Genomic DNA, 52900 nt, shown 5'->3' with positions numbered 1-52900 from the left:
CCCCACCCGTGAGTGGCCGGCGCTCGAGCTGGTGAGCGACGGACTCGCCACCAAGCCGTACGGCACGCCGGGTCAGAAGTTCGGGCAGTCGTCCGCCGGCTACATTCTGCTGGGCATGGCCCTGCAGAACGCCGCGGGAAAGAGCTGGAAAGACCTCTACGCACAGTACGTCTTCAACCGCCTCGGGATGAACTCGAGTTCGTTCCCCGCCTCAGGCGACCTGACCGTTCCCGGCCCGCATCCGGCCGGTTACCAGAGCCCGCTGAACGGCGCGGGGCAGCCCCTCTGCACCCAGCCGGTGACGGACGTCAGCATGTTGTCCCCGTCGATGGGGTGGACGGCCGGGGGAGTCATCTCGAATGTCCCCGATCTCAAGAGCTTCGTGCAGGCGCTCGCCAGCGGCTCGCTGCTCACCGAGAAGAGCGCGGCTGAGCAGGACAAGAGCCTGGCGATCGGCTCGCAGTGGCACCGTTACGGGCTCGGGATGCTGCAGCTCGGTCCGTTGCGCGGAAGCGTCGGAGCGATGCCGGGCTCCCTTTCTGCGATGTTCAGCGACCCGAGCTCCGGCCTGACGATCGTGGTTGCGCTCAACAACTCGACCCCGGGCCCCGGCTATGTGCAGGCCCTCGCCCAACGGCTCGCCTCGATCGTCGCCAAGGTGCCGGCCAAGAAGGCGGGTGCGAAGGTCGTCGCGAGCCTCCCGTGGTCGGAGAAGCAGCAGGTGGCCCTACTGGCCACCTACGCGCCGTGCGCGCCGAAGGCGGCGCCGGCGAAGAAGAAGTAGCGCCGGCGAAGAAGAAGTAGCGCGGGCGAAGAAGGGGTGCCGGCTAGGCCCGGGCGAGCGAGGCGAGTTCGGCGCGCACGGGGAACGAGTCGTCCTCGAGCACGAGCTGCAGACTCGCGCCGGTGGCGCGGTTGACCAGCACCGGAGCCAGCAGGTTGACCGTGCTGCCCTCGTGCGACGGATTCACGACGACGAGGGCGAGCACCTCATCGGCGCTCGTCACGCCGAGTTCGGCGGCACGGTCATCCGGCAGCTCGGGGGAGTAGCCGGGGAGGTGCGTGCCCGCGTCGATCGCGAAGATGCGGATCTCGGGACGCTCGACGGCCTGCAGCGTGTACAGACCGGCCGCCCCGGCGACGGGCGTGAGCTCGAACTCGCTCAGCGGCTCGAGTCCGGGAGGGGGCGTGAGGAAGGTCAGAGCGCTCATCGGAGGAAGTCCATCAGGGTCGGCTGGAGTACGCGTGCGGTGACGGCGAGGGCGGTCTGGTAGTTGACGTCCTGCGTCTTGAGGTCGAGGAGCACCTTGCTGAGGTCGACGTCTTCGAGGGAGGAGCGCTGCGCCTCGAGGGAGTTGCCGGCGACGGCGAGGGTGTCCTTCGCCTTGTCGATGCGGGTCTGACGGCCGCCGATCTCTGCGTGCTCTCCCACGATTGCCTTCGTCCGGTCGTCGATCTCAGTGAGTCTCGGTCCCACGTTGACCCCGGTGCGCAGGTCGTTGACCGTGTTGTCGATGAGAGCGAAGACCGAGGTCGCGCCGCTTCCGAAGACCGCGGCGCCGTCGGCATCCACCCGCACTGTCGTATCGGGCCCGATTCTGCGTTCGACTGTACTCCCGGCGACCCCTGTGTAGCTGTAGTCGGGCTGGAACGCGACACCGGCGCTCGAGTTGCCGGCGAAGACCGTGCGGCCGAGGTAGGTCGTGTTGGCGGCCGAGAGCAGGCTCTTCTTGAGGCCGTCGAGTTCGGTGGCGATCGCCTCCTTGGCCTCGGGGGAGAGTGCGCCGTCGTTGGCGCCCTGCACCGTGAGGTCGCGGACGCGCCCCATGATGCTCTCGACCGAGGTGAGCGTCGAGTCGGCCGTTGTCAGCCAGGCGTCGCCGTTGTCGGCGTTGCGGGCGTACTGGCTCGTCGCAGCGGCGTCGGAGCGGATGTTGAGCGCGCTCGCCGTGGCCGTCGGGTCGTCCGACGGCTTGGTGATCTGCCGGCGGCTCGTCGCCTGGTCGTACAGCGCGGTCTGCCGTTGCAGGTTCGACTGCAGTGCGTGCTGTGCGCTGAGTGCCTGTGTGGCATTGGTGACGCGGGTGAACACGGTTACCTCCCGACCAATCCGGTGTGGTTGATGAGCACGTCGAGAGCTTCGTCGACGGCGGTCATGACGCGGGCGGCGCCCTGGTACGCGTGCTGGAAGGCCAGCAGGTTCATGTTCTCCTCGTCGAGGTCGACGGAGGAGTTCGAGAGCTGAGCACTGGTGGCCGCCGAGGACGCCAGATCGGCGAGATCAGACTGCTGTCCCTCCGTCTTGCTCGCGACGCCGACGCGCACCACGAAGGCGGCCCACTGCTTGTCGACGGCATCCGGTCCCGTGCCCAGCTGGGCGATCGCGTCGGCGATGCTGCCGTCGCTGCCGCCTGCCCCGGGCGTGCCGGTGGCGATCTGGCTCACGGAGGTCGGCACCACCGACAGGCCGAGCGCGGCCGGCTGGGTGGCGTCGATGGCGAAGAAGTCGAGCCCGGTCGTGCCGCCCGGGGTGGAACCGGTGCGGTGCACGTCGTTGACCTTCTGTGCGAGGGTCACGGCGAACGCGTTGTAGCTGGCCGCCGCCTCGGCGAGCACGCCGCCGGTTCCGGATGCGTCAGCCGGCGCGAGCGTCGACAGCGCACCCGAGATGGCGCCGCCCTCCATGGCGATCGCCGAACCGGGCCGGTGGGCCCACTCGAGTCGCACGGGGTCGCCGGTCGCGTCGCCGAGGCGACGGGCGCCTGCGGCCTGTACGGCGTTCGCCGTCGTGCCGCTGACCAGCGCGTTGCCGCCGACCAGCACATCCACGGTGCCGTCGTCGAGAGGGCGGACGACGCCGCCCGCGAGGTTGGCGATCTTCGTGGTGAGGAGGTCGCGGCGGTCCATCAGCTCATTGGCGTTGCCGCCGGCGGCGAGGGTCGACCGGATTCGGCCGTTCAGGTCAGCCACCTCGGTCGCAGCCTGGTTGAGGTCGCCGACCATGCCGTCGACGTTCGTGCGCAGGGCGGTCCACTGGTCGTCGACGGCCCGATAGCCCTGCTGCAGCTGGGTGACGAGCGACCCGGCCTGGCCGAGCAGCACGCCGGCCGGCGCCTGCTCACCCGCCTGGTTCGCGACGTCGTGCCACGCGGCCCAGAACTTCTGCAGCTGGGTCGAGAGGCCGTTGGTCCCCGGCTCGTTGAGCGAGGCCTCGAGCGTGGCGAGCGCGGTCGCGCGTGTTCCGGAGTAGCCGGAGAGGGCGGTGGTGCTGCGCACGCGGGCGTCGAGCGTCGAATCGTCGAGACGCTGGATGCCGTCGACGCTCACGCCCTGGCCGGGGCGGACGCCGCCGCTGAACAGGCCTGCCGTGTTGAGGGCGGGGACACCGGAGGTCGTCACCCGCTGGCGGGTGTAGCCGGCGGTGCCTGCGTTGGCGATGTTCTGGCCGACGACGTCGAGTCCGGCCTTGGCCGCCACGAGACCGGTGTACGCCGTGTTGAGGCCGCTGAAGGTGCTCATCCGGGTCCTTACGCTTCGGTGTCGAAAAGGCGGGCGCCGGACGTTCCGGGACGGCTCTCGCCGCTTGCGCCGTAGATGCCGGGGTCGCCGGCCGCGCCGGAGAGGCCGCTCAGCGTCTCCTGGGTCGAGCGGGCCGCGTCGCGCAGCAGGCGTTCGTTGGTGTCGCGCACCTCGGCGATCTGCGCGGTGAGCTCGGTCATCGCGATCAGGTGCGAGGCGAAGATGTCGGACCAGATGCCGTCGGGGGCGGCGGCAGCGAGCTCGCGCAGGCTGGAGTCGGGGCTGATGCCCCACTCGTCGGCGAGCGAGGCGACCTCTACGGTGCGGGCGAGGCCGACGGCGCGCATGCGCTCCATGACCTGCTCGACCTCGCGGGTGGCGTGCGAGATCCAGCGCGACTTGCCGGCGGTCAACAGCAGCTGCTCCTCCTCGAGCTTGAACAGGAGCAGCTCGAGCAGCTCGCGTTCCCTCCAGAGTTGCGCTGACAGTTCGCTCGCGGCCATGTCGCTACCAACTTCCTCGTGAGTCGAAGTGCGCACCTGGTCCCCTCGGGTTCTCAGCGGGCGGATCACCCGCCGTCAGGAAACACCATCGGCACCGTCAAGGCCGATGTTAGGACTCGGCGACAGTGAAATGCCTGAATCGCGTATCGCTTTTCACAGGGAGACCTCCATTCCCCGTACTGGGGGTAGGCGCAGCCCCGTAGTGGGGGCAATTAATACAAGCTTTCCGCGGTGGTCCGTTGTTACCGTGAACACCGAGAAAGACCCCTAGCGCCTGTTCGGTACCCGACCATGACCGAGCATCCACAGCACCGCCCGAGAAACAAAGCACCACTAGCCCCCGAACACCCATCGGAGGTCGGTGCCGTGTACTCAAGCAGATAAAGACAGGGGTCGCCCGCGTGAACCGGAACGAACGCAACACGCTCGTCGTCGAGAACCTGCCGCTCGTCGGCTATCTGGTCTCCGACTTGTGCGCACGCGCCACCCATCTCTCGCGCGACGATCTCGCCTCGGCCGGGGCCCTCGCCCTGGTGACCGCGGCGACCGCGTACGACCCGACCCTCGGCATCCCGTTCGGCGCCTACGCCCGCACCCGCATCGTCGGCGCCTTCGCCGACGAGATGCGCGCCAGCGACTGGGCGACGCGGTCGGCCCGCAAGCGCATCAAAGAGACGATGAGCGTGCAGGAGAGCCTGACCGCAGCGCTCGGCCGCACCCCGAGCGTGGACGAGCTGGCGAACGCACTCGGCGTCGACCGCGAGACGGCGGCCGCGGGGCTGTCGGACGCGGCTCGCACCGTGACCACCATCGACGAGACCACCGAATCGTTCCTGGTGGCCGACACCGTCTCGCCCGAGGACTCGCTGCTGGCCGGCGAGCAGACCGCGTACGTGCGGGCGGCGGTCGAGGCCCTCCCGGAGCGGATGCGCTACGTCGTGCAGGCGATCTACTTCGACGACCGCACGGTCACCGAGGTCGCGGAGGAACTGGGCATCACGCACTCCGCGGTGTCCCAGCAGCGGTCGGAGGCCATCCGGTTGATGCGCGAGGGTATGGCGACGCACTACGCCGACGAGGGCGACCCCGAGATCATCGAGGCCAAGACCTCGCAGGCCCGCCGCAGCGCCTACCTGGCGCGCCTCGCACAGCACGCCGTCGCCAACGTCGCCCGCCTCTCTCCCCCCACCCAGTCGTCGGCCCGCAGCGCATCCTGAACCGCGTCCTGATCCGGATGCCTAACGGGATGCGCAACTCGGCCGATAGATCCCAATGTCGCCCACGGATGGGCGTCGCAACAGCCCACATCATGGAGGAAAAGTAATCATGGGTATGCAGATCAACACCAACATCGCGGCCAACAACGCCTACCGCAACCTGAACAACACCCAGAGCGACCTCTCGAAGTCGCTCGAGAAGCTGTCCAGCGGCCTCCGCATCAACCGTGCGGCGGACGACGCGGCCGGTCTGGCCATCTCGGAGGGCCTGAAGTCGCAGGTCGGCGGTCTGACCGTCGCAGCTCGCAACGCTCAGGACGGCATCAGCGTCGTGCAGACCGCTGAAGGTCAGCTCACCGAGGTCCACTCGATCCTGCAGCGCGTGCGCGACCTGGCTGTCCAGGCCGGCAACGACTCGAACAATGCCGACTCGCGCGCCGCCATCAAGACCGAGGTCGACCAGCTCACGAAGGAGCTCACCCGCATCTCGGGTGACGCGAACTTCAACGGCATCAACCTGCTCGACGGCTCCAACGCCAAGCTGACCTTCCAGGTGGGCGCGGGCTCCGTTGCCGCCAACGACCAGATCGACGTCGACCTCACGGGTGCCAACGTCGCGACGGTCGCGACCGCTGTCGGCGCGCTCACGTTCGACTCCGCGGCCAACGCGCTGACCTCGATCGCTGCTCTGGACACCCAGATCACCAGCGTCTCGACCGCGCGCGCCAACCTCGGTGCCGTCCAGAACCGCTTCGAGAGCACCATCCGCAGCCTCAACGTCTCCAAGGAGAACCTGTCGGCTGCTTCGTCGCGTATCACCGACACCGACATGGCGGAGGAGATGGTGAAGTACACCCGCTCCAACATCCTGTCGCAGGCGGGTACCGCAATGCTCGCTCAGGCCAACCAGTCCGGCCAGGGCGTCCTGCAGCTGCTCCGCTAGTAGCAGGCAGGCGGCCGGGGCGCGCACCCCAAACGCGTCCCGGCCGCCCACCATCCACCCGCACCACCGCAGTCTCGAGGGAGGGACCACCGCATGGGAATGGCCGTCGACGGACTCATCAGCGGACTCGACACGACGTCGCTGATCAACAGCCTGATGCAGGCGGAGGCGATTCCGCAGACCCTGCTGAAGAACAAGGTCACCGACTCCACCACCTACATCACCGCGATGCAGGCCCTCAACACCAAGGTCGCCGCCCTCGCCACCGCCGCGACTGCCGCGTCGAAGCCGGCCGGCGTCGACCTCCACACCGCGACGAGCAGCTCCACCAGTGTCACCGCGACCGCCGGTCCCGGCGCCACGGACGGGACGCTGGACTTCACGGTCGACAAGCTCGCCCAGTCGCAGGTGTCCGTCACCGGACCGCTCACGCAGTGGCCGGACCAGCCTCCTGTGCTCACCTTCGTCGCCGCCGACGGCACCGTGAAGCAGGTGACCGCGTCGAGCTCATCGCTCGCCGATGTCGCCGCCGCGATCAACAAGGCGGGCGTCGGTGTCAGCGCCACCCGCGTCTCCGCCGGGCTCGACCCGTCAGGGCAGCCGCTCTACCGGCTGCAGCTGAGCTCGACCAAGACCGGCGCCGCCGGCTCCTTCACCGCCTACCGCGGGACCCCGGCCGATGTCACCGCCGGCACGGCCACCGACCTGCTCAGCGAGCCGGGTGCCGCCCAGGTGCGAGCCGCTCAGGACGCCCAGGTCACCCTGTGGGCGGGAACCGGCGCCGCGCAGACCGTCACCTCGGCCACCAACACGTTCTCCGACCTGCTCCCCGGTGTCTCGATGACCGTGAGCGCCGCCTCGACGACGCCCGTCAGCCTCACCGTCGCGCGCAACGACAGCGCCATCTCGGATGTCGCCAACTCGCTCGTCACGAGTCTCAACGACATCTTCTCCTTCGTGACCTCGAAGACGGCGGTCTCCACATCGACGGACTCCGCCGGAGGAACCGTCGTCACCGCGGGCGCCTTCACCGGCGACTCGACGGTGCGCGACGCCAATCAGAAACTCCTCTCGGCCGCCTCGCTGCCGATCGACGGCATCTCGCCGTCGACGTACGGCATCAGCATCACCCGCGACGGCACGATCGAGTTCGACAAGGACAAGTTCGGCGCCGCGCTCGCCGCGGACCCCGAGAAGGTCAAGGCTGCGGTGCAGACGATCGCCGGCCGGGTCGCGGATGCCGCGAACCAGATCAGCGACAAGTACGACGGCACGGTCACGACGAAGATCGCCGGTGAGACGAAGACGGTCAAGGGACTCAACGACCAGATCACCGACTGGGATACGCGCCTGGCGGACCGCCGCGCGACCCTGGAGAAGACGTATGCCAACCTCGAAGTCCAGCTCCAGCAGCTGCAGTCGCAGTCCTCGTGGCTGACCGGACAGCTCGCCGGCCTCTCCTCGAGTTCGTCGTGACGCTGGTGAGCGGCGCGGCCGCGAAGCTCAACGCGTACAACCGGGATTCGGTGCTCTCCGCATCGCCGGTGCGCCTCCTCACGATGCTGTACGACCGCCTGGTGCTCGATCTGACCCGCGGCGAGACCGCGCTGACTGAGCAGAACTGGCCGGTCGCCTGGGACAACCTGCGCCACGCCGACCAGATCGTCGCCGAACTGGCGTCGTCGCTGAAGGTCGACGTCTGGGACGGGGCCGATGGCCTCCTGCAGCTCTACACCTACGTCGCCGACCTGATCGTCACCGCGAACATCGACCGCGACGCGGAGAAGGTGCGCGAGGCGATCTCGCTCATCGAGCCGTTGCGCGACACCTGGCACGAGGCCGCGGCTCTGCTGCCGGCCGATGGAGTCGCTGCCGCTGCCGCTGCCGCTGCCGCTGCCGCTGCCGCCGCCGGATCCGCAGGATCGACCGGGATCGGCGCAGCCCGTGCCGGCTGGCCGGCGACCTCGTCGGAGACAGGGGAGGGACGCGACCTTGGCATCGCCTGACGCACAGCTCGAGTACACCGACGAGGAACCCGTGCACGTGCGCGACTGGCACGATGCGCTCGGCCGAGTCGAGGAGGACCTGCAGCGCGCCGTCGCGCAGATCGATCCCGTTCCGTGGCGCCCGCCGATCGCCCTCGGGCCGATCCCGCCGGAGCTCGTGGAACGGGCGGCACGCCTGCTCGAGGCGCAACTGCACACCATCCGGTACCTGGAGGATGTGCGTCAGACGACGGCCAAACATCTGGCCGCCGTGCGCTCGGTGCCCCCGGCGGAATCCAGTGCGCACCCGGTGTACTTCGACCTCATCGGCTAGCCGCCGGGCTCCGGCCGCTCCGCTCCACCCGCGTTCCCACTTCTTCTCGCCACCGTGCGCCGGAGCGCATATGTCGTCGATCGTGCGGTTCGGCGACGCCGTCGCGCCTCGAAGTGCGATAACGCGCGACCCGGGCCGGATGGCGTCCTCTTCGCTGCTCGGATGAGCACGCTTCCCCACAGGCCGTCACCCTGTGGATAACGTTGGGGACAACTGGTGGATGACGACCTCCGAGATGTGGAGGACACGCGCGGGATACAGTTCTGCATTCGGGAGTGTCGGTCTGAAAACACCTTCTGAACAGCATATTTGCTGCGTGAGACCGACCTTCGAATGCCTGTTCGAAATTACCGCGGTGTAATTCCACACGTGTGAAGAGCTGTGGATGACTCTGTGGGGAAATGAGCTTTTCTGCGCCCTCGAGCGGCCGTCGCGAAGCAGTTTTCCGCAACCTCCTAACGCATACCCTCGCCCTGCCGATAGCACTGAGTGAGCACGGATCGCTCGATGAACTGGCCATGGATCGGCCGTCCACCACAGACGACTACCGATGGGGTGTCCCCGTGCTCGAATCCGTGACCAGCGCGGCCTTGGCCAGCGCTCTCGACGGTCTCGCCGCGCGTCAGCGCGCGATCGCCAACAACATCGCCAATGTGAACACCCCCGGCTACACGGCCGAGCGGGTGTCCTTCGAGGATGCCCTCGCCCAGTCGGTCGCGAACGGTGACGGTCATGTCTCCGCCTCCACGGCGCGCTCGCTCGAGCCGACCAGGCTCGACGGCAACAACGTCAACCTCGACACCGAGACCCTGTCCAATGTGGACACCGTGCTGCGCTTCCAGTTCGCCTCGCAGGCGGCCGGCGGCCAGTTCACGGCGATCCGCGCGGCCCTGAGGACCAGCTGATGACATTCGACGCGATCGGGATCGCGGGCACAGGGCTCACCCTGCACCGCAAGTGGCTGGACGCCATCTCCGACAACCTGGCCAACATCAACACCGCGAAGCCCACCAGCGGCCCGGCGTTCCAGGCGCGGTACATCGAGGCCCAGGAGGGCGAAGGCACATCCGGTGTCTACGTCGCGGGCGCAGCGTACGGGAGCGCCGAGGGCCGCATGGTCTACGAGCCCGACAACCCCGTCGCCGACGAGAAGGGCTACGTGCGCTACCCCGACATCGACCTGTCGTCGCAGATGGGAGCGCTCATCATGGCGCAGCGCGGGTACCAGGCGAACGCAGGCGTCGTCGACCGTGCCAAAGAGACCTACCAGGCCGCCCTCGAGATCGGACGCAACTGATGCCCCCCATCGCCGCCATCGGCAACACCGCAGCCGTCGGAGCCCTCGACCCGGCCAGCGCGCTCAGCGCGACCGCCGCATCCGGCACCGGCGCGACGGGCGGAGCGTCGTTCGGCAACGCCCTCACGGGCGCCGTCGACAACCTGCAGCAGCTGCAGGGCACCTCGGACTCGCTCGCGATCAAGGCCGTCACCGGCGACCTCACCGACATCCACGACGCGACGCTCGCCTCGTCCCGTGCGCAGGTGACCCTCGAGCTGGTCGCCGGCGTGCGTAACAAGGCCGTCGACGCGTTCAACGAGATCATGAGGATGCAGGCCTGATGCCTCAGCAGGTCACGAGCTTCTTCCGGCGGATCGGTGACACGATCCGCGGATTCTCGTTCGCACAGCGCACCATCGCCATCATCGGCGTCGTGGTCGTCGCCCTCGGCATCACGGGCCTGACGATGTGGGCGACACAGCCCCAGTACACGCCCCTGTTCTCCGGCCTCGCCGCCTCGGACGCGTCGAGCATCGTCGACCAGCTGAAGACCGACAACGTGCCCTATCAGCTCACCGACGGCGGCGGCACGATCCTCGTGCCGCAGGAGAAGGTCTACGACGAACGCCTGAAGGCCGCATCGGCGGGGCTGCCGTCGTCGAACACGGGCGGCTACTCCCTGCTCGACAAGATGGGCGTCACGTCGTCGGAGTTCCAGCAGTCGGTCACCTACAAGCGTGCGATGGAAGGCGAGCTCGGCTCGACCATCGGCGCCATGAAGGGGGTCAAGGCCGCCTCGGTGCGTCTCGCCATCCCGCAGGACACCGTGTTCGTGTCGGAGAAGAAGGACCCGACGGCGTCCGTATTCGTCGAGACCCAGAACGGCGTCACCCTCTCGGGCGATCAGGTGCAGGCGATCGTCCACCTCACCAGCGCGGCGATCACCGGCATGCAGCCGACCGACGTCGCTGTGATCGACTCCTCGGGAACCGTGCTCAGCGCGGTCGGCACCGGAGCGACCGGGGGAGCGGACAAGCAGGCGAGCGACTACGAGACGCGGGTTCGCGGGGCCGTGCAGGACATGCTCGACAAGGTCGTCGGACCGGGCAATGCGACCGTCGTCGTCGCGGCCGACCTCAGCAATGAGACCGCGCAGCGCAACACCGAGTCGTACACCAGCCCGACGAATGCTCCATCGCTCAGCGAGTCGAACACCAAAGAGACCTACACCGGCACCGGCGGGTCCGCGGCCGGCGTGCTCGGTCCCGACAACATCGCTGTCCCCAACGGGACCGGAAACGGCAACGGCTCGTTCAACTCCGAGTCGACGACCAAGGACAACGCGGTCGACAAGGTGACGGAGACGCGCACGATCCCGGCCGGCTCGATCAACCGCCAGACCGTGTCGGTCGCGCTGAACAAGGACGCCGTGAGCGGCGTCAGCTCGGCCGAGATCACCAACCTGGTCAACGCGGCCGCCGGTATCAACACCGCGCGCGGCGACTCGGTGAGCGTCGAGATGGTCAACTTCAGCAAGGCGGGCGCCACCGAGGCGGCGAAGGCTCTGCAGCAGGCGAAGGACGCCGCCACCGCCGACCAGCTGAACGGGATCATCCGCACCTCGATCATCGCGGCGTCGATCCTCGCAGCGGCGATCATCGTCTTCGCGCTCTTCCGCCGTGGCCGTCGGCGCGCGGCCGAACAGGCCGAACTGGAGGCGGATGCCGACACGATCGCGCTCGAGGCCGCACCGTTCCCGATCGCGCTCGAACCGGCAGCGCCCACGATCCCGATGCAGCTCGACCCCCTGCCCGATCCGTCGGGCCCGGAGATGGAGGCCGACCGCCGCCGTGCCGAGATCGAGGCGCTGGCCGAACGCGACCCGCAGAAGACCGCTGAGTTCCTGCGCAGCCTGATGGATGATCGGGCGGGCGTATGAACGACCTCAAGACCCCGCTGACCGGCGCTCAGAAGGCGGCGGTCGTGCTGATGAACATGGATCAGCAGCGCGCGGCGCAGGTGATGAAGCAGTTCTCCGAGGAAGAAGCCGACGAGATCACCGCCGAGATCCTGCGGCTGCGGCGGGTCGACCCCGCCGTCGCCGAGAAGGCGCTGAGCGAGTTCCACGACATCACCGTGCGCGGCGGCATGTCGACGCGCGGCGGCCGTGACATCGCGGTCGGTCTGCTCGAAGCGTCGTTCGGCGCCGAGAAGGCCACAGGGGTACTGAACCGCGTCGCCTCGACCATGGCGGGCAAGCAGTTCGAGTTCCTCGACGTCGTGGAGCCCGGTCAGATCCAGATGCTGCTCGCCGGCGAACTGCCGCAGACGATCGCCCTCGTGCTCGCCCACCTGCGGGCCGATCACGCTTCCCGGGTGCTGGGCGGCCTCGACGAGGAGACCCGCACCGAGGTCGCGCACGCGATCGCGACGATGGGAAGCGCGAGTCCGGATGCCGTCCGCGTCGTCGCCGACACTCTGAAGCAGCGGGCGAGCGCCGTTGTGGGGTCCCGCGAGGCGTCGGACGTCGTCGGCGGTGTCCAGCCTCTCGTCGAGATCATCAACCGCGCCGACGCCAGCACCGAGAAGGCGCTGCTCGAGGCCCTCGAGCGTCGCAACCCGGAGCTCGCCGAAGAGGTCCGCTCGCGCATGCTCACGTTCGCCGACATCGTCAAGCTCGAAGCGCGCGACGTGCAGCAGGTGCTGCGCGGAGTCGACGCGTCGGTGCTCGCCGTCGCGATGAAGGGCAGCTCCGAGCAGGTCACCGAGATCATCACCTCGAACCTCTCCGAGCGCAACCGGGAGATCCTGGAAGACGAGATCCGGGTGCTCGGACCAGTGCGGATGTCGCAGATCGAGGACGCCCGCGCCGAGATCGTCCGCGCGATCCGCGACCTCGAGGCCGAGGGCGTGATCACCGTGCAGCGCACGGAGGACGACGCGTATGTCGAGTGAGACCGTGTTCTCGCCCGTCCCGATCCCGGTGCTCGCGGAGTCGGCGGTCCAGCACGCCGCCGCGGCGTCGGCACGGTCACGCGGATACGCCGCCGGTTACGCCGACGGCCTGAGGCGTGCCGCGGCCGAACAGGCCGTGTGGATGGCGGAGGCCGACACGGAACGGGCAGCGGAGAGCGATGCGGCGGCCCAGCGGGTCGCGCAGCTCGTCGCCGCACTGAGGTCGGCCGCCGTCGAACTGCGCGAGTGCAGCCTGCCCGTCGTCGACGATGCCGAGGGGGCGCTGGTGGAGGCCGCCTTCAGCCTCGCGGAAGCGGTCGTCGGCGACGCGCTCGCCGACCGGCTCTCCGCCGCGCGGGCCGCGGTGCGTCGCGCACTCGGCGACGAGTCGCGTGGCAGCGTGAGCGTCGTCCGGCTCAACGCCGCGGATCTCGCGGTCCTGCAGGCGTGCGGCGATGCCGCTCTCGAGGAGTCGATCCGTTTCGTGGCCGACCCGGGGCTGGCTCCCGGCGACGCGATCGGCGAGCTTCCCGACGGCTGGCTGGATGCGCGCATCCGGTCGGCACTGGACCGCGCGAGGGAGGTGCTCTCGTGACGGGGTCCGCGGTGCTCGCACGGCGGTGGGACGCTGCTTTGCGTGCCGCCGCCCCCGAGCGTGTCGGACGGGTGGCCAGCATCGTCGGCCTCGGCGCGGAGATCAGCGGAATCGACGCGGCGATCGGCGACGTGGTGACCATCGGGGAGCATCCGGTGGTGCACGCCGAGGTCGTCGCGACGACGCAGGACCGCATCCGGTGCATGCCGTTCGGACGCCTCACCGGCATCGCGGCCGGCGCCCCGGCCCGTGCCTCGCGCGCCCCCATGCTCGTGCCGACGGGCCACGGGATGCTCGGCCGCGTGATCGACGCGCTGGGCCGGCCGGTCGACGGCAAGGGTCCGATCGAGCCCGACGGCTATGTCTCCCTCGATCACCGCGCACCCGAGGCCATGCGCCGCGCGCGGATCGACACGCCGCTCGGGCTCGGTGTGCGCGCGCTGGACACCCTTGTGACGGTCGGGCGCGGCCAGCGCCTCGGCCTGTTCGCCGGCTCTGGCGTCGGCAAGTCGTCCCTCCTGTCGATGATCGCGCGCGGGACCGAGGCCGAGGTCTCGGTCATCGCCCTGGTGGGGGAGCGCGGACGCGAGGTGCGGGAGTTCCTCGAGGACGACCTCGGCGCCGAGGGGCTCGCTCGCTCGATCGTGGTCGTCGCGACCTCGGACGAGCCGGCGATCATGCGCCTGCGCGCCGCCTTCGTGGCCACTCGCATCGCGGAGTCGTTCCGCGACGAGGGTTCGCATGTGATGCTCATGATGGACTCGCTGACGCGCGTCGCTATGGCGCAGCGCGAGATCGGCCTCTCGGTGGGGGAGCCGCCGGCCACCCGCGGTTACCCGCCCTCGACGTTCTCCCTTCTCGCGCAGCTCCTCGAGCGTGCGGGGACCGGCGAGGTCGGGTCGATCACCGGCATGTACACGGTGCTCGTCGACGGCGACGACCACAACGAGCCCATCGCGGATGCGGCCCGGTCGATCCTCGACGGGCACGTGGTGATGGACCGCCGGCTGGCCGTCGTCGGGCACTTCCCGTCGATCGACGTTCTGGGCTCGATCTCGCGCCTCGCGTCGCGGGTGACCACACCGGAGCAGCGCGCCGCGGCGGTGGGCCTCCGCAGCATCCTGGCCGCCAAGGTGGCGGCGCAGGACCTCCTCGACGTCGGCGCCTACAAGCCCGGCAGCAACCCTCGCGTGGACGCGGCGGTCGCCAACGAGACGGCGATCAACGCCTTCCTGCGCCAGAACCTGGGCGAGCCGGCGACGGCCGCCGATGCGTGGCGGCAACTCGACGGTCTCACCGGTCTGCTCGCTCAGACCGCGCCGACCATGGGAGGTGTGTGATGGCACGAGCGTTTCAGCTGGCCGGCCTGCTCCGGCTGCGCCAGATCGAGAAGGAGCACGCGGCGAGCGACCTCGCCGCGGCCAACGCGCTGCGACGGGATGCGGGCGCCCAGCAGGCGCGCGCGATCGCGGCCCTGCACAACGTCTCGCTCGAGACCACCGACGCGGCCTCGCTGTTCGCCGTCGCGGCGGCGCGAGCCTCGAGCCGCAGCATGCTGGCCGACCTCGCGGCTCTCACCGAGCGCGCCGAACGGGACGCCGCGGAGGCGCAGGTCGCGTTCACCGCGGCGAAGGCCCGCTCGGTCGGGCTCGAGAAGCTCGAAGGCCGCCACCGCGCTGAGCTCGTGGCGCACGACCTCACGGTCGAGCAGGCCGCCCTCGACGAAGCAGCGACCGGCGCCTGGGTGCGCGAACGGGAAGGAAGCGAAGGATGACGATCACGGATGCGCTGAGCAGGATCGCGCAGATCCAGTCGACGCTCGTGCAGCTCGACAACCCGACGTTCACGTCGGGGACGTCGTCGACCGCTTCGAGCTCGTCGACGGGAACGGACTTCGCGAATGCGCTCTCGCAGGCGCTCGGCACCGGATCGACGTCCGGCACGGGCGCGACGACCGGCACGTCCGACGCGAGCGCCCTGCTCGGCGGAGGAACGGTGACCGGAGCCGACGTGGTCGCGGACGCCAAGAAGTACCTCGGGGTGCCCTACGTCTTCGGCGGGACCACGTCGAGCGGTCTGGACTGCTCGGGGCTCGTGCAGCGCGTCTACAAAGACCTCGGCATCGACGTCCCACGACTCGTCTCGGGCCAGGCGAAGCTCGGCACGGAGGTGCCGTCGCTGGCGCAGGCCCAGCCAGGCGATCTCATCGTGACCGGAGGCGGGGAGCACATCCTGATCTACGCGGGCGACCACAAGGTGATCCACGCGCCGCGCGAGGGCAAGAACGTGAGCCTCGTCGAGGCCTATATGGACGACTCGGAGATCGACACGATCCGGCGCGTGGTGCCGCAGGCTTCGACGGCGACCGCCTCGACGGCGGCTTCCAGCTCGGCGTCGGCGGCGTCCATGGCGTCGGCGATGTCCGCGCTGAGCCTGCTCGGGTCGAGCGGGCTCGGGTCGTCGGATCTCGCAGCGAGCCTGCTCGGGTCCAGTGGTCTCGGGTCCAGTGGTCTCGGGTCCAGCGCCGCGGGGTCGAGCAGTTCGTCGGCCGACCAGGCCGCCATGCTGCGGTCCCTCTTCTCATCACTGCTGTCCGGAGGATCCCTGTGAGCCCGACCATCGCGCCCAGCGCTCCTGCGGCGGCCCCTGCCGCCCCAAGCGGATCGACGTCGCGCTCGAACCCGTCGAACGGTTCGGCGTTCGATCAGTTCCTCAAGGGCGCGACCGAACCGGCGTCGTCGGGCGCGGACAAGCGCAAGCCCTCGGCGAAGGACACGCATCGCGATCCGGCGGCCGACACGACCGGTCCGGTTTCGACGGCTCCCCATCAGCGCGCCGCCCACGATGCGGCCGGCACCACGGCGGAGGCCGCTCCGGCGACGGATGCCCAGGGCGGGTCGTCGAGCGCGACCGCCGGGGCCGCGGCCCCCGATGCTACGGGCCAGGCCACGCAGGCGGGAGCGACCGTCTCGACTACGCAGCAGCCGGCGTCGCTCGCCGTGCCGGGCGCCGCAACCGGCGTGGCCGCCACCCTCGGTGTGGTCGGAACGGCCGGCGCACCGGATGGGAGCGCATCAGCGTCGCCTGCGGGAGTCACGCCGACGGCCGCGACCGCCACGTCGGCCGCCGCGGTCGCGACCTCCGAGACCACCGAGGCCTCCCAGATCGCCGGCACGACCCCGGGAGCCGGTGCCGCCGCTGCCGCGGAGGACACGGCCGCGCTCGGTGCCACGCCTCCGGTGCGTCCTTCCGGCCGCCCGGCCGCCTCGACCGGGTCCGCGACCACGCCCGCGTCGACGGGCTCGAGCGCGACCGCCGCTGCGACCTCCGCAGACCTGACCGCGACGGCCACCGTCGCCGCGACCGAGCAGGACCCGGCAACGGCGAGCGGTCGCGCATCCTCGACGCCGACGTCGCCCGGTCAGCAGCCCGCGGCCGCGGCGTCGTCATCCGCACCCACCGCCCCCACACCCGCCACCTCGATGTCCACCCCGGCATCCCCCGCCCCCACCCCCTCCGCCCTCGGTGCCGACGGATCTAAGGGTCCAGACACGCCGTCTCGTGGGGCAGCGGCCGGCGTGTCCGGACCCCTCGATTCGAGCGCGAGCGCGACGGCGAGCGCGACGGCGAGCGCGAGCGCGACGGCGGGTGCGAGCGGGGTGACGCAGGCCGCGCCGACCGCCCCCGCGTCCGGCGCGGCGACCACGGCCGCCCCGTCGACCTCGTCGAGTGCGACCGCCCAGCTTCCGGCGCAGCTCGCGCGTCCCATCTTCACGCTCGCGTCCGCCGGACGTGGCGACCACGTCATGACCGTGCACGTCACGCCCGACCTCCTCGGTCCGGTCACCGTGCGCGCGCATGTCGGTGCCGAGGGAGTCCGGGTCGAGCTGTTCGCCCCGACGGACGCCGGCCGCGACGCACTGCGCTCGATCCTCTCCGACCTCCGCAAGGACCTGTCCGGGGCCGGGCTGAGCGGAACGCTCGACCTCTCGTCGCAGAACCAGCCGTCATCGCAGAGCGACGAGCAGCGCGGCTGGAACGCCCAGGGCACCCCGCGTGACGATCGCGCGGCCGCGCCCCGCGCATCCGGATCGGCGGTCGCGGCCGAGCACGACCCTGGGGTCCGTTCCGACGGACTCGCCCACACCATCGACCTCATCGCCTGAAACGCACGACCGAACAGAAGGGAGCCACCGTGGCCGTCGATTCCGTCACCGGAACAACCGACCCCGCCGCTACCGGCGGCATCTACACCACCCTGCCCACCCGGCAGCCCAAGCAGTCCCTCGACGGCGAGGCGTTCATGCAGCTTCTCGTGACGCAGTTGCGGAACCAGGACCCGAGCTCCCCGATGGACACGAACCAGATGATCGGGCAGACCACGCAGCTGGCGATGATGGAGAAGCTCACGAGCATGGACTCCACCAACACCGAGAACTTCGCGCTGCAGATGCGCATGGCCGCGACCAACCTGGTCGGCCATACGGTCGAGTACCTCGACTCCAACGGCGACAGCCAGACGGGCCTCGCATCGTCGGTGTCGTTCGCCGGCTCGGTGCCGGTCGTCACCATCGGCGACAAGAAGATCCCGCTCGACTCGATCTCCGGGGTGGTCTCGCCGACCGCACCGGCAACGCCCACCACACCGGCAACGCCTACCACGCCGTCGACGACCGACCCGTCGACCACCACCTAGCCGCCCGGCACCGAGCCGCCCGGCATCCCTCCAGCAGACCTCACACCCCTCTCCTCACGAAAGGCAGCATCATGCTCCGCTCTCTCTACTCCGGCATCTCCGGCCTCCGTTCGCACCAGACCATGCTCGACGTCACCGGCAACAACATCGCCAACGTCAACACCACCGCCTTCAAGTCGGGGGCCGTGCAGTTCCAGGACACGCTCTCGCAGCTCGTCCAGGGCGCCGGCGGCCCGCAGGCGCAGACCGGTGGAACCAACCCCGCGCAGATCGGCCTCGGCGTGCTCGTCGCGGGCATCTCGACCAACTTCACCCAGGGCGCCGCTCAGGCCACGGGCCGCGCGACCGACATCATGATCAACGGCGACGGCTTCTTCGTGGTGAACGTGGGCGGCCAGACCCAGTACACGCGTGCCGGCTCATTCGACCCGGATGCCGACGGCCGTCTCGTCGGCCCGGGCGGTGCGATCCTGCAGGGCTGGAACGCCGTCAACGGCGTCGTGCAGCAGGGCGGGGCGCTCGGCGACGTGACCATCCCGCTCAAGGCGGTCGCCCCGGCCTCCGCGACGACGGGCGCCAGCGTCTCGGGCAACCTGCCATCCGGTGCGGCCGTCGGCGACCAGCTCGTGCGCGACGTCAAGGTCTACGACGCCAACGGCGCGGCCCGCGACCTCACGCTGACCTTCACCAAGAGCGCAACGGGCTGGGATGTCGCGGGCTCCGACGCGAACGGCGCGACCGCCACCGGCGCACTCGCCTTCACCAACGGCGTGCTGACCAGCGGCGGAACGCTCGCGATCGGCGGCGTGAACGTCGACCTCTCGACCGTCACCGGCTATGCGGACCTGACCACGGTCGCCTTCAAGGACCAGAACGGCAAGCAGGCGGGAACGCTCCAGTCGTTCACCCTCTCGAAGGACGGCACGCTGATCGGCCTGTTCTCGAACGGCGACAAGCAGGCCGTCGGCCGCATCGCGCTGGCGACCTTCGTCAACCCCGGCGGTCTCGAGAAGGCCGGCGGCTCGACCTACCGCCAGTCGGTGAACTCGGGCAACGCGCAGCTCGGCGGCCCGGGCGAGGGCGGCCTCGGCACCCTGCAGGGCGGCTCGCTCGAGATGTCGAACGTCGACCTCTCGCAGGAGTTCACGAACCTGATCGTCGCGCAGCGCGGCTTCCAGGCGAACGCCCGCATCATCACCACCTCCGACGAGGTGCTGCAGGAGCTCACCAACCTCAAGCGCTAGCCGCCGCGCGGCTCGCCGCCGCTCGCCGCCTGACGCCTGGCGCCGAACGGTGCGAAAAGTCCCTCATTCCCTGCGGATGGGGGACTTTTCGCACCTCTCGCCCGAAGATGCTGCCGAAGTTGTGTCCCGCTGATCAGGCAGCGTGGACGATGCTCGCACGACTGCGCCACGCAGTGACACGCCAGACGGCGGCCGGGACCGTCCCGGCCAGGCTGATCACCGCGAGCCAAAATCCCCAGATGAGCAGATCGTGAACGCCGCTCTCTCCTACGCCCTCATAGCTCGCCGCCTTCACCCACGCTGTGACCAACAACGTCGATGCGAGCAGGAACGTGGCGCCGAGGACGATTCCGAGAAGCAACGTCCAAAAGCCGGGAGTGAAGATGGAGCCATCCTCGGTCTGCTTCATGCGCCTCAAACTAGCTCATCTCCGCCCTGGTTCGCACCCCTCGCCGGTGCCGCCGCACCCCACTAGGCTGAGGCCCACCAGATCGGCAGGAGCAGGCAGATGTCATTCGGCGAAGCGATCCAGACCGTCTTCCGCAAGTATGCGGAGTTCACGGGGCGGGCATCCCGGCCCGAATTCTGGTGGTGGGCGCTCTTCAACCTGCTCGTGACGAGCGCGCTCAATCTGTTCAACGTCATCCAGATCGGTGACAACGCCTACCTCGGATCGCTGCTCTCCGGCCTCTGGAGCATCGGCGTGCTGCTTCCGAACCTGGCGGTGGCCGTGCGGCGCCTGCGCGACGCCGGGTACGGCTGGGGACACATCTTCTGGCTCCTGGTGCCGATCGCCGGCATCATCGTGCTCATCATCTTCTGGGCGCAGCCGTCGAAGCAGCCGGTCGGCGTGCCGTCCACGCCACCGCCTCCGCCGGCGCCCGCCGCCGCGTAACCGGCGCTCACGCGTCGCCCCGGGCCCGATCGTGCGATACCGCACCACCGGCTGCGCCGGCGTCGCGTTATGGCACGACCCGCGAGGGCGCGCCGGCCCGCGCCGCGGGCAGCGTCGCCGACGCGAGCAGCTGCAGCAGCCGCTCCGACTCCGTGCCGGGATGCGCGTGGTAGACCACCATCACGAGACCGTCCGCCGCCGCGAGCACCAGCTTCTCGCGGTACAGCTCCATGCGCCCCACTTGCGGATGGTTCACCGCCGTCATCGAGCCCTCGATGCGCCGGATGTCGTGCCGCGCCCACAACCGGCGGAAGCGGTCGCTGCGCAACGACAGCTCGCCGATGAGCGACACCAGGCGCGGGTCGTCGAGCTGCCCGGCCGCGCGGGCGCGCAGGGCGGCGACGACCCCCTCCGTCCCCTTCTCCCAGTCCTCGAAGAACTCCTGCTCGACGGGGTCGAGGAACGTCGAACGCAGCCGGTTGCCGCCCGGCACGATCGTCGGGATCAGTGCGGTCGCCATCCGGTTGACGGCGAGCACGTCGGTGTACTTGCCCTCGACGAAGGCAGGCATGTCGATCGCGTCCAGCATCACCAGGATGCCCTCGGGCACCCGCTCGGCTCGCCGGCGTCGTGCGCGCGGCGGCTTGGGGTTCGCGAGCTCGAACAGATACGCCGACGCCTCCGGATTCAGCTGCAGCACCCGCGCGATGGCGTCGAGCACCTGGGTGGACGGATGGCTGTCGCGGCCCTGCTCGAGCCGCAGGTAGTAGTCGGAGCTGATGCCGGCGAGCATCGCGACCTCTTCGCGGCGCAGTCCGGGAACCCGCCGGTGGCCGGCGCCGGAGACCTCCAGGCCGACGTCGGCCGGCTGCACCAGCTCGCGGCGGGCGCGCAGGTACTCACCGAGGGCATTGTTCGTCTCCACGAGAATATTCTGCGCCCGCACGGCGTCGATCGGAGGGCGGAGCCTGTCCCTCCTGGTCCCAGGATCACCGCGGCTCTCCCGCTGCCGCGCCCGCGGGGTGAGGATCGTCACTGTCGAAAGGACTCCCATGATCACAACCGCTCCCGGTGGCACCCTCACCCTCGCCGACGACCTCACCATCAGCCGGATGGGGTTCGGCGCCATGCAGCTCGCCGGTCCCGGCGTCTTCGGACCGCCGCGCGACCGTGACGCCGCCATCGCCGTGCTCCGCGAGGCCGTCGAGCTCGGCATCACTCACATCGACACCGCCGACTTCTACGGACCGGTGGTGACCAACGAGATCATCCGCGAGGCGCTGCATCCGTACCCGGAGCAGCTCCGGATCGTCACCAAGGTCGGCGCTCGCCGTGGGCCCGACGGCTCCTGGATGCACGTGCTCGACCCCGAGGACCTCCGGCTGCAGGTGCACGAGAACCTCGAACACCTCGGGCTCGACTCGCTCGACGTCGTGAACCTCCGCCTCAGCTCGGCCGAGGGGACGACGGACGAGGTGATCACCGAGCAGTTCGAGACGCTGGCCGACCTGCAGCAGCAGGGGCTCATCCGGCACCTGGGGCTCAGCGGCGTCACGGAGGCGCAGCTCGACGAGGCGCTCGCGGTCGCTCCGGTCGTGACGATCCAGAACTACTACAACCTGGTGCGGCGCGGAGATGATGCGCTGATCGAGCGCTGCGAACGGGAGGGGATCGCCTACGTGCCGTTCTTCCCGCTCGGCGGCTTCTCCCCGCTGCAGTCGTCGACTCTCGACGAGGTGGCGGCGGATCTCGGTGCGTCGGCCCAGCAGGTCGCTCTCGCCTGGCTGCTGCAGCGCTCGCCGGCGATCGCTCTCATCCCGGGCACCTCGTCGGTGGCGCACCTGCGCGAGAACGTCGCGGCCGCCGAGCTGACCCTGCCCGTCGAGGCCCTCGCCCGCCTCGACGCGATCGCCGAGCGCTGACGCTTTGCGTTGACGCTTTACGCCGACGCTCGACGCTCCGCCTGAGTCGCATCGACTCGGCGCTCCGATCCGCCGCGAAGGCCGAGTTGATGCGACTCACCGTTCCGCGACCGTAGGGTCGGAGCATGCCCATTCTCAGCGAGCTCGCTCCGACCCTCCTCGGCGTGCTCCTGCTCGCCGCGGTCGCGACAGCGGTGCTCGCCGCCTACCGCGTGCCGCGACGGTGGGCGCCGTTGCTCGCCATCCTGCGCGGAGCGTTGCAGCTGGCGGTCATCAGCCTCATCCTGGCCGGCGTCATCACCAACCCGCTCTGGGTGGCCGCCGCCCTGCTCGTCATGTTCTGCGTGGCGGCCGCGACGGCGACGCGACGCATCGGCTGGAGCCGCGATCACGCGCTCATGATGGGATCCGCGATGGCGGCCGGCATCGCCGTGACGCTCGTGATCGTGTTCACCACCGGGGCGATCGCGTTCTCGTCGCGCTACGTGCTCGCGATCGGCGGCATCATCATCGGCAACTCGATGAGCATCGCGACCCTCGCCGGGCGCCGCTTCACCGAGGGGGTGAACGACCACTGGGACGAGGTCGAGGGCTGGCTCGCGCTGGGAGCGACGCCGCGGCAGTCGACGCTGGAGCTGGCGCGCGGGGCCGTCTACGGAGCGCTCATCCCGTCGGTCGACCAGACCAAGACCACCGGTCTGGTGACGCTTCCCGGCGCGTTCGTCGGCGCCATCTTCGGTGGGGTATCGCCGCTCGAAGCCGGACGCTTCCAGGTGGTCGTGCTCGCCGCGATCATGGCCGCCGGCTCGATCACCGCCGTGCTGGTCGCGTACTGGCTCGCACCGGTGAAGGTGCGTCCGGTCCGTCTCAGCTGACTCCGGGAGATCAGCCGGCGCCGACGGCGGGGGTCTTCAGAGCCTGCGGGATGAGCGCGCGCACCTTGTCCGGCTGGTTCGACAGCACCACCACGTCCACGCGGCGGTTCGCAGCGAGATCGCGGTCGGAGGTTCCCGTGGCGTTGGCGAGCGGCCGGGCCGAGCCGTAGCTGACCGCCGCGATGCGCCCTTGCGGAAAGCGGTTGACCTCGACGAGATGACGCAGCACGCTCGTCGCGCGCCCGGCCGACAGCTCCCAGTTCGTCGGGTACGGCGCGCCGGGCTGGCGCAGGTCGGCGTGCCCCTCGATCGACACCTGGTAGGGCGCACCCGTGATCGCCGGGCCGATGTCGTTGAGCACTGCGACCGCCGTCGCACTGAGCTCGGCGCGGTTGGAGGCGAAGAAGGTCTCGTTGCCGACCAGGCCGATCGTGAGACCTCGGGCGTCGATCTTCATCGTCACGTCGGTCTGCAGGCCGTCACGGCCCAGCGCGAGCATGATGCGGTCGCGGAGCGCCTTGAGGTTCGATGCCTCCTGCTCGGCCAGCGCCAGATCGGTGTTGTCGCCCTTGTCGTCGACCTGCGACGGCGGCACGATGACACCGCTCGCCGTGTCGATCTTCTGCGACTTCACCTGACCGAAGCCGGTGGCGAGGGAGTCCTTGAGCTCGGCGAACTTCTTCTGATCGACCGTGGACATGGCGAACAGCACGATGAACATGCACATGAGCACGGTGACCATGTCCATGTAGGAGGCCATCCAGCGCTCCTCGTTCTCGTGCTCCTCCTCGGGCTCGTGCTTGCGCCGGCGGGACGCGGCCATCGCTAGGCGGCTTCCTTGAGCTTGTCGGCCTTCGGCTTGTCCGTCTTGAGCTTGGCCGGAGCATCCGGGACCATCGCGCGCAGCCGCTCACCGAGCAGGCGCGGCTGGCTGCCGTCCTGGATGGCGAGCACGCCCTCCATGAGGAGCGTCATGCGGTCGACCTCGAGTTCGGAGAGCCGACGCAGGCGGGCGCCGATCGGCAGCCACAGGAAGTTGGCGGAGAGGAGTCCCCAGAGGGTCGCGACGAACGCGCTGGCGATCATCGGGCCGAGCTCGCCCGGCTGCGACAGGTTCTCGAGCACGTGCGTCAGGGACACCACGGTTCCGATGATTCCGATCGTCGGCGCGTAGCCGCCCATGCTGCTGAAGAACTTGGCGGCGACGCGGTCGCTCTTGGAGCGCGTCGCGATCTCGTCCTCGAGCAGGACCCGCAGCTCGTCGCCGTCGGTGCCGTCGGCGATGTTCTGCAGGGCGCGCTTGAGGAACGGGTCGTTGACGCCGTCGGCCTCCTGCTCCATGGCCAGCAGTCCGTTCGCGCGGGCCTTCTCGGCGAGCCCGACGACCTGGTCGATGACCTTCTGAGGCGGGTCGATCTTGCCGCGGAAGGCGCGCGGGAGCGCCTTCACGGCGACGAGGAAGTCCTTGACCGTTCCGCTCGCGATGCCGACGGCGATGGTCGCGCCGAAGACCAGCACCATCGGGGCGGGCAGCAGCAGCGCGCTCAGCTGGGCGTGCTCCATCGTCACCATCGCGACGACGGAGGCGAACGCGACGACGATGCCGATTATGGTTGCGGGATCCATCACTTCTTCCTTGCGCGCAGGGGGACGGTGCGGGAGGGGTCGGTGAGGGGACGACGGGTGCTGCCCAGATCGTCGCCTTCGCCGTCGTCGCCCTCCGCGGGCGGGACGAGACCGAGCTGCGGGGTGCCGACGGGGCGCGGACCCGACGCCGGGAGGTCGTGAGCGAGCGCGATGACCCGTGCCCGGTAGGCGGCGATCTTCTCGATCACCTCTCCCATGCTCTCGGTGACGATGAACTTGGCGCCGTCCACCATGACGAGCGTGGTGTCGGGGCTGGCGTGGATCCGCTCGATGAGGTCGGGGTTGACCGCAAACTGGGTGTCGTTCAATCGGGTGACGACGATCATGGGCGCGAATCCTGGTCTCGGCTCCGGGTGAGCCGTCACAGGGCGACTATCGGCCGCTGCGCCCGGATCGTAAGAGCGGCATGACCACCTCGTCGACGATTGCGTCGATCGTCTGCTGCGGCACCGGTTTGAGCGTCATCAGGACTTCGTGCCGGAAGAGGTCGCTCGGCAGGGAGCGGATGCGGCGTGTCAGGCGCTCGGCATCCACTTCGCCGCGCGCGATGGCCCGGTCGTAGATGGTGTCGATGGTGGACTCCCGCCCGGCGAGCACGATGTCGCGTAGATCGGACGGGCTGCTCCCGGTCTCCCGGTAGAAGCTGCCGAGGTGGGCGCTCAGCACGGCCGCGAAGCCGAGGCGCGTCTCATTCGCCTGCTGCATGAGGGCGACCAGATCGCCGCGCAGCGTGCCGGTGTCGGGAAGCGGGCGCCTGCTCTTCGCGCTCTCGTGGGCGATGGCGGCGCGCACGAGCTCGGGTTTCGTCGGCCAGCGGCGGTAGACGACGGGCCGGCTCGTGCCGGCCCGCGAGGCGACGCCGTCGATCGTGAAGTCGGAGTAGCCGGCCTCGACGAGCTCGTCCCAGGCGGCGTCGAGGAGGGCGTCCTCGAGCTCCTGCCCGCGTCGGCGCCGGGCGGGCGCCTCGTCGATGAGATCCATTTGTGTATCTTATCGTGACGGCGTAGCATCACAAGATACATCCACGTATCTTAAGGAGTGGCGATGGCCGAGAAGGAACGCATCGATCCGGCAGTGCTCAGGATCTCGATCGCCGTGATCGCCGGCGCTCTCGCCGTGATCTTCGACACCACGATCGTCTCGGTGGCTCTGCACACGCTCGCGACGGATCTGCACACCTCGGTCGACACCATCCAGTGGGTCAGCACCGGCTATCTGCTCGCCCTCGGTGTGACCATCCCGATCGTCGGCTGGGCGCAGCAACGGGTCGGGGGCCGGCGCCTCTGGATGCTGGCGCTCACGATCTTCCTGCTGGGCTCCATCCTCTGCAGTCTCGCCTGGGACGCCCCGAGCCTGATCACGTTCCGCGTGGTGCAGGGGATCGGCGGCGGCATGATGCTGCCGCTCATGTCCACCCTCGTGATGCAGGCGGCGCACGGCCAGAACCTCGGGCGCATCATGTCGGTCGTCAGCCTGCCTGCGGTCCTCGGGCCGATCCTCGGCCCGGTCGTCGGGGGAGCGATCCTCAGCGCGTTCGACTGGCGCTGGCTGTTCTGGGTGAACGTGCCGTTCTGCATCCTGGGGCTGATCCTCGCGATGCGGCTGATCCCGCGCGATGCGCCGGGGACGCGCGCACGCCTCGACGTCGTCGGGCTGCTCCTGCTCTCACCCGCCATGGTGGGCATCCTCTACGGTCTCTCCAACGTCGCGCGCGACGGCGGCTTCGCCCGGGCCGACGTGTTCATCCCCCTGATCGCCGGAGCGCTGCTGCTCGCCGGTTTCGTCGTGTGGGGCATCCGCCGTGGCGAGCGTGCGCTGGTGGATGTGCGGCTCTTCCGGCACCGTCCGGTCGCCTCGTCGTCGGCCCTGCTGTTCCTCTCCGGCGCCTCGCTGTACGGCGCGATGCTGCTGATGCCGCTCTACTTCCAGGAGGTGCGGGGCACGGATGCCCTCGGAGCCGGGCTGCTGCTGGTGCCGCAGGGCATCGGCACGCTGATCAGCCGCGCGACGGCCGGCCGGCTGACCGACACGATCGGCGCCCGCTGGGTGGCGCTGGTCGGGTTCGCGATCGTCGGTGCCGCCACCGTTCCGTTCGCACTCGCGAGCGCGACGACGAACGAGTGGATCCTGATGGCGGCGCTGCTCGTGCGGGGGTTCGGACTCGGGGCGGTGACCATCCCGCTCATGACCGTCGCGTTCATCGGGCTGGACCGGGCGGATGTGCCGCACGCGAGCATCCTGACCCGGATCGCCCAGCAGATCGGCGGTTCGTTCGGGGTGGCGCTGCTCGCGGTCATCCTGCAGTCGGCGGCGATCGGGGCGCACGGTCTCGAGGGGATCGCGGACGCGTTCGACGTGGCGTTCTGGTGGGCTGTCGGGTTCACGGTCGTCGCGATCGGGCTCTCGTTCTTCCTCCCCGGACGTCCACCGGCGACGCCCCCGGCGGCCGCTCCCGCGCGGGCCGCCGCACCGGCCGTCGCACCGGCCGGCGCAGCTCCGGAAGCCTCCGGCGACACGCAGGTCCGCCCCGCCTAGCTCCGGAGACTCGGAGTCGCATCAAGTCGCGCAGGTTTTCCCTAACGCGGCGGGCGACGCGGCCGATAGTCGGGCTCGTGACCACCCTGTTCGCCGACACCAGCGCTCCCGAGGCACAGGTGTACGACTTCCGCCGGCCGACCACCCTGGCCAGGGAGCACTCGCGGGTGCTCGAGCTCGCGTTCGAGACCTTCGCCCGCCAGTGGGCCACCCAGCTGACCGCCAAGGTGCGCGTGCTCAGCCAGGTCACGTGCGGACTGGTCGCGATGCAGACCTACGACGAGTACGCCGCCTCCCTTCCGCAGACGACCGCGATGGTGCTCTGCGAGCTCGACGGACTGGCGCCGAAGGGCGTCATCCAGTTCCCGACCACCGCCGCCCTGTCGTGGGTCAACACGATGCTGGGCGGTCAGGGAACGCCGACCACGATCGAGCGCACGTTCACCCAGATCGAGCACGCCCTCGTCCGCCGCCTCATGGACGACGCGCTCGAAGACCTGCGGTACTCGCTCGGCGCTCTGCTGGTGGCGCCGATCGCCGTCGACGCCATCCAGTACAACTCGCAGTTCGCGCAGGCCGCCTCCACCACCGAGCTGATGATCGTCGCGAGCTTCGACCTGCGGGTCGGCGAGAACGTGTCGACCGCCACCGTCGCGATCCCGGCCCTCGCGCTGCTGCCGCAGCTCGGCGAGACGAACCCCACGAGCAGCGCCGACAACGCGCGCGAACTCATCGACGCGCAGCTCGCGCACGTCCCCGTCGACGTGTCGCTGCGCCTCACGCCCGCCCAGGTGAAGCCGAGCGTCGTGCTCGGGCTCTCCGTCGGCGACGTGCTGTCGATCCCGCACCCGCAACACCGACCGTTCGATCTCGCCGTCGGGGGCCACCCCGTCGCCGGCGCGGCGCTCGGAGCCAACGGCTCCCGCCTGGCCTGCGTGATCGTGAAGACAGAGGACTGACCACGATGAGCATGACCACCACCTCGACCGTGCTGCCCCTGGCGGCCGCGCGCGCCCTCGCCGGGGTGCTTCCGACCGGGGCGCCGCTGACGCCGCGCCTGCACACGACCGACGGGTTCGCGGGACAGACCGCGCGCGCCGTCGTCGCAACGTTCGTCGGATCGGTCTCCGCGGATCTCGCGGTCGTGCTGCTCGACGCCCCCGAGCTGGTCGACGACACCACCGACGGCGCACCGGTCGTCGCCCTCCAGGACGTGCTGCAGCCGGCGCTCGAGGCCGCCAGCGAGGCGCTGGGCGCCGGAGTGCTCGACGACGCCCGCGTCGACGACGCGACCGACCTCTTCTCCGACCCGGAGACCGTCGTCTTCGAACTGGCCGCGCCGGCAGGCATCGCCGGATGGTTCGCGGTGCGCATCCGGCAGTCGACCACCGAGCGCGCCTCGCTCGCCGGCGGCTTCGCGGGCAAGCTGGGCCGCATCAGCAACGTCGAGATGGCGCTCACCGTCGAGATCGGCCGCACCAGGATGCCCGTGCGCGACGTGCTCGCCATGGAGCCGGGTGCTGTGATCGAGCTCGACCGCTCGGCCGGCTCGCCCGCTGATGTGCTGCTCAACGGACGCCTGATCGCGCACGGCGAGATCGTGGTCATCGACCAGGACTACGCGGTGCGCATCACCAAGATCCTCGACGCCGCAGAAGACCTGGACTGACCTCTTCGTGGATACCGTTTTCGTCGCCCTCCGGGTACTCGTCGTACTCGGCGTGATCGTCACTGTGCTCTGGTACGTGCAGCGACGCGTCACCAAGGGCAAGCGCGGCGCCCGACGCGGCAACGCGGTGACGGTCGTGGGCCGCCAGGGCGTCGGCGCCAAGGCGTCGGTCGTCGTGGTCGACGTCGATGGAACCCGCTTCGTGCTCGGCGTCACCGAGCGCGCGGTCAACGTGCTGCACTCCGGGGACCGCCCCGTCGATGCAGAGGTCACCCGGCTCGCGCCGGTGCGTCAGACCTTCGCCAAGTCCCTCGACCGGGTCGAGGAGCCCGCAGTCGTCGAGGGCGAAGCAGTATCGGTCTCCGGGGCCGTGAAGCCCGGAACGTCAGACAGGCAGGATGCCGATTACCTGAGTGCGCACGGACGCGCATCCGTTTTCGACGAGGCCCTCAAGGGCTCGATCCTGTCACCGGCCACGTGGAGACAGGCGAGCTCGGCGGTGCGCGCGAAGAAGTGAGGGCGGCCGTCGGGCGACTCGCCCGCTCCCCGCGCCTCGGCGTGATGATCCTCCTCGGAGTGGTCGCCGCCGTCGCCATGGTGCTGATCAGCGTCAACGTCGCGCACGCGTCGCCGCTGCCGATGGTGCCGAGCCCCGTTCCGACGCCGAGCGGCCCCGCCGGCCCCGGCGCCGGTGGCACCGGTGGCGTGACCATCGACATCAACGGGCCGAACGGCACGCCGTCGGCCGCCATCCTGACCCTGCTCGGGATCACGCTGCTCTCGGTCGCCCCGGCGCTGCTGCTGATGATGTCGTCGTTCACGAAGATCTTCGTGGTGCTCGCGCTCACCCGCAACGCGCTCGCGCTCCCGTCGATCCCGCCGAACCAGGTGCTCGCGGGCCTCGCCCTGTTCCTGTCGCTGTTCATCATGAGCCCGGTGCTGATCGACATCAACAGCCATGCCGTGCAGCCGTACCTCAACGGTCACATCGACTTCACGGCCGCGGTGAAACTGGCGGAGGCGCCGCTGCGCGGTTTCATGCTGGCGCACGTGCGCGAGGAGGACATCGCGCTGATGACCCGCGCCGCTGGGCGCCCCAACCCCGCAACGCCCGCCGCGGTGCCGATGCTCACGCTCATCCCGGCCTTCATGATCTCCGAGCTGCGCGCCGCGTTCATCATCGGCTTCGTGATCTTCGTGCCGTTCCTGGTGATCGACATGGTGGTGTCGGCAGCGCTCATGTCGATGGGCATGATGATGCTCCCGCCGGTGATGATCTCGCTGCCGTTCAAGATCCTGCTGTTCATCCTCGTCGACGGCTGGGGGCTCATCATCACCTCCCTCATCTCGAGTTACAAGGGCGGCGGCTGATGGACGCCAATGCCGTACTCGACATCGCGATGCAGGGGCTCCTGGTCACCGCGAAGCTCGCCGCGCCCATCGTGATCACCGCGCTCGTCGTCGGCTTCGCCATCTCGCTGCTGCAGTCGATCACGCAGATCCAGGAGGTCACGCTCTCGTTCGTCCCGAAGGCGGCGGCCGTCGCGGTGGCGCTGCTGATCTGCGGGCACTGGATGATCTCCGAGATGATCACCTTCACGAACGTGCTGTTCGAGAAGATCCCCTCGCTGCTGGGCGGCGGCTGATGAACATCCCGATCGATCTGGGCACGATCGAGGCGGTCGCACTGGCATCGCTGCGGATGATCGCCTTCCTGGTGATCGCCCCGCCGTTCTCGTACAACGGCATCCCGGCGCAGATCAAGGGGATGCTCGCCATCGGCCTCGCGATCGCCGTCGCGCCCAACGTCGCCGCCGGCTACCACTCCGCCGACACCGGCGCTTTCGTGCTCGACCTCCTCAAGGAGCTGGCGGTCGGCGCCACGCTCGGCTTCCTCGTGTACCTCGTGTTCGCCGCCGTGCAGTCGGCGGGCAACCTCGTCGACCTGTTCGGCGGTTTCCAGCTCGCGCAGGCCTACGACCCGCAGTCGATGGTCAACGGCGCGCAGTTCACCCGGATGTTCCAGATGACCGCCCTCGCCCTGCTGTTCGCCTCCGGCGGCTACCAGCTCATCATCGGCGGCCTGGTGCGCTCGTTCGACGCGATCCCGCTCGCCGCCGGCATCGATCTGGCCGATCCGGTGAAGCAGATGGTGTCGGGGGTCGGCCAGATGTTCCTCGCGGCCGTGCAGATCGCGGGACCGCTCATCGTCGTGCTCTTCCTCGCCGATGTTGGCCTCGGACTGCTGACCCGCGTCGCGCCCGCGCTCAACGCCTTCTCGCTCGGCTTCCCGCTCAAGATCATGCTCACCGTCGTGCTCTCCGGGGTGCTGTTCGTCGCGCTGCCCGGCGTGGTCGAGGGGCTCACCGGCACGGCGGTCAAGACGATGCTGGGGGTGGGCCGATGAGCGACGCGCAGGAACGCACCGAGCAGGCGACCGATAAACGGATGAAGGAGGCCCGCTCCAAGGGCCGCCTCGGCAAGTCGACCGACCTCACCGCCTGGATCGGCGTCGGCGCCGCAGCGGTGATGCTCCCGGTCACGATCGATCTCGCCAGCCGTGCCGGCGTCGACCAGATGTTCACCGTGACCTCCGTCATCCGCAACCCGGATCCCGCCGTGGCGCTGACCGCGTTCGGCGAGGCCTTCGGCAGCATCATGACCACCATCACCCCGATGCTCGTCGTCACCGCGCTCGCCGTGATCGCGGGCGCGGCGGTGCAGGGCGGTATCCACTTCAAGAAGTTCGAAGGCAAGTACGAGCAGTTCAACGTCGTCACCGGTCTCGGCCGCATCTTCGGGATGCGCGCGCTGTGGGAGGGCGCCAAGACTCTGCTGAAGTCCACCGTGGTCGCCGTCGGCCTGTACCTCGTCGTGCAGGGGCTGATGCCGGTGCTGCTGACCGCCGGCAGCATGTCGCTGAACTCGCTACTCGCCGCGGCATCCGGGGGTGCGGTCGGGCTGATCCAGGCGGCCGTCGGCGCCGGCCTGGTGCTCGCCGGCCTCGACGTGCTCGTGGTGATGCGCCGCAACCGCAAGCAGACGCGCATGACCAAGCGCGAGGTGCGCGACGAGAACAAGAACGCCGAGGGCGACCCGCTCGTGCGGTCGCAGCGCCGCTCCCGGCAGCTGGCGATGAGCCGCAACCGCATGATCGCCGCGATCGGCGGGTCGGATGTCGTGCTCGTCAACCCGACGCACATCGCGGTCGCGATCAAGTACGAGCCGGGCAAGTCGGCGCCGCGCGTCGTCGCGAAGGGTGCGGGCGCGATCGCGCTTCGCATCCGTGAGAAGGCGCAGGAGGAGGGAGTGCCGGTGGTCAAGGACGTTCCGCTCGCCCGCGCCCTGCACGCGAGCTGCCAGCTCGGCGACGAGATCCCGATCGACCTCTACAGTGCGGTGGCCCGCGTGCTCGCCTTCGTCATGTCGCTGAAGGCGCGCGGCTCCGCACACGGATTCCACACGATGACGCCCGTTCTGGGAGGACTGCAATGAAATCGACCACCGCGAAGGTCGCCGTTCCCATCGGCGTCGTCGGCATCATCATGCTGCTCGTCGTGCCGGTGCCCGCCTGGCTGCTCGACACGCTCATCATCGTCAACATCATGCTGGCTCTGGTCATCCTGCTCACCACGATGTTCGTCAAGAAGCCGCTCGACTTCTCGGTGTTCCCGTCGCTGCTCCTGGTCGCCACGCTCTTCCGGCTCGGCCTCAACGTCGCTTCGACGCGACTCGTGCTCGGTGACGGCTATGCGGGCCAGGTCATCCAGGCCTTCGGCCACGTCGCGGTCGGTGGTTCGATCATCATCGGCGCAGTGGTGTTCCTCATCCTCATCGTCATCCAGTTCATCGTGGTCACCAAGGGTGCCGAGCGCGTCGCCGAGGTCGGCGCCCGCTTCACCCTCGACGCGATGCCGGGCAAGCAGATGGCGATCGACGCCGACCTCAACGCCGGCCTGATCACCGAGGACCAGGCGCGCACGCGCCGCGCAGAGGTGTCGGCGGAGGCCGACTTCTACGGCGCCATGGACGGCGCGTCGAAGTTCGTGAAAGGCGACGCGATCGCGGGCATCCTGATCATCGTCATCAACGTGGTCGGCGGCATCGCGATCGGGATGATCCAGCGCGGCATGCCGATCGGCGACGCGATCAACTCCTACACGCTGCTCACGATCGGCGACGGCCTGGTCACGCAGATCCCGGCGCTGCTCATGGCGGTGTCGACGGGCATGATCGTCACCCGGTCCAACGCCGAGAGCGACATCGGGACCACCGCGAGCGGCCAGCTGAGCCAGTCGCGCAACGCCCTCACGATCGCCGGATGCGCGGCCATCGTCATGGCCCTGATCCCGGGGATGCCGCCCATCCCGTTCGTGCTGGTCGGTGCGTTCCTCATCCTGGCGGCTCAGCGACTGAAGACGTCGCAGGCGGCCGCGAAGAAGGCGGAGGCCGCCAAGGCCGCGGTGGCGAAGGCCGGCGGCACCGAGACCACGGACGACCTGCTCGAGCAGATGCGCGTGCACGCCCTCGAGATCACGCTCGCCCCCGACCTCGTCGACATCGTGAGCGGCGCCTCCGACGACCTGCTCGCCCGGGTGCGCGCCCTGCGCCGCAAGATCGCGCTCGACCTCGGCATCATCGTCCCCCCGGTGCGCACGCGCGACAGCGCCGACCTGCCGCCGTCGACCTACGTGATCAAGATCGCCGGCGTCGAGGCCGGCCGTGGGCAGGCGCCGTCTGGCCGGGTGCTCGCGCTCGGCGACAGCCTGGATGCCCTGCCCGGCACCCCGACGGTCGAGCCGGTGTTCGGGCTGGGCGCCAAATGGATTCCTTCGGAGATGCGGCACAGCGCCGAACTCGGCGGCGCGACCGTGATCGACCGCGTCTCGGTGCTGATCACCCACCTGTCGTCGATCATCACCGCGAACGCCGCGCGGCTGCTCACCCGCGAGGACGTGCGTCAGCTGACCGAGGGCGTCAAGCAGGTGAACCCCTCGGCGGTCGACGAGCTCGTGCCCAACCTGCTGACGCTCGCCGAGGTGCAGCGCGTGTTGCAGGGGATGCTCGTCGAACAGGTGCCGATCAACGATCTGCCGCGCATCCTGGAGGCGCTCGCGCTGCGGGCGAAGGTCTCGAACGATCCGGAGGGTCTGGTGGAGTCGGCACGGGCGGCGCTGGGCCCCGCGATCGTCGCGCCGCACCTCGACGGCGGTGCACTGCGGGTGATCATGATCGATCCGGGTCTCGAGCAGGCGATGCTCGAAGGGCTGCGCCCGTCGGAGGTCGGCACGCAGATCGTGCTCGATCCGGTGCGCCTGGAGGCGGTGCTCGGGTCGCTCAAGCAGACCGCGACGATGCTCGACGACGCCGGGGTGAGCGCGATCCTGGTGTGCGCTCCCGCGCTGCGGCCGTCGGTGCGGCGGCTCGTGGCCGGGCAGCTGAGCGGGCTGCCGGTGCTCTCGTACCAGGAGGTCACGGCGGTGCAGGCAGCGATCGAGACGGTGGGGGTGGTCCGCGTTGCGGAACCGATCGCAGCCTGAGTGGCTGAGCGGGACGGATGCGGAAGCCGACGCGGCGGCGCAGGCGGCGGCCGAGTTCGGCTCGATGTCGATCGCGGCCGGCCTGATCGCCGCGGAGTTCGCGGAACCCGACGATGTGCTGCCGGCGGTTTCGACGTCGGGATCGGCGTTCCAGGCGATCCTCGACGACCTGGTGAAGACGGTCGGCGACGATGAGCTCGCGGCGTCCGTCGCCTCGGGGTCCGTCGCGGCGCAGCCCGATCTCCCCGTGCCTCCCGTGTCTCCCGCGGCGCCCGCGGTCGGCGGCCTCACTGCCGCCGACGAATGGCCGGCGACCGTCGCTGAGTCCACCCCTCCGGTCGCGGTGCCCGCTCCTGCGGTGGCCGCCCCGGCCGCACCTGTCGCGCCGCCGCCCGCTCTGCTCCGCGGCCGCGGCGACCTCACCCTCGTCATCGGACTCGGAACCGACGCGCTCACCGCCGCCCGGATGCTCGCCGAAGCGATCGGCGATGCGGAGGTGCGACCGGGCGGATGCTCGCGCGCCGCGGCACCGCGGGTCGACGACCGGCGCGGCGCCCTCCGCGCACGCGCCGACGGCGTGCGACGCGAACGGCCGATCGTCGCCGCGTTCGGCGTGGCGGGAGGAGCGGAGCAGGTCGCCGGGCTCGCGGAGGCGCTCGCCTCGATCGCCCCCGACCAGGTCTGGGCGGCGGTCGACGTCTCCCGCAAGACCGAGGACACCGCCGCCTGGGTCCGCGCCGTCGACGGCATCCTGGCCGTCGATGCGCTCGTCGTCTCGGGTTCGGCCTTCACGGCGACCCCGTCTTCTGCACGCGGGCTCGGCATCCCGATCGGCTGGCTCGACGGTTCACCCGTCGGCGGTGCGCCGGTCGGGATAGGCTGAGCGAATGCTGGTACTGACGAGGAAACCCGGGGAGCGCGTGCTCATCGGCGACGACATCGTCGTGACGATCCTGGATGCGCGCGGCGACGGCATCCGTATCGGCATCGACGCCCCACGCGGCGTCCGGATCCAGCGCGACGAGGTCATCCGGGCGATCACCGAGGCCAACCAGGAGGCCACCGAGGCGGCCGCCTCGACGGACGACGCCGAAGCGATCATCAAGAAGACGCTCGGTCTCTGATCCGTCGGCCTTGATCTGTCGGTCGCGACCCGTCGGTCGTGCCCGTTCGGCCCGCATTCAGCGTCGGGCAAGTAGTTTACGTATGTGAACGATCTCCGCGCCCTCGACCCCGCCCGCACCGCGCTGCTCCTGATGGACCTGCAGCCCTCCATCCTCGGCCAGCATCCCGACGCCGACGGCTTCCTCGCACAGCTTCTCGCCGTGCGCGACGCGGCCCGCTCGGCCGGCCTGACCGTCGGGTACGTGCACGTCGCGCTGACCGCGGAGGAGGCGTCCCTGGTGTCGCCGAACAACATCATGTTCTCGGCCGCGGCCACCTCGGGCCGGATGCTCGCCGCCGATGCCGCCGTGCAGGTGGACCCGCGCATCCAGCCCGCCGACGGCGAGATCGTGGTGCGCAAGTCGCGCGTCGGCGCCTTCAGCACGACCGACCTGCGGGAGCAGCTCGAGTCGCGCGGCATCGACACCGTCGTGCTCACCGGCATCTCGACCAGCGGTGTCGTGCTCTCCACGGTCCGCGACGCGGCCGACCGCGACTTCCGGGTGATCGTGCTCAGCGACGGCGTCTTCGACCGCGACCCCGAGGTGCACCGGGTGCTCACCGAGAAGGTCTTCCCGCGTCAGGCCGAGGTGGTCACGGCCGGCGACTTCGTCGCCGCCCTCGGCTGACCGCGCCGCCCTGCGCCGCTGACCGCGCCGCTGACCGCAGAGCCCCTGCCCATCCACAGCCACTGAACCTCTGGCGCGCGTGAGTGGTCACGAACTGTCGCGTGCGGCCCCGATCCGGGCCCCGCAGCGACAATTGGTGACCACCCATGCGTTTGAGCTCTGCCGGTGAGCCGGCTGGTCGTCGGCCACTCACGCGCCGACCTCCCCGCGATGCGCCGGCGTCGCGGCAGAATGACCCTATGCGGGCGATCAAGACGGAGCGCGGCCTCGACCGGCTGGTGAACTTCTCCGACGCCACCGTCGCCATCGCGATCACCCTGCTGGTGCTGCCGCTGGTCGACATCGCAGGCGAAATCCAGAACAACAACATGAGCCTCGGCGAGCTCGTCAGCGACAACTGGGGCGCGTTCCTCGGTTTCGGCATCTCGTTCATCGTGATCGGCCGGTTCTGGACCATCCACCACCGCGTCTTCGAGTGGGTGGAGAGCTACTCGCGTCCGTTGATCACCGCGAGCCTGATCTGGCTGGCGGGCATCGTCTTCATCCCGTTCACGACCAATGTGCTCGCCGAGGCGAAGAACGGCCGCGCCGACGTCTACGCGCTCTATGTCGGGACGCTGGTCGTCACCTCCGCGGCGATGTTCTGGATGGAGGTGATCCTCTATCGCGACCCCGACCTCGTGCGCGAGGACGCCCGCGACCAGATCAACATCGTGCGGGGCTCGACGCCCGTGCTCATCATGCTGGTCTGCTTCGTGCTGGTCGTGGTCGCCCCGGGGATCGGGATGTACTGGCTGCTCCTGCACCTGCTCACCAAGCCGGTCGACCTGCTGTTGGAGCGGGTGTTCCGCGGACGGGGTTCACAGGCGCGCCCGTGAGGGCTACCGTCCGTACCTCAGACAGGCAGGAGATCCGATGCGTCCCAAATTCCTCGTCATCCTCGTGATCGCGGCGCTCGCGTACGTGCTGGGAGCACGCGCGGGTCGCGAACGGTACGACCAGATCGAGAAGGCGGTCACGTCGTTCTGGAACGATCCGACGGTCAAGAAGGCACGCGCCGAGGCGAAGAAGGATGCCGACAAGGCCCGCAAGGCGGTCAAGAAGAAGGCCAAGCAGCTTCGGTGACCTGGCTTCCGCCGCTCCCCGCCGACCCGCCGGTCACCGACGACGAGATGCGGGATGCCGTGGTCGGCGATCTCGTGCAGCTGGCGGTGCCGATCGCCGTCGTCGCCAGTGACCCGGAGTGGTCCGTGCTGTTCGAGCGCGAGGCCGACCGCATCCGGCAGGCGCTCGGGGATCGGGCGCTGGCCGTCGAGCACGTCGGATCGACCTCCGTTCCGGGGCTCGCAGCGAAGCCGATCATCGACATCGACCTCACGGTCGCCGACTCGTCGGACGAGCCCGCGTACGCGCCGGCACTCGAGGCCGCCGGCTACGTCCTGACGGTGCGCGAGCCGCACTGGGAGCAGCACCGGCTGTTCACCGGGCCCGCCAACCCTGTCAACCTGCACGTCTGGTCCGTGGGCGCCGACGAACCGCGCCGCCACGTCATCCTGCGCGACTGGCTGCGCAGCAACGATGACGACCGGATGCTCTACGAGGCCGCCAAGCGCGACGCGGCCTCTCGCCACTGGACGTACATGCACGAGTACAACAACGCGAAGTCGCCCGTGATCCGCGCGATCTACCGCCGCGCGCACGACGAACTCGTGCGACAGGGACTGCCGGATCAGGCCGGGTCGTCGTCCGACTTGGAGTAGTCGGTCTCCGTGTACTCGCCCTGCTCGTCAGAGGCGAGCGTCTCCTCGACGCCGTCCGAGTCGACGTAACTGCCCTCGGTCTCGGTCTCCGGACCGGCGAACTCCTCGGTCTCGGTGTACTGGCCGTGCACCGTGCGCTCCACAGGACCTTCACCGTCGGTTTCGGTGTACGTGCCCTCGAGGTTCTCCCGCTCGTCGCCGGCCTGCTCGTCGAATGCGCTCATCGTGGCTCCTTCCGCCGACATGACCGCTTGACGGCGCTCATCGTCGGCACGCTGTCGTGACGCCGACTCTACGCTTGCGGGCGTGGCACGGCTAGACGGCCGGGCGCACGTTCGTGCAGATCCATCCGGCCTCCCGCGTACCCGCGTCCCGTCGCACGCGGGCCTGGTTCAGGGCTGTGATCTTAAAACCGAGTGATGTAAGGTATTCCATATCCCGGGACCGTATCGAAGGAGAATCATGGTCGACCGACTGCCGCGCGCATCCGAACTGAACACCGAAGAGAAGGCCGCGCTCACGAGCGGGCTGAGTTTCTGGGAGTCGAAGGGCATCGAACGGGCGGGCATCCCGTCGATCTACCTCACCGACGGACCGCACGGCGTGCGCAAGCAGCGCGAGGGCGGCGACCACCTCGGCATCGGCGACAGCGTCCCGGCCACCTGCTTCCCTCCGGCCGTCGCCCTCGGTTCGTCGTGGGATCCCGAGCTCCTCGAGAGCGTCGGCCGCGCGCTCGGCGCGGAGGCGCAGACCGAGAAGGTCGGCGTTCTGCTCGGACCGGGCATCAACATCAAGCGCTCGCCGCTGTGCGGGCGCAACTTCGAGTACCTCTCCGAAGACCCGATCCTCAGCGGCCGGCTCGGTGCGGCGCTCGTGAACGGCCTGCAGTCGCAGGGTGTCGGCACCTCGCTCAAGCACTTCGCGGCGAACAACCAGGAGACGGACCGCCTGCGCGTCAGTGCCGACATCGACGAGCGCCCGCTGCGCGAGATCTACCTCCGCGGATTCCAGCACGTCGTCGAGCACGCGCAGCCGTGGACGGTGATGTGCTCCTACAACCGCATCAACGGCGTCTACGCGAGCGAGAACCCGTGGCTGCTGACCAGAGTGCTGCGTGACGAGTGGGGCTTCGACGGTCTTGTCGTCTCCGATTGGGGCGCGGTCAACGACCGGGTCGCGGCGCTCGTGGCCGGACTGGACCTCGAGATGCCGTCGACCAACGGGGTCACGGATGCCGAGCTGGTGGCCGCCGTGGCGGACGGCTCGCTCGACGAGTCGGTGCTTGACATCGCGGCCGACCGCATGATCGACCTCGTGCAGAAGGTCGTCGACCACCAGGATGCCGATGCTTCCTACGACCAGGATGCGCACCACGCGCTCGCCCGCGAGGTCGCCGCTCGCAGCATCGTGCTCCTCAAGAACGAGGGCGTGCTCCCGCTGCAGCCGGATGCCGCAGGCACCATCGCCGTGATCGGCGAGTTCGCCCGCACGCCCCGCTACCAGGGTGCCGGAAGCTCGCAGATCGTCCCGACCCGTTTGGACAACGCGCTCGACGAGATCAGCGCGCTCGCCAGTGAGGCGACCGTGAGCTTCGCGCCGGGGTATGTGCTCGACGACGCGGGCGCGGACGGTGCCGCACCTTCCGCCGAGACGCTCACCGCCGAGGCGGTGGCGCTGGCTCAGACGGCGGACGACGTGCTCGTCTTCCTCGGGCTGCCCGCCGAAGACGAGTCGGAGGGCTTCGACCGTGAGCACATCGAGCTCCCTGCCGCGCAGACCGCGCTGCTGGAGGCCGTGCTCGGCGCGAGCGACCGCGTAGTCGTCGTGCTGTCCAACGGCGGCGTCGTGCGCCTCTCCGGCTGGGCGGACCGCGCGGCGGCCATCGTGGAGGGCTGGCTGCTCGGACAGGCCGGCGGCGGCGCCGTCGCCGACGTGCTGTTCGGTGCCGTCAACCCGTCCGGCCGGCTGGCGGAGAGCATCCCGCTGCGGCTCGAAGACACCCCGGCGTTCCTGAACTTTCCGGGCGAGTCGGGTCACGTGCGCTACGGCGAGGGCCTCTTCGTCGGCTACCGCGACTACGACGCGCGCGATGCCGCGGTGAGCTTCCCGTTCGGTCATGGGCTCTCCTACACGACCTTCGAGTTCTCCGGTCTCGGCGTCACGGGCAGCGACGCGGGCATCGACGTCACGCTCACCGTCTCCAACACCGGCGATCGGGATGGCCGCGAGGTCGTCCAGGTCTACGTGGCCGTTCCCGGGTCGTCGGTGTCGCGCCCCGCGCGCGAGCTCAAGGGGTTCGCCAACGTGGCGGTGGCGGCAGGAGCATCGGAGCAGGTGACGATCGCCATCCCGAACGAAGACCTCGCGTACTACGACATCGAGCGTGCGCGCTGGGTCGTCGAAGGCGGCGAGTACGTCGTGAGCGTCGGCGCCTCCTCCCGCGACCTGCGCGCGAGCGCGAGCGCGACCCTCGACGGCGATGCCGGGCTGGCGACCCTGACCGCGGAGTCGACCCTGGGCGAGTGGCTCAAGCACCCCGTCGGCGGTGCGATCCTGTCGGGCGCTCTCGCGCAGATGGGCGACAGCGCGATGGCCGGGATGCTCGCCGATCCGTCGCTCATGCGCATGGTCGAGTCGATGCCGCTCAACCGCGTCGCCGCATTCCCCGGGAGCCCGGTGACGAGCGAGCAGCTCGACCAGCTGGTGGCTGCGGCGAACGGTGCAGCCGTCCCCGCCTGAGCGGTCGCGCGGCTAGAGCCACGCGACATACGCCGTCTGACGGCACACGTGAACCCCCTTGCAGAAGCGAGGGGGTTCGCGTTCGTTGCGGGTATGAGCGATCACAGGAATTCGGAGGACCCGGTCGAACCGATCACCGGCACCGACCAGACGAACGGCCTCGTCGATGGCCTCGAGGGCGACGACGGAGGCGCCATCGAACCCACGGCCGATCAGAACGTGATCGGCGACGCCATCCGCGACCTCGACCCCGACGCGGCGCCGAACGAGCACGACGAGGGCGAGACCTCGTACAGCGAAGAGGGCCAGCCGTAATCACGACTGCCCGTACTGTCGCACGTATTCCGATCCGGAAGGAGCATGTCGATGTCAGATACCAGTGGACTGCCGAACGCCGACGGCGAGGGGATCCCCGCCGAAGACCAGCCCGAACGCTTCGAGAACGCCCAGGCGGCTGAGCCGGCGGAGACCGAGCCGGGCCAGTCGGGCGACGACGGCGCGGACGCACCGTCGGGCGGCGATGCGGACTCGGGCGGCGATGCGCCGTCGACCGGCACGGCGCCGGAGGGCGCAGAAGACGTCACGGACGCCTCGACCACCGGCAGCGAGGCGGCGGAGCCGCCGCCCGCGGACTTCGACCCGGCTCAGCAGCCATCGAATCCCGACCTGGTCAAGAACACAGAACCACCGGACTGATCCCCTCTCCGGTGCGACCCCATCCCGTCATCCCCGGGGTGGGGTCTTCTTCGTATTCGGGAGTCCGGTAGGCAGCCGCGGGCTCACGGATGCGGGCTCACGGATGCGGCGCGCGCGCGCCGAGCATCCACGCCGCTCCGACCGCGACGCCGAGCAAGCAGAGGGACACGCCCGTCAGCAGCACTGCCGGCCCGCTGCCGGCGCGCGGCAGGATGAGTCCGGCGACGAAGGTGAGAGCGCCCACGTTGATGAGCACGGCGGCAATCCACCCCAAAGCCGTCCTCAGCGTCGGTCTCACGTTCCGTATCGTAACCGCCGGGCGGCGCTTATCGATCCTTATCGATCAGCTCGAGCAGATTCTTCGCGGCCTTCGCGATGTCGTCGTGGTCGTTCTGCGCGGCACGGCTCTCCAGCGAGATCACCGCGCAGCGATGGACCTTGCTGAAGTCGCCGAACGGAAAGCTGTAACGGCCCTTCGTCTCGGCGTTCTTCTCCGTGTCGGTGCCGAGGAACCACTCGCCGTATTCGCCGTAGCCGTGCTTCTCGATGTACGCGTTCTCGTCATCCGTGCTGGGCGCATCCTCGCTCCAGGCGTCGCGTTCGTCGCGCACGACCTTCCCTTGCTCCACCAGGCGCCGCGCGTGCGTCAGAGCCGTGCGATTGAGGGAGACCGTCATGCCTCACCCTGATTTCCCGTGGACGCGGTCTCGGGTTCGAGCGCCTCGTTGATGAGGGAGGCCACGAGCATCTTCCAATCGGAGCCCTCGTGAAGCGTCTCCGTGAAGCCGGTCGGCACGGCTCCGAAGACCGGCTCGTGCTCCTCGCCCTCGACGGAGACGCGGATGAGCGTTCCGAGCTCGGCATGCGACTCGTCGAGCACGACCCACCGGCCGGGGGCCTGTTTCTCGACGTGGAAGATGCGCCCCCGATACGGATAGCGGACGCTGGACATTTCGAGTTCACTGGCGGACATTGCTGACCCCTCTCGTCGGATGCCTCAGGCAGCATCCAACGCCCCCTGGGCCCGCGGCGCAAGGGTCAAATGCGCGCGGGTCGGCCCGCGCGCTAACGTGCTCACATGGTCACCCCTGAGGTACGCAACATCGACGACGCCCTCGCACGGATCGCGGAGCCGTGGCAGCCGCACCGGCTCGCGAGCATCAACGACTACGACGTGAAGGTGGTGCGGCTGCTCGGCGAGTTCGTCTGGCACAGTCATCCGGAGACCGATGAGCTGTTCCTGGTGCTCTCCGGCCGGCTCACGATCCAGTTGCGCGACCGCGACGTCGAGCTCGGCCCGAACGACGTGTTCGTGGTGCCGCGCGGGGTCGAGCACTGTCCGAAGACGGATGGCGAGGTCACCGCGATGCTCATCGAGCCGCAGGGCACCATGAACACGGGGGATGCGCCCGGGGAACGCACGTCGCCGCTGCGCGAGCTCGGGTAGGGCGAGCTCGGGTAGGGCGAGCTCGGGTAGGGCAGGGCTCGGGTCGGGCCGGGCTCGGCCGAACGGGGATTGACCGGATGCACGGCCCGGGGTTGCATGGCCCCATGCTGATGCGAACGGCGCGCTTCGCTCTCGTCGTCGCCCTCGCGGTGGCCGGCCTCACCGCCTGCGAGACGGTCGCGCCGCCCACGAGCGACACGACGGCCGCCGCGCTGATCGACGTGGTCGGGAAGCCCTCCGACCTGGCGGCGAAGCTGCTGCGCGGGGCGGACTACCAGGTGGTGGTGCACAACGCGGAGGGGGACGCGGTCGCGCTCTCCCCGAAACGACTCGTCACCGCGCAGAGCCCGGTGGGCGGCACGAAGCTGAACCCCGGGCGCACCGTCATCATCACCGTCGGTGACTGAGGCTCCGCTGAGCACGCCGACGTGCGTGGAATGTCCGGTTCGGCTGAAGTTCGACTCGACATCCGGCGCAACTCGAGGCGGGCTGGGTCAGAGGCCGCCGGTGACCCGGATGGTGGTGCCGGTCGCGTACGACGCGTCGTCGGAGAGCAGCCATGCGACGGCGCCCGCGATCTCGTCGGGCTGTCCGCCGCGGCCCAGCGGGACCGTCGGGGCCACGACCTCCGGCCTGTCGGGTTCGGGGTGGAACCCGGTGTAGATCGTGCCGGGAGCGACGCCGTTCACCCGGATGCCCAGCCGGGCGACCTCCTTCGAGAGTCCGACGGTCACGGCATCCACCCCGGCCTTCGCCGCCGCGTAGTGCACGTAGCGGTCGGGGCTGCCGAGGTACGCGGACGCCGACGAGATGTTCACGATCGACCCGCCGCCGTTTGTGCTCATCGCTCGGATCGCGTGCTTGGCGCAGATCAGCACGCCGACGAGGTCGACGTCGATGTCCCGTCGCACGGCGGCGATGTCCGCGTCGGCGAGCGGGCCGAATGCGCTCGCGGATCCGGCGTTGTTGACCAGACCGGTCACGGGGCTGAAGCCGGCCGCGGCCGCAGCGGCGAACAGTGCTTCGACCTGGGACTCGTCGGTCGTGTCGAGCTCGACGGTCAGCGCGCGCCGGCCGGCACTGCGCACGGCGGCGGCCACCTCGTCGGCGGCGTCTGCATCGGTGCGATAGCCGACGACGATGTCGTGTCCTTCGGCGGCGAGACGCCGGCAGATCGCGGCGCCGATTCCCCGGCTCCCGCCGGTCACGATCGTCAGGGGCATGCCATCACCCTACGACGCCCGCGCGCCTTCTTAACGACGCCCGCGCATCGCCCGCGGGCGCGTCAGAGGAGCTCGTCGAGGCGCGAGAGCAGGTCGGCCGGGTCGTCGAAGAGGTCCCACGCTCCGGCATCCAGGAGCTCCGACGGGCCGACGCCGCCGCAGAGCATCCCGATCGACCGGATGTGCGCCCGCGCCGCCGCCTTCAGGTCCCAGACCGAGTCGCCCACCATCAGCGCCTCCGACGGGCTCGCGCCCGCTCGATCGAGCGCCACCTCCAGGATGCCCGGATCCGGCTTCGCCTCTTCCACGTCGTCGGCCGACGTCGCAGCCCGGATCGCATCGTCGGCACCGATCGCCGCGCGCAGCAGCTCCAGTTCGTCATCCGGGGCACTCGTCGCGAGCACAACGGTGATGCCGCGGCCGCTGAGTTCGCGGAGCAGTTCGGCGGCCCTGCTGAACGAACGCAGCCGGGGAGCGAGCTCGCGGTAGTACTGGGAGTGCAGGTCTTTCGCGCGCGAGTTCCAGTCGTCGTCGTGCTCACCCGCGACGGAGCGGAGCAGCCGGCTCGAGTCCTGGCCGATCGCGCGGTGGATGCGCCACGCATCCACGGGCTGCCCGAGCTCGGCGAACGCGCGCTGCCAGGCGTCCACGTGCAAGAAGTTGGAGTCGACCAGTGTGCCGTCGACGTCGAAGAGAACTGCGGAAAGACTCATCCTTCATCTGTACCCGCGCGGGACGCGGGCGCAAGCCCCTGTCGCATCGGTCGTTTGCGGCGCACACTCCCGCGCATGAGCGCAGAAGACTTCACACCGACCACCGCGATCGTCACGGGATCCGATTCCGGCATCGGGAGGGCCACCGCCGTCGCCCTCGCCGAGGCGGGAATGGACGTCGGCGTCACGTGGCATTCCGACGAGGACGGCGCGAACGAGACGGCGCGGCTGGTGCGCGAGGCAGGCCGTCGTGCCGTCGTCACGCAGCTCGACACCACCGATGCCCCGGCGTGCGGCGATGTGATCGATGCGCTCGCCGACGAACTCGGTGGCTGCGACGTCTTCGTGAACAACGCGGGCGTGAACGGCGGGCCTGCGTTCTTCGACACCGACTGGGAGACGTGGCGCACGACGGTCGCCGCCGACCTGGACGGACCGTTCGTCTGCATCCAGCGCCTCGCCCGCCGGCTCGTCGACGCCGACCGCGGCGGTCGCATCATCGCCGTCACGAGTGTCCACGAGCACCAGCCCCGCGTCGGCTCCGCAGCCTACGACGCCGCCAAGCACGGGCTCGGCGGCCTGATCAAGACGCTGGCCCTCGAGCTCGGTGAGTACGGCATCACCTGCAACTCGGTGGCGCCGGGGGAGATCTCGACGCCGATGAACGACGCGGACGACGAGGACCCGCGCGCCGTGCACCGCCCGGGCATCCCGCTCGGCCGCCCGGGGGACGCCCGTGAGGTGGCGGCGGTCATCGCGTTCCTGGCGTCACCGGCCTCGGCGTACGTCACCGGCGCGTCCTGGACGGTCGACGGCGGGATGCTGCAGATGGGCCCGCAGGCGGGATCGCACCTGACCAGCGACGACTGGCGGCGGGCGTAGACGGACCCGAGGTCGCGGGCGCGATATGGTCCGACTGTGAGTGACAAAGACGACAAACGTGCGAGGAACGTCGCGCCGGAGCATCGCTGGCCGGCCGTGTTCGCCACCCTCGTGGCGCTCGCCGCCTACGCGATCCTGCCCAGCGTCGTTCCGTTGATCGAGCGCTACGTCGTCGTCGGCATCTGCCTGGTGCTGCTGATCGTCCTCATCGCCTACAACCCGCACCACCTCACGAAGGAATCGCGCTGGTCGCGACGCCTCGAGATCGCCCTCGCGATCCTGATCCTCGTCGCGAACCAGGTCGCGTTCGTGGAGACGATCATCCGGCTGCTCGCCAAGCACGGTAACGGGTACGAGCTGCTGTTCGCGTCGCTGCAGGTCTGGGTCACGAACGTGATCGCGTTCGCGCTCATGTACTGGGTGCTCGATCGGGGCGGTCCCGTCTCTCGTGTGTCCGTGGCGCGGCACGAGCTTCCGCTGGCCGACTTCCGCTTTCCGCAGGACGAGGACCACGACGCGATCGACGAGGTGGCGCGCGGCTCCAGCCAGAAGATGGACTGGGTGCCCAACTACGTCGACTACTTCTATTTCTCGCTCTCGAACTCGATGGCGTTCAGCCCGACCGACACGATGCCCCTGACCCACCGCGCGAAACTGCTGATGTCGCTCGAGTCGTTCGGCGGGTTCGTGCTGCTCGCGCTGGTGATCGCGCGCGCGGTGTCGCTGATCGGCTGAGGCGGCCTGCCTGCTCGCTGCCGCCCGCCCGCCCGCCCGCTGCCGCGCAAGTCCGGAAGCCTGAGCTGCGCACGGCTCGATCATCCGGAGTTATGCGCAACGCGGCGGCGTGTCGACCCGGAGTTCCGGAGTTATGAGGACGGCGGAGCGCCAGGCCCGGGCGGGTTCCCGGACGACCGCGCGAGCCAGCGGGAATGCGAGCGCAGCGCGTGGAACACCGCGAGCCGGATGATCAGGTACAGCGCGCCGGCGATCACCGCCAGGAACACGACGTAAAGGATGATCCCGAGCCAGGGGAAGCCGATCAGCGGCGATGATTCCATGATCGCGAGCATACCGATCGTCCGGTTCGTGATCGCGTGCCCGCCCAGCGAACCGCCGCACAATTCCGGAACTCTGAACCGCCGACGGCTCAGTCATCCGGAGTAAGGCGGAACGCGGCGGCGCGTCGAGCCGCGATTCCGGAGTTATGAGCCGAGGGCGGAGGCGAGTGAGGGAGCGGGCGTGGGCGAGAGCGCCTGCGCGGGCGGGTGGCGCACCACCCGCCCGCGGCCGGCCTAGCGCACCGGTTCGAGCGCGCGAACGTCGGCGACGGCTCGGGTGCGCACGGACTCGTAGGCGCCCAGGATGATGCCGAGTACCTCGATTCCTTCCTTCTGCGTGTGCAGTGGGCGTGTGTCGTCGAGGATGCTCCGCGCGAAGTGTGCCACTTCGGCGCCGAATTCGTGCACGGGCTCCAGGTCGAGCACCACCGGGTCCTCGCCGCGTACGTGGTAGCTGAGGGTGGTCCCGTCGCTGGTCAGCGAGCCGAGCGAACCGACGGCGCTGAACCGTTCGGTGCTGTCCGCGGCCTCGTATGCCCAGCTGGTGACGATCGTGCCGATCACACCGTTGTCGAACCGGACGATCACCGTCGCGGAGTCCTCGCCCTCCATGAACGTCAGCCGGTGGGTTGCCAGCATCGCGGTGACTTCCACCGGGGATCCGCCGGCCAGGTGCAGCAGCAGGTAGGTCGGGTGGTAGCCGGTGTCGATCAGTTCGCCGCCGCCGCTGGTCTTCGCGTGCGCACGCCATCCCATGTTCTCGGGGTCGAAGTCGTTGTAGAAGCTGTCGGTGGTGCGCACTTCGTACACCTGCCCGATGGTCCCGGCGTCGATCAGCTCCTTGGCCTTGGCGACCGCGGGGAGGAACAGCTGATTGTGTGCGCACATCAGTGTGACGCCGGCATCCTCGACGGCGGCGCTGACCTCGCGCGCCTCGTCGAAGCTGAGGCACAGCGGCTTCTCGCAGAGGATGTGCTTGCCTGCGCGGGCGGCCGCGACGATGGCTTCTTTGTGGAGGTGGTGCGGGAGGCAGATGTCGACGGCGTCGATGTCGGCGTCGGCGAGCATCCGGTGGTAGTCGGCGTAGATCGCGGCGCCGGTGTCGCCGGCGCGCGCCTCGGCGCTCTCGCGCACGGGGTCGGCCACGGCGGCGAAGGTGACCGTCTCCGGGTTGCGGAGATAGCCGGCGACGTGGGCTCCGGCGATGCCGCCGGCGCCGATGAGTCCGATGCGGACGGGGGTGGTCATAATGGTGATTCTCCTGAGGATTCGTGGGGTCGTTGAAGGGCCGAGCGTGCTCGGTGGAGGGAACGGACGGGACCGCATCCGGATGCGCGTGCTGCGCCCGGCCGGTCAGCGGACGGGTGCGGCCTCGAGCGCGACCCGAGTGCCGGATGCGGCGGACTCGTTGGCCGCGACGACCATGCGGGTGAGCTCGATCGCGGTGCGGATGTTCACGTCGGCAGTAGTGCCGTCGTGGATGTGGCGCACCCACTGGGCGAAGGCGTCCGGTTGCGCCGGCGGCAGGGGGAGTTCCTGCCAGTCGTCGCCGAACGCGCCGCCCTTCGCGAGCAGGCGCTCGCCTCCGAAGCCGAAGATCACGGAGGCTTCCGTGCCGTGCAGCTCGATGGTGAACGCGCCGGGCGACGTCACGACGCTCGCCTCGAACACGCCGAGATGGCCGCCGGGGAACTCAGCTGTGACGGTCGCGTTGTCGTCGACCTCGCGGCCGGTGACGCTGCCGTAGGTGGCCGTGATCCCGATCGGCTCCGCCTGATGGAAGAGCCGGGTGAGGTACGCGGGATGGCAGCCGAGGTCGGTGAGCGCGCCGCCGATGGCCTCGGACGGATAACCGAATCGGTCGGGCAGCCAGCCTGCGACCCACCCGTCGTGGGCGAGCCGCACGCGCGAGTAGGTGAGGTCGCCGAGCGAGCCGTCGTCGATGATCTGCTGGATCGCCTGCGTGTAGTCGTCGTACAGCCGGGGCAGAGAGACGACCAGGGCGACACCGGCATCGGATGCCGCGGCGACGATGTCCTCCGCCTCCGCGACCGTGGGAGCGAGCACCTTCTCGGTGAAGATGTGCTTTCCGGCGGCGGCGGCCTTGAGCATCACCTCGTGGTGCTGGTCGGTGCTGGTCGTGATCGTGACGCCGTCGAGCTCTGGCCGAGCGAGCAGTTCGTCGAGGTCGGCGACGAACTCGACTCCGAACTCCTCGGCGGCCGCGCGGCCGCGCTGCTCGTCGTCGTCCCAGACGGCCACCAATTCGGTGTCCGGATGTTCGCGTGCTGATCTCGCGTAGTCGCCGGCGTGAACGTGCCAAAAGCCGATTGCGGCGACGGTGAGAGGGGTTGGCATGCCGTGAGGCCTCCTTGCCATGTCGTGTGCTGAGCGCGCGAACCCATCAAGCCTATCCAGGGGGCCGACGGGAGGGAATCGATCTCGGCGCCGCTTTCCAATAACTCGCATCACGTTCGGCAATGCAATCAGTTCGAACGTTGACAGTTAGAGATCAAACAGTTAGACTCCTGATTATGAACGAACGGGAGAACGCGCCCAGCAGCGGCCTCGAGCTGCTCCGCTGGATCGGCTGGGCCCAGCGCAAGGCCGGCGAAGAGTGGATGAAGGAGCGCGAGCTCACACCTGAGCAGGCCTTCACCCTGGGTTATCTCGAGCAGAACCCGGGCGCGATCCAGCGCGACATCGCGCAGATCAGCCGAACGAGCGCGGCAAGTGTCTCGAGCCTTCTGCAGGGGCTCGAACGCCGCGGCCTCGTCGAGCGCCGCACCGAACCCGGCAACGAACGCAGCAAGCGCGTCTACGCCACACCGATCGGCGCCGAGCTCGTCGCCGGCTTCGAAGAAGCGATGGCGGCCGCCGACGACAAGATCCTCGCGCCGCTCGACGAGACCGAGCGGGCGACCCTCCAGACCCTCCTCAGAAAGATCACCGCGGAACTGCCGCAACCCACACGGTCGTAACCCGGCGGTCATAGCCACGCGGTCGTAACCGCGCTCAGAACCTCCGCAACACCCACACCATCTTCCTCGCCGTGCCGGCGTCCGTCGGCGCGCGCTCCGCCCTGCCCGGAAAGGAGCAGCTCATGAGCACCACGAACCTCGAAACCCCGGTGAAGGCCGACGCCGTCGGCTCCAACCGTTGGTACCTCTCGACGGCCCCGATCATCCGAGCCCTCGTGCACCTCTGCGTGCCGATGGCCGCCGCGATGATCGTCGGCGCGGTCTACAACGTCATCAACGCCGGCTTCATCGGCTCGCTGCACGACAGCGCTCTGCTCGCCGCCATCACCTTCGGTACGCCGATCCTCGGTCTCGTGATGGCCGTCGGCGGCGTATTCGGCGTCGGTGGCGGCGCGCTCATCTCCCGTCTGCTCGGCGCAGCGGAGCACGATCCGGCCAAGGCCGGTGAGATCAAGCACGTCTCGTCGTTCGCCCTCTGGGGTTCCGTGATCGCGGGCGTCGTGCTCGGCGGCGCCGGACTGCTCCTGCTGGGGCCGCTCGTCTCGCTGCTCGGCGCGGATGCTGCAGCCGGTCCCGCGACCAGCGCCTACGTCGCCGTCATGCTCGCCTTCGTACCGGTGCTGGCCGCCGCCTTCTGTCTGGAGCAGCTGGTGCGGGCGGAAGGGGCGTCGCGCCAGGTGATGATCGGCCTCATCGCCTCGACGATCGCGAATCTCGTCTTCGACGTGCTCTTCATCCTGGTGCTGCACTGGGGCGTCGCGGGTGCAGCCCTGGCCATGGGGCTCTCGAACCTCGGCGTCGTCGCCTACTTCGTGATCTGGCTGCAGCGGAACAGCGAGCACGTCAGCCTCGCGCCGCGTTGGTTCACCCTCTCGGCCGCCGTGCTCAAGCCCGTCTTCGGTGTCGGTGTTGGCGAGCTGCTCCAGGCCTCGTTCCTGATCGTCACGTCCCTCGTGCTCAACAACCTCGCAGCCGCCTACGGCGACGGTCCGCTCGCCGCCATGGGCGTCGCGGTCCGTATCGCGCAGGTGCCGGAGTTCCTGCTGATGGGCGTGACGCTCGGGGTGCTGCCGCTCCTGGCCTATGCGTACGGAAAGGGCGACAAGAGCCGTCTCACGTCGGCGCTGCGAGCCTCCGCGATCACGGTGGGCGGCGTCGGAGTGGTCTTCTCGGCGGTGGTGTTCCTCTTCCGCGACCAGGTGTTCTCCGCCTTCGTGCCCGACCCCTCCGTGCTCGCCATCGGGGTCACCATCCTGACGGCACAGCTCGTGGCGATGATCGCGAACGGATTCGCGGGGCTCATCACGTCGCTGTTCCAGGCCACCGGACGCGCCCTCGCGGCGACGACCATGTCGATGACGCAGGGCATCCTGTTCATCCCGATCGTGATCCTCGGCAACCTCTGGTTCGGGCTGCCCGGCATCATCTGGGCGCTGACGGTCACCGAGGGCCTCGTGTTCCTGGTCGGTGTCGCGATGTGGCTCGCGTCGCGGCGCGGGATCGATCGCGGCCTCGCCGAGGGCAGCCCCGAACGCGCCGACGAGGTGCTCGAGCAGGCAGCGGCCTGACCTGCGCGTGGCTGCGGCCTCTAATCGGAAATCGGGATCCGTGTCAATCCCCCCGGCGTGAGGCGCGATCCGTCGGATAATTAGGGCAAACTTCTGAGCATGGGAAAACTCGTGTACGGAGCAGGTCAGGAGTATGACCTCGACGACCGGGTGCTGACTCACGTCAAGCTCGCGATCGTCGCCAAGCTCCGTCGTCACGAGAGCTTCCTGCTCAACTGGGATGTGCCCGTCGAGCAGGGTTCCGGCCGTGTCTCGCTGTGGATCAGCCGCGAGGTCCCGCTCGTGTTCCAGTTCAGCGGGAGCAGGCCGCCCGCGATCAACACCGTCTGGCTGGAGGCGCTCATGCACACATCGCAGCGCACGGGCGGCATGGTCGTGATGAGTGAAGAAGAGGCCGAGAGGCACCTTCCGGAATAGTGCTCGCCTCCAGTGGCGATACGGTGCGAGGATGAAGCATGGGGACTCTGATCTACGGGGCAGGTGCCCGCTACGAGTTCGACGATCGGGTGCTCTCGCACCTGAAGATCGCCGTCACCACCAAGCTCCGGATGCACGAGGGCTTCCTGGTCAGCTGGGCTCAGCCGCCGGAGCGCGGCTCCGGTCGGGTCAGCCTGTGGCTCTCACCGGCGATCCCGGTGCAGTACGTGTTCGAAGCGACCAAGCCGCCGACGCTCAACCGTGAGTGGCTGGAAGCGATGATGCTGTCGGCCACCAGCTCCCGTGGCCTCATCGTGATGGCCGAGGACGAGGTCGCGGAGTACCTGCAGCGCGGGGAGTGACCGGCGGGGAGTGATCGGCGGGGCGGCCCGGGGCACCCGGCGAGCCACGGCGGGGTCATTGCGTCGCGCGCAGTGCCTTCTCGGCCTCGCGGACCGCCGCGTGCGCCTGGGTGATGCGCCGGCGTAGCTCGCGCTCGGCCGCTCGCGATTCGGTCAGCTCGTCCTGCGTGCGCTCGAGCCGGCGTGCGAGGTCGTCGCGTTCGGCCTCCAGATCACTCCTGCGGTCGACCTCCTCGTCGAGTTCGTCGTCGAGGGTGTCCGCCGCTGCCCTGGCGTGCTCGAGCGCCTTCTCGGCCGATCGGATGCGTCGCTCACGCTCTCTGCGGTCGCTCGCCGACTCGGCCGACTCCTTCTGCTTCGTGGCGGCCGCCGCTCGATCGGCGCGCGCGGGTGCGGAACGCTGGAGCGCATCCGGGTCGATCGGGAGCGCGACCGCGTCGGTCACGTCCACCTGATCGACGCCGGTGGACTCGAGCCCGCGCACGAGCATCCCGCTGTGCACCGCCGCGGCTGCCGCAGGATCGATCACGGCTGCTTGCAGCGTCTCCTCGATCTCGCGCACGACGGACGCACTCGCACCCTCGACGTGACGCGAGGCGGACTGCAGCAGGCGCTGCCGTTCGGCGGTCGCCGCCCGGATCTCGTCACGGTCGCGCGCGGCGAACGCTTCCCGCATCCGGTCGCCGACCTCGAGGATCGCGTCGATCACCTCCGGATGCTCGCGCACCAGCGCGTTGATGGCGGCAGCGGCGGCGGACGGTTTGCGCAGCGCCTTGATCTCCTTCGCGAGGGATTTGTCCGCACCGGACGCGGCGGCGTTCCTCGACGCGGTGAAGTCCCCCGCCGGTTTGCCGTACAACTCGTCCGCGACCTCGCGCAGTCCCATGTCGCGAGTGTACGACGGTCGC

Annotated in this window: 67 protein-coding genes (1 of these 67 cut by a window edge); 47 read left to right on the top strand and 20 right to left on the bottom strand. The window is 69.6% G+C overall.

What is annotated here, in order from left to right:
- A protein-coding gene (locus PKE84_RS12820) for a serine hydrolase domain-containing protein (RefSeq protein ID WP_271177641.1) crosses the window boundary here: on the top strand, positions 1-784 show its 3' portion. Its footprint begins 509 nt before the window's first position; the window shows 784 of its 1293 coding nt (coding positions 510-1293); the start codon falls outside the window, past its left edge; it ends in the stop codon at positions 782-784.
- A 43-nt stretch (positions 785-827) separates the two neighbouring features.
- Here PKE84_RS12820 and PKE84_RS12815 read toward each other — a convergent pair whose 3' ends face one another.
- The 4 genes from PKE84_RS12815 to PKE84_RS12800 are packed head-to-tail and all read right to left on the bottom strand — an operon-like array spanning position 828 to position 4022.
- Positions 828-1211, bottom strand: a complete 384-nt coding sequence (locus tag PKE84_RS12815) for a flagellar assembly protein FliW (protein ID WP_271177640.1) — start codon at positions 1209-1211, stop codon at positions 828-830.
- A complete protein-coding gene (gene flgL, locus PKE84_RS12810; protein ID WP_271177639.1) occupies positions 1208-2092 on the bottom strand; it encodes a flagellar hook-associated protein FlgL in 885 nt (294 codons plus the stop codon). Before flgL ends, PKE84_RS12815 begins: the two co-directional genes overlap by 4 nt.
- Positions 2093-2094: 2 nt before the next feature.
- On the bottom strand, positions 2095-3519 hold the full coding sequence (flgK, locus tag PKE84_RS12805; RefSeq protein WP_271177638.1) for a flagellar hook-associated protein FlgK: 1425 nt from the start codon (positions 3517-3519) through the stop codon (positions 2095-2097).
- Positions 3520-3527: 8 nt separating this feature from the next.
- Positions 3528-4022, bottom strand: a complete 495-nt coding sequence (locus PKE84_RS12800) for a flagellar protein FlgN (protein ID WP_271177637.1) — start codon at positions 4020-4022, stop codon at positions 3528-3530.
- A gap of 401 nt (positions 4023-4423) precedes the next feature.
- On the opposite strand from PKE84_RS12800, the gene PKE84_RS12795 reads away from it, so the two are divergent.
- From PKE84_RS12795 to PKE84_RS12715, 17 genes are all read left to right on the top strand, one after another.
- A complete protein-coding gene (locus tag PKE84_RS12795; RefSeq protein WP_271177636.1) occupies positions 4424-5239 on the top strand; it encodes a sigma-70 family RNA polymerase sigma factor in 816 nt (271 codons plus the stop codon).
- Between the two features lie 109 nt (positions 5240-5348).
- Complete coding sequence (locus tag PKE84_RS12790; protein ID WP_271177635.1) at positions 5349-6182, top strand: flagellin N-terminal helical domain-containing protein; 834 nt, start codon at positions 5349-5351, stop codon at positions 6180-6182.
- A gap of 93 nt (positions 6183-6275) precedes the next feature.
- On the top strand, positions 6276-7658 hold the full coding sequence (fliD, locus tag PKE84_RS12785; RefSeq protein ID WP_271177634.1) for a flagellar filament capping protein FliD: 1383 nt from the start codon (positions 6276-6278) through the stop codon (positions 7656-7658).
- Positions 7655-8188, top strand: coding sequence for a flagellar export chaperone FliS (fliS, locus tag PKE84_RS12780; RefSeq protein WP_271177633.1), 534 nt, complete (start codon positions 7655-7657; stop codon positions 8186-8188). Before fliD ends, fliS begins: the two co-directional genes overlap by 4 nt.
- On the top strand, positions 8175-8501 hold the full coding sequence (locus tag PKE84_RS12775) for a hypothetical protein (RefSeq protein ID WP_271177632.1): 327 nt from the start codon (positions 8175-8177) through the stop codon (positions 8499-8501). Before fliS ends, PKE84_RS12775 begins: the two co-directional genes overlap by 14 nt.
- Before the next feature lie 563 nt (positions 8502-9064).
- Positions 9065-9406 (top strand): flagellar basal body rod protein FlgB, encoded by a 342-nt coding sequence (locus tag PKE84_RS12770; protein ID WP_271177679.1) that lies wholly within the window; start codon positions 9065-9067, stop codon positions 9404-9406.
- A complete protein-coding gene (locus PKE84_RS12765; RefSeq protein ID WP_271177631.1) occupies positions 9406-9798 on the top strand; it encodes a flagellar basal body rod protein FlgC in 393 nt (130 codons plus the stop codon). The genes PKE84_RS12770 and PKE84_RS12765 overlap by 1 nt, the downstream gene beginning before the upstream one ends.
- The gene (fliE, locus tag PKE84_RS12760) at positions 9798-10121 is read left to right on the top strand and encodes a flagellar hook-basal body complex protein FliE (protein WP_271177630.1); all 324 of its coding nucleotides are present in this window, start codon (positions 9798-9800) and stop codon (positions 10119-10121) included. Before PKE84_RS12765 ends, fliE begins: the two co-directional genes overlap by 1 nt.
- Positions 10121-11719, top strand: coding sequence for a flagellar basal-body MS-ring/collar protein FliF (gene fliF, locus PKE84_RS12755; RefSeq protein ID WP_271177629.1), 1599 nt, complete (start codon positions 10121-10123; stop codon positions 11717-11719). The genes fliE and fliF overlap by 1 nt, the downstream gene beginning before the upstream one ends.
- A complete protein-coding gene (fliG, locus tag PKE84_RS12750; RefSeq protein WP_271177628.1) occupies positions 11716-12735 on the top strand; it encodes a flagellar motor switch protein FliG in 1020 nt (339 codons plus the stop codon). The genes fliF and fliG overlap by 4 nt, the downstream gene beginning before the upstream one ends.
- A complete protein-coding gene (locus PKE84_RS12745) occupies positions 12725-13330 on the top strand; it encodes a FliH/SctL family protein (protein ID WP_271177627.1) in 606 nt (201 codons plus the stop codon). Before fliG ends, PKE84_RS12745 begins: the two co-directional genes overlap by 11 nt.
- Positions 13327-14670, top strand: coding sequence for a FliI/YscN family ATPase (locus PKE84_RS12740; RefSeq protein WP_271177626.1), 1344 nt, complete (start codon positions 13327-13329; stop codon positions 14668-14670). The genes PKE84_RS12745 and PKE84_RS12740 overlap by 4 nt, the downstream gene beginning before the upstream one ends.
- On the top strand, positions 14670-15104 hold the full coding sequence (locus tag PKE84_RS12735) for a hypothetical protein (RefSeq protein WP_271177625.1): 435 nt from the start codon (positions 14670-14672) through the stop codon (positions 15102-15104). Before PKE84_RS12740 ends, PKE84_RS12735 begins: the two co-directional genes overlap by 1 nt.
- The gene (locus PKE84_RS12730) at positions 15101-15940 is read left to right on the top strand and encodes a C40 family peptidase (RefSeq protein ID WP_271177624.1); all 840 of its coding nucleotides are present in this window, start codon (positions 15101-15103) and stop codon (positions 15938-15940) included. The genes PKE84_RS12735 and PKE84_RS12730 overlap by 4 nt, the downstream gene beginning before the upstream one ends.
- On the top strand, positions 15937-17496 hold the full coding sequence (locus PKE84_RS12725; RefSeq protein ID WP_271177623.1) for a flagellar hook-length control protein FliK: 1560 nt from the start codon (positions 15937-15939) through the stop codon (positions 17494-17496). Before PKE84_RS12730 ends, PKE84_RS12725 begins: the two co-directional genes overlap by 4 nt.
- 29 nt (positions 17497-17525) lie before the next feature.
- On the top strand, positions 17526-18026 hold the full coding sequence (locus PKE84_RS12720; RefSeq protein WP_271177622.1) for a flagellar hook assembly protein FlgD: 501 nt from the start codon (positions 17526-17528) through the stop codon (positions 18024-18026).
- Between the two features lie 71 nt (positions 18027-18097).
- The gene (locus PKE84_RS12715) at positions 18098-19270 is read left to right on the top strand and encodes a flagellar hook protein FlgE (RefSeq protein ID WP_271177621.1); all 1173 of its coding nucleotides are present in this window, start codon (positions 18098-18100) and stop codon (positions 19268-19270) included.
- Between the two features lie 133 nt (positions 19271-19403).
- On the opposite strand, the gene PKE84_RS12710 is transcribed toward PKE84_RS12715, so the two are convergent.
- Complete coding sequence (locus PKE84_RS12710) at positions 19404-19679, bottom strand: hypothetical protein (RefSeq protein WP_271177620.1); 276 nt, start codon at positions 19677-19679, stop codon at positions 19404-19406.
- A gap of 99 nt (positions 19680-19778) precedes the next feature.
- Between PKE84_RS12710 and PKE84_RS12705 the strand changes: the two genes are divergently transcribed.
- Complete coding sequence (locus tag PKE84_RS12705) at positions 19779-20165, top strand: DUF805 domain-containing protein (RefSeq protein ID WP_271177619.1); 387 nt, start codon at positions 19779-19781, stop codon at positions 20163-20165.
- 67 nt (positions 20166-20232) lie between these two features.
- On the opposite strand, the gene PKE84_RS12700 is transcribed toward PKE84_RS12705, so the two are convergent.
- Positions 20233-21090: a helix-turn-helix transcriptional regulator gene (locus tag PKE84_RS12700; protein ID WP_271177618.1), complete on the bottom strand. Its 858-nt coding sequence runs from the start codon at positions 21088-21090 to the stop codon at positions 20233-20235.
- Positions 21091-21217: 127 nt separating this feature from the next.
- On the opposite strand from PKE84_RS12700, the gene PKE84_RS12695 reads away from it, so the two are divergent.
- The gene (locus PKE84_RS12695) at positions 21218-22087 is read left to right on the top strand and encodes an oxidoreductase (RefSeq protein ID WP_271177617.1); all 870 of its coding nucleotides are present in this window, start codon (positions 21218-21220) and stop codon (positions 22085-22087) included.
- Between the two features lie 125 nt (positions 22088-22212).
- Positions 22213-22962: an ABC transporter permease gene (locus PKE84_RS12690; protein WP_271177616.1), complete on the top strand. Its 750-nt coding sequence runs from the start codon at positions 22213-22215 to the stop codon at positions 22960-22962.
- A gap of 10 nt (positions 22963-22972) precedes the next feature.
- Here PKE84_RS12690 and PKE84_RS12685 read toward each other — a convergent pair whose 3' ends face one another.
- Genes PKE84_RS12685 through PKE84_RS12670 form a run of 4 tightly spaced genes read right to left on the bottom strand, consistent with a single transcriptional unit; the run spans position 22973 to position 25590 of the window.
- The gene (locus tag PKE84_RS12685) at positions 22973-23785 is read right to left on the bottom strand and encodes an OmpA/MotB family protein (protein WP_271177615.1); all 813 of its coding nucleotides are present in this window, start codon (positions 23783-23785) and stop codon (positions 22973-22975) included.
- 2 nt (positions 23786-23787) lie between these two features.
- Positions 23788-24588, bottom strand: a complete 801-nt coding sequence (locus tag PKE84_RS12680; RefSeq protein ID WP_271177614.1) for a motility protein A — start codon at positions 24586-24588, stop codon at positions 23788-23790.
- Positions 24588-24935 (bottom strand): flagellar FlbD family protein, encoded by a 348-nt coding sequence (locus PKE84_RS12675; RefSeq protein WP_271177613.1) that lies wholly within the window; start codon positions 24933-24935, stop codon positions 24588-24590. The genes PKE84_RS12680 and PKE84_RS12675 overlap by 1 nt, the downstream gene beginning before the upstream one ends.
- 46 nt (positions 24936-24981) lie before the next feature.
- Positions 24982-25590 carry a TetR/AcrR family transcriptional regulator gene (locus PKE84_RS12670; RefSeq protein ID WP_271177612.1) on the bottom strand — a complete coding sequence of 203 codons (609 nt, stop codon included), beginning with the start codon at positions 25588-25590 and terminating at the stop codon, positions 24982-24984.
- Positions 25591-25653: 63 nt separating this feature from the next.
- On the opposite strand from PKE84_RS12670, the gene PKE84_RS12665 reads away from it, so the two are divergent.
- From PKE84_RS12665 to PKE84_RS12595, 15 genes are all read left to right on the top strand, one after another.
- Positions 25654-27144: an MDR family MFS transporter gene (locus PKE84_RS12665; protein WP_271177611.1), complete on the top strand. Its 1491-nt coding sequence runs from the start codon at positions 25654-25656 to the stop codon at positions 27142-27144.
- A gap of 77 nt (positions 27145-27221) precedes the next feature.
- The gene (locus PKE84_RS12660; RefSeq protein WP_271177610.1) at positions 27222-28103 is read left to right on the top strand and encodes a flagellar motor switch protein FliM; all 882 of its coding nucleotides are present in this window, start codon (positions 27222-27224) and stop codon (positions 28101-28103) included.
- Between the two features lie 5 nt (positions 28104-28108).
- Entirely contained in the window at positions 28109-28813 is a 705-nt protein-coding gene (gene fliN, locus PKE84_RS12655; RefSeq protein WP_271177609.1) for a flagellar motor switch protein FliN, read from the top strand.
- 7 nt (positions 28814-28820) lie between these two features.
- Positions 28821-29330, top strand: coding sequence for a FliO/MopB family protein (locus PKE84_RS12650; protein ID WP_271177608.1), 510 nt, complete (start codon positions 28821-28823; stop codon positions 29328-29330).
- Between the two features lie 44 nt (positions 29331-29374).
- Positions 29375-30184 carry a flagellar type III secretion system pore protein FliP gene (gene fliP / locus PKE84_RS12645; RefSeq protein ID WP_271177678.1) on the top strand — a complete coding sequence of 270 codons (810 nt, stop codon included), beginning with the start codon at positions 29375-29377 and terminating at the stop codon, positions 30182-30184.
- Positions 30184-30459 carry a flagellar biosynthesis protein FliQ gene (fliQ, locus tag PKE84_RS12640; RefSeq protein ID WP_271177607.1) on the top strand — a complete coding sequence of 92 codons (276 nt, stop codon included), beginning with the start codon at positions 30184-30186 and terminating at the stop codon, positions 30457-30459. The genes fliP and fliQ overlap by 1 nt, the downstream gene beginning before the upstream one ends.
- Positions 30459-31220, top strand: coding sequence for a flagellar biosynthetic protein FliR (locus PKE84_RS12635; RefSeq protein WP_271177606.1), 762 nt, complete (start codon positions 30459-30461; stop codon positions 31218-31220). Before fliQ ends, PKE84_RS12635 begins: the two co-directional genes overlap by 1 nt.
- Positions 31217-32308, top strand: coding sequence for an EscU/YscU/HrcU family type III secretion system export apparatus switch protein (locus tag PKE84_RS12630; RefSeq protein ID WP_271177605.1), 1092 nt, complete (start codon positions 31217-31219; stop codon positions 32306-32308). The genes PKE84_RS12635 and PKE84_RS12630 overlap by 4 nt, the downstream gene beginning before the upstream one ends.
- Positions 32305-34353, top strand: a complete 2049-nt coding sequence (locus PKE84_RS12625; protein WP_271177604.1) for a flagellar biosynthesis protein FlhA — start codon at positions 32305-32307, stop codon at positions 34351-34353. The genes PKE84_RS12630 and PKE84_RS12625 overlap by 4 nt, the downstream gene beginning before the upstream one ends.
- Positions 34331-35236: a hypothetical protein gene (locus PKE84_RS12620; protein ID WP_271177603.1), complete on the top strand. Its 906-nt coding sequence runs from the start codon at positions 34331-34333 to the stop codon at positions 35234-35236. The genes PKE84_RS12625 and PKE84_RS12620 overlap by 23 nt, the downstream gene beginning before the upstream one ends.
- Before the next feature lie 4 nt (positions 35237-35240).
- A complete protein-coding gene (gene csrA, locus PKE84_RS12615) occupies positions 35241-35477 on the top strand; it encodes a carbon storage regulator CsrA (protein WP_271177602.1) in 237 nt (78 codons plus the stop codon).
- Positions 35478-35561: 84 nt separating this feature from the next.
- Complete coding sequence (locus PKE84_RS12610) at positions 35562-36146, top strand: cysteine hydrolase family protein (RefSeq protein WP_271177601.1); 585 nt, start codon at positions 35562-35564, stop codon at positions 36144-36146.
- 239 nt (positions 36147-36385) lie between these two features.
- The gene (locus PKE84_RS12605; protein WP_271177600.1) at positions 36386-37024 is read left to right on the top strand and encodes a TMEM175 family protein; all 639 of its coding nucleotides are present in this window, start codon (positions 36386-36388) and stop codon (positions 37022-37024) included.
- 37 nt (positions 37025-37061) lie between these two features.
- Entirely contained in the window at positions 37062-37271 is a 210-nt protein-coding gene (locus PKE84_RS12600; protein ID WP_271177599.1) for a hypothetical protein, read from the top strand.
- Positions 37268-37906 carry a GrpB family protein gene (locus tag PKE84_RS12595; RefSeq protein ID WP_271177598.1) on the top strand — a complete coding sequence of 213 codons (639 nt, stop codon included), beginning with the start codon at positions 37268-37270 and terminating at the stop codon, positions 37904-37906. Before PKE84_RS12600 ends, PKE84_RS12595 begins: the two co-directional genes overlap by 4 nt.
- Here the strand turns inward: PKE84_RS12595 and PKE84_RS12590 are convergent.
- Positions 37876-38130, bottom strand: a complete 255-nt coding sequence (locus PKE84_RS12590) for a hypothetical protein (RefSeq protein WP_271177597.1) — start codon at positions 38128-38130, stop codon at positions 37876-37878. The genes PKE84_RS12595 and PKE84_RS12590 overlap by 31 nt on opposite strands.
- A 238-nt stretch (positions 38131-38368) precedes the next feature.
- Here PKE84_RS12590 and PKE84_RS12585 point away from each other — a divergent pair, with 238 nt between their 5' ends.
- The 3 genes from PKE84_RS12585 to PKE84_RS12575 all read left to right on the top strand — a co-directional run bounded on the left by PKE84_RS12585 (position 38369) and on the right by PKE84_RS12575 (position 41341).
- Positions 38369-40645, top strand: a complete 2277-nt coding sequence (locus PKE84_RS12585) for a glycoside hydrolase family 3 C-terminal domain-containing protein (RefSeq protein ID WP_271177596.1) — start codon at positions 38369-38371, stop codon at positions 40643-40645.
- A gap of 93 nt (positions 40646-40738) precedes the next feature.
- Positions 40739-40960: a hypothetical protein gene (locus PKE84_RS12580; RefSeq protein ID WP_271177595.1), complete on the top strand. Its 222-nt coding sequence runs from the start codon at positions 40739-40741 to the stop codon at positions 40958-40960.
- A gap of 51 nt (positions 40961-41011) precedes the next feature.
- The gene (locus PKE84_RS12575; protein WP_271177594.1) at positions 41012-41341 is read left to right on the top strand and encodes a hypothetical protein; all 330 of its coding nucleotides are present in this window, start codon (positions 41012-41014) and stop codon (positions 41339-41341) included.
- Between the two features lie 97 nt (positions 41342-41438).
- On the opposite strand, the gene PKE84_RS12570 is transcribed toward PKE84_RS12575, so the two are convergent.
- The 3 genes from PKE84_RS12570 to PKE84_RS12560 all read right to left on the bottom strand — a co-directional run bounded on the left by PKE84_RS12570 (position 41439) and on the right by PKE84_RS12560 (position 42314).
- Positions 41439-41597 (bottom strand): hypothetical protein, encoded by a 159-nt coding sequence (locus PKE84_RS12570; RefSeq protein ID WP_271177593.1) that lies wholly within the window; start codon positions 41595-41597, stop codon positions 41439-41441.
- 70 nt (positions 41598-41667) lie between these two features.
- Complete coding sequence (locus PKE84_RS12565; protein WP_271177592.1) at positions 41668-42018, bottom strand: hypothetical protein; 351 nt, start codon at positions 42016-42018, stop codon at positions 41668-41670.
- The gene (locus PKE84_RS12560) at positions 42015-42314 is read right to left on the bottom strand and encodes a hypothetical protein (RefSeq protein ID WP_271177591.1); all 300 of its coding nucleotides are present in this window, start codon (positions 42312-42314) and stop codon (positions 42015-42017) included. Before PKE84_RS12560 ends, PKE84_RS12565 begins: the two co-directional genes overlap by 4 nt.
- A 105-nt stretch (positions 42315-42419) precedes the next feature.
- On the opposite strand from PKE84_RS12560, the gene PKE84_RS12555 reads away from it, so the two are divergent.
- Positions 42420-42788 (top strand): cupin domain-containing protein, encoded by a 369-nt coding sequence (locus tag PKE84_RS12555; protein WP_271177590.1) that lies wholly within the window; start codon positions 42420-42422, stop codon positions 42786-42788.
- Between the two features lie 104 nt (positions 42789-42892).
- Positions 42893-43195, top strand: coding sequence for a PASTA domain-containing protein (locus PKE84_RS12550; protein WP_271177589.1), 303 nt, complete (start codon positions 42893-42895; stop codon positions 43193-43195).
- Positions 43196-43282: 87 nt separating this feature from the next.
- Here PKE84_RS12550 and PKE84_RS12545 read toward each other — a convergent pair whose 3' ends face one another.
- Positions 43283-44011, bottom strand: a complete 729-nt coding sequence (locus tag PKE84_RS12545; protein WP_271177588.1) for an SDR family NAD(P)-dependent oxidoreductase — start codon at positions 44009-44011, stop codon at positions 43283-43285.
- Positions 44012-44073: 62 nt separating this feature from the next.
- The gene (locus PKE84_RS12540) at positions 44074-44724 is read right to left on the bottom strand and encodes an HAD family hydrolase (RefSeq protein WP_271177587.1); all 651 of its coding nucleotides are present in this window, start codon (positions 44722-44724) and stop codon (positions 44074-44076) included.
- Positions 44725-44799: 75 nt separating this feature from the next.
- Between PKE84_RS12540 and PKE84_RS12535 the strand changes: the two genes are divergently transcribed.
- Positions 44800-45606: an SDR family oxidoreductase gene (locus tag PKE84_RS12535; protein ID WP_271177586.1), complete on the top strand. Its 807-nt coding sequence runs from the start codon at positions 44800-44802 to the stop codon at positions 45604-45606.
- A gap of 36 nt (positions 45607-45642) precedes the next feature.
- A complete protein-coding gene (locus PKE84_RS12530; RefSeq protein ID WP_271177585.1) occupies positions 45643-46341 on the top strand; it encodes a hypothetical protein in 699 nt (232 codons plus the stop codon).
- 131 nt (positions 46342-46472) lie between these two features.
- On the opposite strand, the gene PKE84_RS12525 is transcribed toward PKE84_RS12530, so the two are convergent.
- The 3 genes from PKE84_RS12525 to PKE84_RS12515 form a co-directional block, all read right to left on the bottom strand.
- Positions 46473-46664, bottom strand: coding sequence for a hypothetical protein (locus tag PKE84_RS12525; protein WP_271177584.1), 192 nt, complete (start codon positions 46662-46664; stop codon positions 46473-46475).
- A gap of 234 nt (positions 46665-46898) precedes the next feature.
- Positions 46899-47912, bottom strand: coding sequence for a Gfo/Idh/MocA family protein (locus PKE84_RS12520; protein ID WP_373877143.1), 1014 nt, complete (start codon positions 47910-47912; stop codon positions 46899-46901).
- A gap of 105 nt (positions 47913-48017) precedes the next feature.
- Positions 48018-49022 (bottom strand): Gfo/Idh/MocA family protein, encoded by a 1005-nt coding sequence (locus tag PKE84_RS12515; RefSeq protein WP_271177583.1) that lies wholly within the window; start codon positions 49020-49022, stop codon positions 48018-48020.
- Between the two features lie 176 nt (positions 49023-49198).
- Here PKE84_RS12515 and PKE84_RS12510 point away from each other — a divergent pair, with 176 nt between their 5' ends.
- The 4 genes from PKE84_RS12510 (at position 49199) to PKE84_RS12495 (ending at position 51992) form a co-directional block, all read left to right on the top strand.
- Positions 49199-49645, top strand: coding sequence for a MarR family winged helix-turn-helix transcriptional regulator (locus tag PKE84_RS12510; protein ID WP_271177582.1), 447 nt, complete (start codon positions 49199-49201; stop codon positions 49643-49645).
- A gap of 122 nt (positions 49646-49767) precedes the next feature.
- A complete protein-coding gene (locus tag PKE84_RS12505) occupies positions 49768-51213 on the top strand; it encodes an MATE family efflux transporter (RefSeq protein WP_271177581.1) in 1446 nt (481 codons plus the stop codon).
- Positions 51214-51312: 99 nt separating this feature from the next.
- Entirely contained in the window at positions 51313-51630 is a 318-nt protein-coding gene (locus PKE84_RS12500; protein ID WP_271177580.1) for a DUF7882 family protein, read from the top strand.
- Positions 51631-51668: 38 nt separating this feature from the next.
- On the top strand, positions 51669-51992 hold the full coding sequence (locus tag PKE84_RS12495; RefSeq protein ID WP_271177579.1) for a DUF7882 family protein: 324 nt from the start codon (positions 51669-51671) through the stop codon (positions 51990-51992).
- Between the two features lie 55 nt (positions 51993-52047).
- Here PKE84_RS12495 and PKE84_RS12490 read toward each other — a convergent pair whose 3' ends face one another.
- Entirely contained in the window at positions 52048-52878 is an 831-nt protein-coding gene (locus PKE84_RS12490; protein WP_271177578.1) for a hypothetical protein, read from the bottom strand.
- Between the last annotated feature and the right edge of the window lie 22 nt (positions 52879-52900).

The organism is Leifsonia poae (assembly GCF_027921845.1).
Taxonomy (GTDB): Bacteria; Actinomycetota; Actinomycetes; order Actinomycetales; family Microbacteriaceae; genus Leifsonia; species Leifsonia poae.
The sequence above is the reverse complement of the archived record's forward strand: the minus strand, read 5'-3'. Positions and strand labels throughout refer to the sequence as shown.

Bases quoted from the DNA above. Each gene is read 5' to 3' on its own strand.
- PKE84_RS12815 (WP_271177640.1), bottom strand. From the start codon at position 1,211: ATGAGCGCTCTGACCTTCCTCACGCCCCCTCCCGGACTCGAGCCGCTG.
- flgK (WP_271177638.1), bottom strand. From the start codon at position 3,519: ATGAGCACCTTCAGCGGCCTCAACACGGCGTACACCGGTCTCGTGGCG.
- PKE84_RS12800 (WP_271177637.1), bottom strand. From the start codon at position 4,022: ATGGCCGCGAGCGAACTGTCAGCGCAACTCTGGAGGGAACGCGAGCTG.
- PKE84_RS12790 (WP_271177635.1), top strand. From the start codon at position 5,349: ATGGGTATGCAGATCAACACCAACATCGCGGCCAACAACGCCTACCGC.
- fliD (WP_271177634.1), top strand. From the start codon at position 6,276: ATGGGAATGGCCGTCGACGGACTCATCAGCGGACTCGACACGACGTCG.
- PKE84_RS12765 (WP_271177631.1), top strand. From the start codon at position 9,406: ATGACATTCGACGCGATCGGGATCGCGGGCACAGGGCTCACCCTGCAC.
- fliE (WP_271177630.1), top strand. From the start codon at position 9,798: ATGCCCCCCATCGCCGCCATCGGCAACACCGCAGCCGTCGGAGCCCTC.
- fliF (WP_271177629.1), top strand. From the start codon at position 10,121: ATGCCTCAGCAGGTCACGAGCTTCTTCCGGCGGATCGGTGACACGATC.
- fliG (WP_271177628.1), top strand. From the start codon at position 11,716: ATGAACGACCTCAAGACCCCGCTGACCGGCGCTCAGAAGGCGGCGGTC.
- PKE84_RS12745 (WP_271177627.1), top strand. From the start codon at position 12,725: ATGTCGAGTGAGACCGTGTTCTCGCCCGTCCCGATCCCGGTGCTCGCG.
- PKE84_RS12735 (WP_271177625.1), top strand. From the start codon at position 14,670: ATGGCACGAGCGTTTCAGCTGGCCGGCCTGCTCCGGCTGCGCCAGATC.
- PKE84_RS12730 (WP_271177624.1), top strand. From the start codon at position 15,101: ATGACGATCACGGATGCGCTGAGCAGGATCGCGCAGATCCAGTCGACG.
- PKE84_RS12715 (WP_271177621.1), top strand. From the start codon at position 18,098: ATGCTCCGCTCTCTCTACTCCGGCATCTCCGGCCTCCGTTCGCACCAG.
- PKE84_RS12710 (WP_271177620.1), bottom strand. From the start codon at position 19,679: ATGAAGCAGACCGAGGATGGCTCCATCTTCACTCCCGGCTTTTGGACG.
- PKE84_RS12705 (WP_271177619.1), top strand. From the start codon at position 19,779: ATGTCATTCGGCGAAGCGATCCAGACCGTCTTCCGCAAGTATGCGGAG.
- PKE84_RS12695 (WP_271177617.1), top strand. From the start codon at position 21,218: ATGATCACAACCGCTCCCGGTGGCACCCTCACCCTCGCCGACGACCTC.
- PKE84_RS12690 (WP_271177616.1), top strand. From the start codon at position 22,213: ATGCCCATTCTCAGCGAGCTCGCTCCGACCCTCCTCGGCGTGCTCCTG.
- PKE84_RS12685 (WP_271177615.1), bottom strand. From the start codon at position 23,785: ATGGCCGCGTCCCGCCGGCGCAAGCACGAGCCCGAGGAGGAGCACGAG.
- PKE84_RS12680 (WP_271177614.1), bottom strand. From the start codon at position 24,588: ATGGATCCCGCAACCATAATCGGCATCGTCGTCGCGTTCGCCTCCGTC.
- PKE84_RS12675 (WP_271177613.1), bottom strand. From the start codon at position 24,935: ATGATCGTCGTCACCCGATTGAACGACACCCAGTTTGCGGTCAACCCC.
- PKE84_RS12670 (WP_271177612.1), bottom strand. From the start codon at position 25,590: ATGGATCTCATCGACGAGGCGCCCGCCCGGCGCCGACGCGGGCAGGAG.
- PKE84_RS12665 (WP_271177611.1), top strand. From the start codon at position 25,654: ATGGCCGAGAAGGAACGCATCGATCCGGCAGTGCTCAGGATCTCGATC.
- fliN (WP_271177609.1), top strand. From the start codon at position 28,109: ATGAGCATGACCACCACCTCGACCGTGCTGCCCCTGGCGGCCGCGCGC.
- fliP (WP_271177678.1), top strand. From the start codon at position 29,375: ATGATCCTCCTCGGAGTGGTCGCCGCCGTCGCCATGGTGCTGATCAGC.
- fliQ (WP_271177607.1), top strand. From the start codon at position 30,184: ATGGACGCCAATGCCGTACTCGACATCGCGATGCAGGGGCTCCTGGTC.
- PKE84_RS12635 (WP_271177606.1), top strand. From the start codon at position 30,459: ATGAACATCCCGATCGATCTGGGCACGATCGAGGCGGTCGCACTGGCA.
- PKE84_RS12630 (WP_271177605.1), top strand. From the start codon at position 31,217: ATGAGCGACGCGCAGGAACGCACCGAGCAGGCGACCGATAAACGGATG.
- PKE84_RS12625 (WP_271177604.1), top strand. From the start codon at position 32,305: ATGAAATCGACCACCGCGAAGGTCGCCGTTCCCATCGGCGTCGTCGGC.
- csrA (WP_271177602.1), top strand. From the start codon at position 35,241: ATGCTGGTACTGACGAGGAAACCCGGGGAGCGCGTGCTCATCGGCGAC.
- PKE84_RS12605 (WP_271177600.1), top strand. From the start codon at position 36,386: ATGCGGGCGATCAAGACGGAGCGCGGCCTCGACCGGCTGGTGAACTTC.
- PKE84_RS12600 (WP_271177599.1), top strand. From the start codon at position 37,062: ATGCGTCCCAAATTCCTCGTCATCCTCGTGATCGCGGCGCTCGCGTAC.
- PKE84_RS12590 (WP_271177597.1), bottom strand. From the start codon at position 38,130: ATGAGCGCATTCGACGAGCAGGCCGGCGACGAGCGGGAGAACCTCGAG.
- PKE84_RS12585 (WP_271177596.1), top strand. From the start codon at position 38,369: ATGGTCGACCGACTGCCGCGCGCATCCGAACTGAACACCGAAGAGAAG.
- PKE84_RS12580 (WP_271177595.1), top strand. From the start codon at position 40,739: ATGAGCGATCACAGGAATTCGGAGGACCCGGTCGAACCGATCACCGGC.
- PKE84_RS12575 (WP_271177594.1), top strand. From the start codon at position 41,012: ATGTCAGATACCAGTGGACTGCCGAACGCCGACGGCGAGGGGATCCCC.
- PKE84_RS12565 (WP_271177592.1), bottom strand. From the start codon at position 42,018: ATGACGGTCTCCCTCAATCGCACGGCTCTGACGCACGCGCGGCGCCTG.
- PKE84_RS12560 (WP_271177591.1), bottom strand. From the start codon at position 42,314: ATGTCCGCCAGTGAACTCGAAATGTCCAGCGTCCGCTATCCGTATCGG.
- PKE84_RS12555 (WP_271177590.1), top strand. From the start codon at position 42,420: ATGGTCACCCCTGAGGTACGCAACATCGACGACGCCCTCGCACGGATC.
- PKE84_RS12550 (WP_271177589.1), top strand. From the start codon at position 42,893: ATGCTGATGCGAACGGCGCGCTTCGCTCTCGTCGTCGCCCTCGCGGTG.
- PKE84_RS12545 (WP_271177588.1), bottom strand. From the start codon at position 44,011: ATGCCCCTGACGATCGTGACCGGCGGGAGCCGGGGAATCGGCGCCGCG.
- PKE84_RS12540 (WP_271177587.1), bottom strand. From the start codon at position 44,724: ATGAGTCTTTCCGCAGTTCTCTTCGACGTCGACGGCACACTGGTCGAC.
- PKE84_RS12535 (WP_271177586.1), top strand. From the start codon at position 44,800: ATGAGCGCAGAAGACTTCACACCGACCACCGCGATCGTCACGGGATCC.
- PKE84_RS12525 (WP_271177584.1), bottom strand. From the start codon at position 46,664: ATGGAATCATCGCCGCTGATCGGCTTCCCCTGGCTCGGGATCATCCTT.
- PKE84_RS12520 (WP_373877143.1), bottom strand. From the start codon at position 47,912: ATGACCACCCCCGTCCGCATCGGACTCATCGGCGCCGGCGGCATCGCC.
- PKE84_RS12515 (WP_271177583.1), bottom strand. From the start codon at position 49,022: ATGCCAACCCCTCTCACCGTCGCCGCAATCGGCTTTTGGCACGTTCAC.
- PKE84_RS12510 (WP_271177582.1), top strand. From the start codon at position 49,199: ATGAACGAACGGGAGAACGCGCCCAGCAGCGGCCTCGAGCTGCTCCGC.
- PKE84_RS12505 (WP_271177581.1), top strand. From the start codon at position 49,768: ATGAGCACCACGAACCTCGAAACCCCGGTGAAGGCCGACGCCGTCGGC.
- PKE84_RS12500 (WP_271177580.1), top strand. From the start codon at position 51,313: ATGGGAAAACTCGTGTACGGAGCAGGTCAGGAGTATGACCTCGACGAC.
- PKE84_RS12495 (WP_271177579.1), top strand. From the start codon at position 51,669: ATGGGGACTCTGATCTACGGGGCAGGTGCCCGCTACGAGTTCGACGAT.
- PKE84_RS12490 (WP_271177578.1), bottom strand. From the start codon at position 52,878: ATGGGACTGCGCGAGGTCGCGGACGAGTTGTACGGCAAACCGGCGGGG.